We start from the raw sequence: 57,671 nt of genomic DNA, 5'->3' as shown, positions 1-57,671 counted from the left end.
ACACTGAACCCTGCCCTCCTTCCTGATGGAATGATGGACCCTGATAAAACGTATGACAACATCACAAACTACTTCAGCAGCTACGATGTGCTGACTCAGACTTTAATCGCATTGGATCTGCATGGCAGGATTCCAGGAAAACAGTATGAAATCTTCAATGGGATTCCAGAATTCTCAAAGCTTGCTACAAACCATACAGGCTATCTGAGGAATGAAGATGGCACTCAGTTTTATGTTATCGGAGAAGTCGGCAAGCCAGGCTATGGCAAAATCTATGTAGATGCAGATGCCCATATCGTATCCAGCATCTGGACGGGATTACCGCTGTATGGCGGGCACTCAGATCGCATCGAGATTAACAAGGAGAATCTGGATCTTCTTGCTTCCTCCCTGCAAAGCCATGTGATGGATAGACTGAACCTTGCTCACGAGTACTTGGGTAATTCGGTTGCCATAGTAGACGATGAAGCCAGCCGTTATTATGAACGGCTCAGCCGCCTGCAAAAGATTTTCGAAGAGATGTTTGAAAACCTGATCAGTGAGCCTCTGTTTATGGGAATTACCTCCATCAGCAATCGTTTAACGGCCGAAATTGATCATTTGGTATCTTTGTTAAATGTGGCGGAAAGTCATGCTAAATCCCTGAACTATATACTGAATTCCCCGCCTGCTGAGCTGCTTGAACATATTTTCCGGACGAACGTCAATGTGGAAGGCATCTTTAATGAAATCCGCGGCTTTTTATATGATTTGAAAGCAGATGTTCAGGACCTTTCCAAAAGCCTTATCCGAATCATCTCCAATAAAATTCCGGAGCTGTTTGAGGGAGGAAAGGAACTCTGGTATGATGCTGTAGTCAGTGAGTTAAAAGCCCATTATGGGATCGTGAACAATAACAGGGATAAGCTTCTTTCGCATATCGGGGAATATCAGAAACAAGTTCAGGATGTTGCCTCGAACTTTCATGACCGGGACCATTCCCTTGGACAGTCGATTAGAAGCAAATCCACCCATTCCAATTCTATATCCGTGCAGGGAACGAACACATATAAGCTGGAAGATTCCCCTTATATGGAGCTGAGGATGAAGATTAAGGAATTCCAGATGGATACGTCTTATTCTGCTTTCACTGCATCAACCCAGGCACTTCTCATGCCTATATTGCATAAGGGCTGGGTGATTACCCTGAACATTGAAAATGCACTTGAACTCCTGTCGAGCACTATCAAAGGCGCAACCAAATTCGCCTTGGACTACACCATCCCCGGCAAGCTATTCGGCCTGTTTTCGGACTTTGACGATAAAATCCGAAACAGCGTCAATAACGCGCTGGAGCCTTTGGATGAGTTTGCCGGCACGATTGAAGGCATCAGAAAAGGTTTAGACCGATTAATGGCGGAGTACCCTACTCTATTAGAGAATTTCAGGCCTTATGTCGAAACAGCCATATTCAATAACAGCGGCTACTATAATGTCCACCTCTATAACCTTGCATCCATTGCTATTTTAAGAGAAATGGAAATGCTGTTTGATGATGTGGTGTATCAGCTTGGGAATCACAAAGCTGAAGCGATTGAGGCATTGTGTGAGGTTTCGAAAAAAGTGAAGGGTAATATGGGGATATTGTATGAACAGGTGGATCGCGGGACGATAAATTAACAGGATTTAAAAAACCGGGCTGAGTGGCAGCTCGGTTTTCCTTTTATATAGGAATCAATTTGCGGTATTTGATAGTCTATTTGCAGAATTTAATTGTCTATTTGCAATTTGATTGATCTATTTGCAGGTTTCAGGCGGCTATTTGCAATTTGATTGATCTATTTGCAGGTTTAATAACTCTATTTGCAAGTTCACCATACAGCCCAAAGCTGCTCTTTATGCAGCCGCTGCTAAGTGTCCCCTACAAAAACTTTGGATTGGATTATTCTGCCCTCTCAAGATACTCCTCTAACAGCTCTCTAAAAAGCTCATTCAATTCCTTATTTTTCTGCTCCTTCAGCCATTCCACCTGGTTAATGGGCAGGTTTAACTTAAGTGTGATTTTTTCATTCGGCATCTCCACTTTTCGAATCTCTTCCAGGGTAATGCCCGCTTCAATATCGGGAAAATCCGGAGCATCCTCTCTTATTCTTAAGAGCCCTTCATATGACTCTTCCGAATCTATTTCGCAAAATAAGCTCAGCCGGGGCAGCTTCCCTGGCACAGCCTTTAGAAACATAAAGGAGCTTATCTGCCTGCCGTCCTCCAACTCAACTTCTGTGATCAGACTGTCCCTGCCCTGATATTTTCTTAGAGTAACTTCGCTAACAATCATGTCTACTTCCAGTGTACTTCCGGATGACGATTCAAAAATATAGATGGCACTGTTAAACACATATATTTCTTCTCCATCAAGATTTATAAACTTTATAGCAGACATCCTTGTTCCTCCCATATTCCATAAAAGCTGCATCACTATGGCATTGGCTTGGCATAATTTAATAAAGAGCACATCTGCTGAGTCTAATCTCCACATTTGCTTCAATAGGATCAGCATTCAATGTAAATCTATAAATATAATGTAACATACGAATGCACAGCCCACTATATATACGTTCCCCTTAAATGTTATAAAATTCGGAGCAAGGCTTTGCTAAAGAAAATTCAGGAGAAGTTCAGAGAAACCAGGAGAGGGCTCTCTTCCTGAAGTTAATTTCAAACAAAGAAAAACACTCTAGATGCTGGCATCTACAGTGCTTTACCTTATGTTTGAAATTGTTTGTGGGGTGTTTAGCAAAGAAGCTATAAAAGAGCTATAACCAAAGAAGAGAAAAAAAGGGGAAAATAAAGACTTTGGTGTGTAACTAATCTTTTTAAATTACACATTGAATTTTTATTTCAAAGAAGCTGTCTTTTAATATTGCCAATATCTCTTTCATTTCTAGCGGTTTTCTCCCATATAAAATCCTGGTCTCTTTCAAGGATTTTAAAGTGCTCTAAGATCTCTTGATGGCGCTGATCACTTTTGGTTTCCAGCTTCTGCAGATCTTTTTTCATCTCATGCTGTTCGATCTTCATCTCTTGCTGTTCTATTTTCATTTCTAGTTGTTCTATTTTCATCTCTTGCTGGTCTTTTTTCATTTCCTGCTGGTCTTTTTTCATTTCCTGCATATCAGATTGAAGACTGCCAACCATTTTTATTAATTGGGCAAGCATACTTTCCATTTTTGCTTCGTTCATTATTCACACCTCCTCTTTTATAGTATATAACAAATTTCCTAAGATAAATGTGACAATTTCAGGTGAACATGGGGACGGTTCAACCGTCCTCATGCTTTCCGGCTTACTAGGAAGAATAACTCATACTATGCAAGAGGTTCATTCATCATTTCACCGCTTGTTCAAAATTCTATAGATCCTTGCTTCATAAGGCCGCATAACCAGCAACTCTGCCGAATCTCCTTCTGGAATTTGAGCATAATTGCCAAGCAGAAGTTCTTTCCCGGTACCCTGTGCAATCTCTCATAATTTCCCACTTGGTTTAAAAGAGTATTGAACCCCAATACAACAGAAAAATGCCGGCCACGCAGGCCCGGCATTTTATATATCATTCAAGTTAGAACAAATGGCAAGCCACCCAATGGTTCGGCTTAGCTTCTTTCCATACTGGAACAGTGCTGGCGCACATTTCTGCGGCATGCGGGCAGCGAGTCCGAAAGCGGCATCCGCTTGGAGGATTACTTGGACTTGGCAGGTCTCCTTCCAGGACAATACGCTCTCTTGTTTTCTCCCTGTCAGGATCCGGAACGGGAACAGCTGACAGCAGTGCCTGGGTATAAGGATGAAGGGGTTCATCATATAAATCATCCGATGATGCCAGTTCAACCAGATTTCCAAGATACATCACACCTACCCGGTCACTGATATGCTTGACCATGGATAAGTCATGCGCGATAAACAAATACGTCAGCCCCCGTTCTCGCTGGAGTTTTTTCAGCAGGTTGACCACTTGGGCCTGAATCGAGACGTCCAATGCACTAATTGGTTCATCCGCAATAATAAATTCCGGTTCAACCGCAAGTGCCCTGGCAATCCCGATTCGCTGACGCTGTCCGCCGGAAAATTCATGCGGATAGCGATTGGCATGGTCCTTGTTCAGACCAACTGTTTCGAGCAGTTCATATACCTTCTGTCTTCTCTCTTCCTTACTTGATGCCAGCCCGTGGATATCAATTCCTTCAGCGATAATATCCGCAACTGTTTTTCGCGGATTAAGGGACGCATATGGATCCTGAAAGATCATCTGGACTTTGCGGTTAAACTCAAGTAATTCTTTCGGACTCTTCTTGCCATGCACCTTTTCGTTTTGAAAAAGCACTTCCCCGCCTGTAGCTTCATAGAGACGCATAAGTGTTCTTCCCGCTGTTGATTTTCCGCAGCCGGATTCACCAACCAATCCAAGCGTCTCACCCTTATAAACCGTAAAGGATAAATTATCTACTGCTTTTAAAACCTCACTTTTCCCTGTATGAAAGTACTTCTTAAGGTTTTTGATTTCAACTAACGGCTCCTGGACTGCTTCCTTAACATCCGGAGCCTTTTGCACAGGTTTTGCTGCAGCTATACGCTTTTTATTTATAACAGCTGGTTTTTCGACCTTGGGCGCTTTCCCATGAAGCAGCCATGTAGCCGCATAATGTGTATCAGACAGCTTAAACATTGGCGGTTCCCGCAAGTAGTCTACCTTAAGTGCAAACTCATTTCTTTCTGCAAAAGCATCTCCTTTTGGCGGGTTCAGAAGGTCAGGAGGAGTCCCGGGAATTGCCACAAGTTCATCTCTTGTTTCCATATTCGGCATAGAGCCAAGAAGCCCCCAAGTATAAGGGTGCTGAGGTTTGTAAAAGACTTCCTCTACAGTCCCGGTCTCCACAATTTTGCCCGCATACATGACCGCCACCCTGTCCGCAATATTTGCAACTACTCCCAGGTCATGCGTGATGATAATGATGGATGTACCCATCTTTCTCTGAATATCTTTCATCAGATCTAAAATTTGCGCCTGTATGGTCACATCCAGAGCTGTTGTGGGTTCATCTGCAATCAGCACTTTCGGATTGCAGGCTAAAGCGATCGCGATCACGACGCGCTGTCTCATACCGCCTGAGAATTGGTGAGGATACTGCTTGATCCGGACTTCCGCATTCGGAATCCCTACCAGCTTTAATAGATCAATAGCCTTCTGAGCAGATTGCTTTTTATCGATTTTCTGATGAGTCATGAGACTCTCAATGATCTGGTTCCCAATTGTCATCGTCGGGTTCAGGGCAGTCATTGGATCCTGAAAGATCATGGATATTTCGGAACCTCTGACTTTTTGCATTTCTTTTTCTGAGTAATGAACCAGGTTTTTTCCTTCAAAAAGGATTTCCCCATCATCAATTTTGGCTGAGCTGCTCGGCAGAAGCTTCATAATCGTTTTAGAGGTGACCGACTTTCCTGACCCGGATTCCCCTACAATCGCCAGGGTTTCTCCCTTTTTCAAAAATAAATTAACCCCTCTTACAGCCTGTACCTTGCCTGCATATGTACTAAAGGAAACATGGAGATTTTTTAATTCAAGCAATTTTTCCACATCGTCTCACTCCTTTACCTTAGCTTCCTGTCAGTATTCGTTCTCCTGCTGCCAATTGAAAGTTGGCTTCTATATGTCCAATCCGATCTTTTCTGGCATTTAATACCGGCGCATTCACATATTCGGACAGCTGCTGATAAATATGCTCATCCCCGATGCCGAGCTGCTTCAACACTTCCATTGTGGCTACACTCACCGCCCGGGCATTTCCATCCTCTACCTTGATGGCGATCCCAAGGCCTGTCTTCACATCGCCAAGACATTGAACACCTTCTGCTCCGGCTTTCGCAGCAATTCGCCCATTAAATGCTTTCATTAAATCTGTATCAAACCGATCTGTTCCGCCGACCATTTCAGGGTGCTTCGTCATGGCTTTCCGTATTCTTTCAAGCGTACGCGGGCGTTCCCCTTCACTCCAGGCAAATGGCTGAGCCAGCCTGGCAAAACCCATCGCCGCATGTTTCAGCGGAAGACTGTGAACCGGTACACCGCAGCCATCCACACTTATTTCGATCTGGTCTTTCGGATAGCCGCATACGTCTTCAATCACATCCAAAATCCGCTGCTGATGGGGGTGCGTTACTTCCCGGTAACTGGCCACATCCTCACCCATGTGGACAACGGCTGTCAGCATCCCTGAGTGCTTTCCTGAGCAATTGCTGAAAACAGGGGTGAGCTTCCCGCCGCTGCGGACAAGCTCGTTGTAGCTTTCCATGTCCCTTGGAATATGAGTGCCGCACTGCAGCGCTGTTTCCTCTAAATGGGTCCTGCTCAAAATATTCATGACACGGCTTCTGTGAAAATGCTCCCCGCTATGGGACGCACAAATAAGAGAAAGGTCTGCTTCATCATATTGAAACCGGTCTGCAGCACCCGTCTCAACAACGGCTATTGCCTGAAATGGCTTCATCGACGATCTCGGAAATGTCATCCTCCCCGGGTCACCGTACGAATAGAGTACCTCGCCCATTCCATTCACAACAGCCACATGGATATTGTGCGTGCTCTCAATAAACGGTCCACGATAAACCACAATTGGATTTTCCATATTATCCTCTCCAAATCTAGTATTCTTGAAGTCTATTTCCTCATTTTCGGATCGAGCGCATCACGCAGGCCGTCAGCTAAAATATTGAAGCTAACCATAATGCCCACAATCACTATCGCAGGATAAAGCAGCAGATAGAAGTGATTTCGCATCCCTTTAAATCCATCATTAATCAGTACTCCTAATGATGCCAGCGGCTCCTGCAGACCAAGTCCGATAAAGCTTAGGAACGCCTCTGTAAAAATAGCCGATGGAATAGTGAACATCATATTGATGACAATCAATCCCATCACATTCGGAATCAAGTGGTGAAGAATAAGCCGTTTATTCGTCGAGCCAAGCGATCTGGCTGCCAGTACAAATTCCTGTTCCTTTAGTTTGAAAATTTGCGCCCGGACAAGCCTTGCCATATTTACCCAGCCTGTAATAACCATCGCAACCGTAATGGTAAAAATCCCTGGTTTCATCAGCATGATTAATAGAATAATAATGATCAGATTCGGAATCCCTACGAGGATTTCGATCACACGCTGCATGGCGTTATCCACTTTTCCGCCAAGCATAGCGGAAATGGCACCATATGTGACCCCAATCAGGAGATCAAGAAATGCCGCAAGCACAGCAATATATAAAGAAATTCGCGTTCCTTCCCAAATCCTTGTCCACTGGTCACGGCCAAACTTATCCGTACCAAGCCAGTGCTCTCCGCTTGGGGGCTGATAAGCGACAGAATAGTCTGTTTCATAATATTTATAACCGTTCATATAAGGGCCAAAGATCGCAAGCAGAAGAATAATAGATAAAACGACCAGACTAATAACCGCACCTTTATTTTTTTTCAGCCTCATCCAGCTGTCTTTGAAGGCTGATAAGGGCGGACGGTTTATTTTTTCACTGTCCTCCGCTCGTCTGCCTGCTATTTCAAATAAATCATCAGATAATTCCTCTTCGTTCAAAAGCGGTTCAGCATTTTTCATATCACTCACTCCTTTGCCCCGCTAATGCGAATTCTCGGATCAATAACGCCATACATGAGATCGATGACAAGCATCGTCAGGACAAAAAATGCGCTATAAAAAAGCGTCAGCCCCATTATGGTTGTATAATCGTTTACTTTTATTGAATCTACAAAGAGACTGCCGATGCCCGGAACCCCAAAAATATTTTCGATAACTAATGACCCCGTCAATAAGCTGACAACAATAGGCCCTAGAATCGTAATAACCGGGATTAAAGCATTGCGAATTGCATGCTTATAGATGACTTTGAACTGGCTTAACCCTTTTGCCCTTGCTGTCAGCATATAGTCCTGCTGAAGGACCTCCAGCATTTCATTTCTCGTAAAACGGGCTATTAAGGCAATGACAATAAGAGACAATGACAATGTCGGCATGATAGAACTTGAGTAGGACTCCCAAAATGCCACCGGCAGAAGGCCCATTTTTAAGCCAACATAATATTGTAAAAGAGCGGCAAATACAAAGTTAGGAACCGATACACCCAATACAGCAACAAGCATCGTGGAAAAATCCCACATCGTATTGTGTTTAAAGGCTGCGATAATCCCCAGAACAATCCCAACAGTAAATCCAAGCAAAACAGCCTGGAAACCAAGCAGGACAGATGGGCCGACACGGCTGGCGATCAGATCACTGACATCTTGTCCTTTAAAATAAAAGGAATCACCCATTTCCCCTTGGACCAGATTTTTTAAATAAAGGATGTATTGCTCATGCAAGGGTTTATCCAATCCATATTTCGCGTAAAACTCCATTCTTTGCTCTTCCGATAAACTGGAAAGCCTTTCTTCATCAAAAGGTGAACCTGGAAGCTGCTTCATTAAGAAGAAAGTAGCCGTGGCAATTATGTATAAAGTTATAAGAATATTAATGACCCGAAAAAAAAGATACTTTTTCAATTTTCACACCTCCACTAGTTGCGGGGTTTATTCAATAAGAAAATGCACAAAGCTCCCGCCTGCCGGCTTATGATCCCGAACCGATGGCGCCTGGAGCTGGACAGTTACGGGGTTTAAAAAACAGGGAGAGAAACTCCTTCTCTCCCCGCTCACCCTTCTTATTGAACAGTTGCCCATTTTAAATCTGGTGAAGCTCCATATGGATGAGTGACCAAACCTTTTAGGTAAGGCTTTTGCAGGAATGATAAACCATCGTAGTATAACGGCCCAAGTGCTCCATCTTCAAGAATCAGCTTTTCAGCTTCAAGTAGTTTTTCAATACGGGACTGATCATCAGCATCTTCAGCTGCCGAATTAACTAATTCTTTATATTTCTCGTTTACATAATTTCCGCGGAAGAAAGGATTGGATGGATTTGCCCATAGATTCAAATAAGTCATGGAATCATTGTAATCTGCCCCCCAGCGGTTAACAGCCATTTGATAATCGTCCGCTCTCATCGAGTCAAGACGGGCGCTGTAAGGCTGTGTGTCAAGACTGATATCAATGCCTAAATTCTTTTTATATTCACTTTGAAGGAATGTTCCTGTATCCTTCGCAACGGTGTCATCAGAAATAAGTAATTCAATTTCAGGTGTTTTCCCCAGCTCTTCTACACCCTTTGCCCAAAGCTCTTTCGCCTTTTCAACGTCAGGTTTAATAACATCTCCCTGAAGCTCGCGGAAGGATTTCCCATCAACTCCGGCCATGTCTGTAGCAATCAGTCCATAAGCAGGCTCCGATCCGTTATTTAAGATCACGCTTGTCAGGACATCAGGGTCATAACCCAATTGCAGCGCTTTACGGATGTTTTCATTCTGAAACGGCTCTTTTCCAAGGTTAAATTGGATAAAATAAGTTCTGAATTCTGTTTCAGTATTAAATTCGGGGCTATCTTTATAGCTGTCTACATCTGCTGAAGACAGGTATACTTTATCAAGCTCGCCTGCTTCATACAGGTTAAGGGCAGTGCTTTGCTCCTTAATGACTTTCATATTGACTTGTTCAAGCGCTACACTTTCTTTATCCCAGTATTCTTGGTTCTTATCCATTGATACTCCCTTTGCCTGGTCATAGTCAGTCAGGACAAATGGACCGTTATACAGAATCGCATCATGTGTTAAGGCAAACTTGTCACCTTGCTCAGACACAAACTTTTCATTAAGCGGGAAATACGTCACGAAAGCTGTAAGACCAAGGAAGAACGGAGTCGGCTGAACAAGTTCTACTACAAGTGTCTTGTCATCCTTCACTTCAATCGCAACAGCATCAGCTTCAGCTTCACCTGCAGCAAACTCTGCTCCACCTTTAATATAGTCTGTCAAAATGCTTGCATACGCACCTGCAGTATCAGGGTGCATGGAACGCAGCCATGAATATTTGAAATCATTGGCTGTAACCGGATCTCCGTTGCTCCACTTAATGCCTTCTCTTAATGTAAATGTATAGGTCAGCCCATCCTCAGACTTTTCATAGCTCTCGGCCATAGCTGGCTGAGGTTCATTGTTTTCATCTAGGCGATACAGACCTTCCATTACATTATTTAAAACAGCAAATGAAATTGCATCTGTTGTTTTAACTTGGTTCAAATCGGGAATGTCATTATCCAAGCTTAGGTTAAGAACATTCTCACTTTTTCCTTCTGCCTGCTCTGCTTGCTTGTCTCCTTCTTCATTCTTTGCTGGTTCTGTTGAAGATTTGCCGCTGAAATTACAGCCGGCCAATAGTACCATAAGTCCAATCAGCAGGATAGAAATCTTTTTTCTCCATGCAGCATTCATTTTTTATACCCCCTAGAAATTTATAAAATTAATTATGCAAGTAGTGTGCCAACTTTATAAATCCTCATTTTTATTGTCATTATTTGAAATAATCTGTCAATTAAATGTTTAATTGGTTACCCAGTTTGAATGATTAATAGGGATTATAACCTAATTGGGTAACCACTTTTCTATATCAATGCTGATTTTCCATAACAATCGTTTTGGTATATTACTTGCATATTAGGAAGGTATGAATTTAGGGAGGAGAAATAAATGGATTGGAAACAGGAAGTTTTTAATAGAAAAGAAGAATTAATAGAGGAATTATCCCAGCTGCTTTCTATAAAGAGTGTAAAAGATCTATCTGACCAGTCAGAAGAGGCACCTATGGGGAGCGGCATTAAGGAAGCACTGGATTTTATGCTTCAAACGGCAGAGAGGGATGGGTTTAGAACAAAAAATATTGATGGTTATGTCGGGTTTGCTGAATGGGGACCTGAAGAAGCAACAGATTATATTGCGATTCTCTGTCATCTGGACGTGGTTCCTGCCACCGGAGAGTGGGAATCCGATCCCTTTTCTCCTGAAATCAGAAACGGAAAGCTATATGCCCGGGGAGCAATAGATGACAAAGGCCCCACTATGGCTGCCTATTATGCTCTTAAAATCATCAAAGAAAGCGGTTTACCCTTAAAGCATAAAATAAGAATTATCTTCGGCACGGATGAAGAAAGCGGCATGTCATGCATGAAAAGATATATGCAAATGGAGCCAGAAGCATTAACAGGCTTTGCTCCTGATGCAGAATTTCCAATTATCCATGCTGAGAAAGGGCAGATCAATGCGATCCTCAAGCTTAACGAAAAGCCAGGTGAGCAGCATGGCCCAATTACTTTAAGAAGCTTTTATGCCGGTGAAAAAGGGAATATGGTACCTGACAAAGCAATAGCACTTGTAAACGGGACTGGACTGGAAACTCTTAAAGAAACGTTCATCGCATTTGGCAAACAGGAGGACCTTGAAACAGAAGCTGAACTGGTAAAAGATACACTCTCACTTGCCTTAACTGGAAAACCTGCCCATGGGATGGAGCCTTTTGAAGGAATCAATGCAGCTGCCAAGCTGGCACACTTTTTAGCAGGGAAAGTCCCGCACCCATTCGTATCATTTGTTTCTGAATGCCTCGCTGATGATCACTATGGGAAAAGATTAGGAATCTCATTTTCCGATGAGATCACCGGACCGCTCACCGTAAATCCGGGGATTTTTCGCTTCACACAAAATCTGGAAGGCATGGTTGTTCTTAATGTCCGCTGCCCCGTTGATACACCGTACTTAAGAACCATCGAAAAACTAAGCGAAACGACTCTAAAATACGGCTTTGAAGTAGAAGAAATCAGAGAGAAAAAGCCACACCATGTACCAAATGAGAGTCCTGTTATCAAAATTCTGCAGAAAGCCTATGAACAAGAAACGGGTGAACAGGCCGAACTTCTGACAACCGGCGGCGCGACATATGCCCGTTTCATAAACAGCGGGGTAGCCTTCGGCGCCGTTTTTCCAGGAAAGGAAAACACCGCACATCAGAAAGATGAATACATTGAGCTTGATGATTTATGCAGTGCAGCCGCCATTTACGCCAGGGCGATCTATGATTTAGCTAATCATTAAAGGCAAAAAAGCAAGTGTAGCTAACACTTGCTTTTTTCATGCGCTAAGAACATTTTCCCTTTTTCAGTAATACTGCTGCCCGTTCTTCCTTTTTCTACCACAATCAGGTCATACTCATTCAAAAGCTTCTGCCGGTATCGGAGCTGCTGATCTGTCAGCATGACGCCATTTTCCAGCAAATGCGCGGCCATTGCCGAGCGGCCGGCCGACGTTACTTTCTCATCGTTCAGAAAATCGAGAAGCATCCGAACTTCATGAAGAAAGCCTCTCTCCTGAAATATTTTATAAAGAGAATGAAGGTCGTTCCAGCTCTCATCCTCAGATAAGGAAGCTGATTGCCAGAATGGCAGTTCCTCTTTGCAGACATAATCTTCACTGATGTGAGCTGCATATTCGACTACGTTTCGCAGCTCTCTTATATTCCCCGGCCAATGGTATTCTTCACAGCACTTCAGGGCCCCTTCTGAAAAGACAAATGATTCTCTTCCCAGCTTTTCCTGGAATTCTTTAATAAAAATATTGATTAGTAGAGAAATATCCCGTTTCCTTTCCCTTAGTGGAAGAAGTCTTAAGGGCAGGACGTTCAGCCGAAAATAAAGATCTTCCCTGAACATGCCTTCCTCTATTAGCTGCTGCAAATCTTTATTTGTAGCGGCAATCACCCGGACATCAAGCGGAATCATCCGGTCTCCACCCACCCTCATAATCTGTCTTTCCTGAAGGACTCTTAAAAGTCTGTTTTGAATGACAGGTGAGGCATCACCAATTTCATCCAGGAAAATACTTCCCTTATGCGCCTGTTCAAACATACCGATATGCCCGTTTTTCCTTGCCCCAGTAAATGCACCTGGCTCGTAGCCAAACAGCTCGCTTTCCATCAGACTCTCAGAAATTGCAGCAAAGTTTACGCCGATAAACGGCTGATAGGTCCTTGCTGATGCATTATGAAACGCTTGTGCCAGAACTTCTTTTCCTGTTCCTGTTTCTCCAAGGACCAGAATGGTCGAGTCACTTTTAGCAAGCCGCCGGGCAATTTTAATCATCTCAAGGACGGACGCACTTCGCGTTTTAATATCGTCAAAGGTATGCCGCGCAACCAGGTTTCTCTGCTTCGCTTTTGAACGATAGTCATACTCAATCTTTTGATAGTCCTCCACTTTTCTGAATACAATTAGGGTCGAGTACACCTGTTCATCAAGAATAATCCGTTTCTTTCGCATGTAAAAAGCGACATGCTCTATTTCCACAAATGTCTCCTGTCCAACAGCCATACTCATCATTGCTTCATAGTAAGAAGGAGCCAGGCTATGGATCGTATGTTTGTCGGCAGACAGACTGAGAAGCTCTGCCGCTTTCAAATTGAAATGTTCGATTTCATTAAAATTATTATAAACCAGCACAGCATCGTCCATATTCTGAACAATACTGTCCAGGCTTTTCTGCAAAATCCGGGATCGCAGAATTTCTCCGCTTAAATCTTTTGTCAGATCGACTAATGACTGCATATACCGGGCTGACAAGTGCGATGTAGACGAAAAGGGGGAAATTTGAAAATGATGATATATTTCTACTAATGTTGAAATATCGATTTGGCGGCTCCCAATATTAATAATCTTATCAATATGCTTTGGGACCAGCTGCGGCTCCCCTGCTGTAATGGCAATTGAAATCTCTGGACGAGGAGTTTCCTGCGAAAAATAAGGAAAAAAATCCAAATCAATCCCTGCTTCCTTCAATATACCTGTCGTATCTTCCGCCGATTGCTTCAAGTCACTCACCAAATATACTTGAGTGCCTTTTGGAATATCAAGAAGCTCTCTAATTCTCCCATAATTAATAGTTCTTCTTGTAATGATTGTCGGCATATCTTCACTCAAATAGGGTTTTACCATGGTATAAACAATCTTGCTGGATACGACCACAAGAGAATACTTCATCATAAAGGAGTAATCAAGCTCATCAACTGTCCTCCCTTCGATCTCAACATACTCTTGCAGGCCAATTTCATTTAACTGTTCCACGAGTGCCCTCAAAGTATTTTTAGTATAGGTAACGATCAGAATCTTCTTCATAGCTGTCCCTCCTCTGGCAAAAACCTAATTTACTAGTAAATTCCATTTCTCTTATTTTAGCGTACATGAAGGACGGCTGATTATCCAGAAGGGAATAAAATTTGTTCAAGGGTTGATTTGTCTTTATGGTCAATCAAAGAATGTATTAGGAAACAAAAAGAACAGGACTCTGCAAAGGTAGTTTGCTAAGTCCTGTTCTTCTCTTAACTAGCTATTTTATTTGAAACTAAGCTTATTAATATTCTCCGCTCCTCGAAGCTCCACTAAATCACTTTTCTCAATAATGACTTCTTTCACTTCTGCACCGCTAAAGTCTACGATGATCGGCTCCTTCTTAGGTGTTACACGGACACTCACATTTTTAAGGCCATCACCCTGCAGTACAGCAGAATTTTTGAGCCAGATGCCATTTTTGATTTCTGCGGATTTTTCTACATTAATAAAGGAAACTTTGTTCACTACCAATTTCTTCTTTTTATCATCAGTAAGATTATATTCCTTTTCAAAATCCAGCTCTGTTACTGGAGGAAGGCTGTCAACGTCTATGATACGCCCTTCCACCGCCGGTTTGATGGTGCCCAGGCTGGATAGGTGATCTGCGAAGTTTTCCCAATCAGAAAGTCCAAGATCTGTTACTCTGCCCTCCTGGTAAGCTTTTGCGAAGACTGTATATCCATCTCCGCCTTTAGCTGTAAAAGCATTCGTAGCGATTGTGTAGGTTTGATTGTCCTGGATTTCAGTGTAAGTGCCCTGTTCACTTTTATATTCAATCGAAACAATTCGCTCACCGGCAGGTTTAGTCGAATCGAATTTTACTTTTGCACCGGACACGTGCAGGAAGCCGCCATTTTCTGCAGGATATTGTCCTACGCTGATTTCAAAGGCCTCTTTCAATTCAGCTCCCTTTAACTCCATTGTTGCTAATGTGTTGCCAAATGGAAGAACTGTGATTACTTCGCCAACAGTGATTGGCCCTGCGTCAATGCCCGCACGAATGCCTCCTCCATTTTGGAGTGCCATGATGACATTGCTGTTATATTGATTTGCTTTTGCCAGCATGCCGTCTGTAATCAAGTTGCCCAGGGCGGTTTCATTTTTCCGTACACTTGGCTCTGTGCTGTCTCCGCTAGTACGCGGATTCTCAAGTGCAGCCAGCGTTTCTGCTCCGATTTCGGTGTTCTTTAATTCTTCTATCTGTGAAGAGTACTTTTCAAGCAGCACTGCTGCCTCAGGGTCCTCTGCTTTATCTGCTATTTTAATAAGCTGGCCAGCATGCCCGACTACTTTTCCTGCCTCGTCAAATTGTACATCAAGGGTTCCGAGGTAATTATTGTACTGGCCGGCTTGAACAATAACTGTAGGATCCTTTGCCGCTCCTGTTTCGTCAGCTGCCACAACTACTGGCTCATTTAATTGCGTATGGCTGTGTCCGCCCACAATCACATCAATTCCATCTACTTGAGCAGCCAGGTTTAAGTCATTATCCACATTTGGGTTATCATCATAGCCGATATGAGTTACTGCCACGATTTTATTAATACCCATGCCTTCGAAAGCTTTTACTGCTTTTTCTGCTTCTTCAAGATAATCCTCGAATGTTACCTTACCCGGACTGGAAATGCTGGCTGTTTCAGCTGTAGTCAAACCAAAAAATCCAACTTTTTCTCCATTAACTTCTTTAATGATGCCATTATATATTTTTCCATCAGCAGGTTCGCTCGATATAACATCACTGAACAATCCCTGCAGGCTGGCATCTTGAGAAAAGTTCACGTTTGAACTGACGAATGGGAATTGTGCTCCTTTTACAAAGTCAGCCAGTGCTTTATGTCCTTCCGCACTTGAACCCAAATCGAACTCATGATTACCGAAAGTCATAATGTCATAGCCCATGAGATTCATAAATTCAAGGTCAGCCTGTCCAAGGAATTTATTAAAATATAAAGTTCCGGAAAAAACATCTCCTGCATCAACTAGCAGGGCATCCGGCTTTGCTTCTCTTACTTCCTTTACCGCCGTCACTTTCTTTGCGGCGCTGTCCATATTTGCATGTGTGTCATTGGTATGCATTAACGATAGCGTAAAATCTGAAGCTGAAGTCTCATTTGCTGAAACCAGACCTACCGGAACGGCTGCAGAGATGGTTAATGCGGCTGATAAGGCTACTGCAGATAATACTTTAATAGGTAATTTCATAATAAATGCTCCTTTCAATTGTTGTTCAAAGGCGTTGAAAACCGGAGCTGCTGCACTCCGGCTTCAATTGTTATGCCGCTCCTTCTTCCTCATAAGGAGATTCCATTACTTCTCCATCCGAATCTTTGAAAATGATATGAGACGGATCTGCCTTTTTCCCAAGTGTCCACTTCTGCACATTTTCAGCACCGCGGATTTCCACGACTTTGTCACTTTCGATCATGACTTCTTGAATTTCTGATCCTGTTAGATCCACAACTGCCCCTTTGTTAGCGGAGCTGATGACCACTTTCGTGTTTTTAAGGCCTTTGCCTTTGACAGCTGCTGATTTTTTCAGCCATAGGCCATGCGTGAGACTAGAATTTTTTTTCATTACGACCAATGCATTATGCTGCCCAACAACAAATTTCTTCGCGTGATAGTTTACGAGCTTGAAGACAATGTCATACTGTGGTTCTTCTGGTTTAGCTTCCGGCTTTAAGCTTGTCTGGATCATAACCGGGTCATGGTCACTCGCACGGCCATGCTCTTCCATGAAGCCCGAGTTAATATGAAGAATATCGACTTCTGTTTTCTCCGCCAGATTGTTGGATACTAAAATGTGATCCAGCACCTGTGCATTTCCCTGGTACGTATAGGTGTATCGCTCTTCTGCCGGAACTTTTTCAATCATATTAGTCAGTTCTTCGCCCTTTAGAGCCTGTAAAGGATTGGAGAACTCAAAATCGTTAAAGTCGCCAAGCAGGACGACATTGGCATCAGGGTCTTCTGCTTTTACATTCTTTACAAAACCGTTCACAACGTTAGCGATTTTCATGCGCTGGATTTCACTATTTAAGACTGGCGGCTGCTCTTTTCCGAATAACGGAAGATCTCCGCCTTTCGAGTTAAAATGGTTAGCTACAACAATGACGCTTTCGCCCTGAAATTCGAACTGGGCTGCCAATGCTTTGCGGCTATCTTCAAAAGCTTCGTTTGTTGGGTCAATACGCCCTGGGTTTAGCGTCAGTTTGCCGTTTTCGAAATCAACTGCATCTGTCGCAGAGCCTTTTTCACCTTGGGTTAAAGTTACCCGTTCAGCGTTATAAAGGAAGCCGACACGGATGTTCCCTCCCGGCTGGCCGCCATCCTGTTTATCTTCCGGTGCGATATCTGTGTAAGTGTAGGCTGGTCCGCCAAGCTCTTTAATTTTTTCAATCAGCAAGGCCGCACTTTGATCTGCTGCTGTTGTGCCGCTATCTGCTGGTCCGTCATTGTCCTGTACTTCTGTCAGGCCAATGATATCCGGCTGCTTCATTTTATCTGTGATTGCTTCTGCTAATCTCGTAACCTTTTCCGCATCTGTTTTTGTTGAGAAGTTTTCAACATTATAGGAAGCAATGGTCAATTTGTCTTCTTCTGATGTAATGCTGGTTTCTTCTCTTACTGCAGAGCCTTCAACAAATTCAGGCAATGCGTCTGCATCACTTAATACTTTATAGTTACTGAAGCCGTAGCTGACAACACCCTGGATGCTGCCTTTGAAGCTGTCGCCCATTTTGGCAACAAAATCTTCATTATTAATATCTAGGGTGATTCTCTCTGGATTAAAATCATTTTCCGAAATCCGCAGGCCGCCTGCCGTTGTGTTCGTATCCACATTTCCAGGAACAACTACAAGCTCGCCGTATTTCTGCGGGGCAACTACTTTAGCGTTGTCCACTTGAACCAGCATGCCTTCCAGGCTTTCGTAAAAATCGATTCCATCCTGCTCTGGATCAAATTCTTTTAATTCATCATTATCAATAATTTCAGTCGGAAGGTTTTCTTTGTTAATAACCACCGGAGCAGGGAGTTCCTGACCGGAAGCAATGATCTCAATCGATGCTGCATTGATTTCTGTTACAGGAAGGTCTGTTTTCAGCTTGTCTGAATAGCCATCAAGCACCCATTCTTTAACCTGGCCTGAAACGGATACCACATCTCCTGAAGAAGCACCGTGGCCCTTTTTATAAACGAGGATCCCTTCAGATGTATTTTCATCATCATCCGGCTGCTGATCCTGCATGTAGAAATTGCTGCTGTCCACTACCTTGGTGACAATTCCTTCAACATCTGAAACCTGCTGGTTCGCATATTGAGAATAGTGGCCTGCACCTTGAATATCATGAATGCGCAAATCTTCCAGCCCAATCATGTACTGAAATACAGACACTTTGCTGTCTGTTAAGCCGTCTTTGATCGCTATCGCTTTAATCGTTGTCTCTTCATTAATAACGATGTGATCGGAATATACTGTGCTTTCAGCAGTCGGTTCTGTTCCATCAACTGTATAATGGATTACAGCACCTTCAGTGGAAGTCGATAGTTCTACTGCTGTTCCAGCTTTAACAGGGCCCGCCTCAGGGGAAGCTGTAACCGCTGAAACCTGTGGTGTGCCAGTATCTTCTGCAAATGTGTATGCTGTTGGGCTTTTTAAACCCGGTACGGTAAAGTATGCTTCAAGAGAGCCTGTAATCTGGACCTTTTTTCCGAGGTGATCCGGATTGTCCACTAAATTCAGCTCTGTCCTTATAGAATTATTCGGCAATTGAACCGGCAGTATTTTACTGGGGTCTGTTTCACTTGGGGAGTCGGCAATGGCCAAATTTGTATTCACTGAAAATGGGCCAGTATGGGTATATTTCGGCCCATTTGCGGTCGTTCCAACAATATATCCTTCAACCGTTGCTGTTCCGTTATTATCCGCAATCGCTTCTGCCACAGACTTCACTTCTTCTGCACTCGCCGCGGCAAAGGGACTGAATAGACTAAGAATTAAAGCAAAAGTACTGATAAAGCTGATGAACTTTATGCGCTGCTTTTCTATCATGCGATCCTCTCCTATTTCCTTATTTTAAAGCGTTTACACACACTACCACTCTAGTAAATCACTCTTCTTTTTAGCGTACAATCTGATATTTGTAAAAATTGAGTAAATAGGTAAAAATGAGAAAATAATCATACTGTATAATAAGGTATATAGACCTTAAAGCTATCGGAACACCATTCTATTAGACCTATTCACTATAAACTTTGCTCAGGAATCCTAATCTTTAAGAAACAGGAAAACAAAAATTGAAAATAATGGGTATTAATAGTATCCTTTTACTATAAATAACGGGAAATACGAATTAAGGAGATAATATATGGAAATCCGAAAGAGGAAAAGTTCGCGCTTCTTTCCTTTGGTTCCTTCAAAAGATCCGGGCCAAACTCAGCAAGATCACTTAGGATCGTTTAAAGCCATGTATCATGATTATCCAGACGCAGCTTTTTTTATAGATAAAGAGGGAAGTATACTTTATGGCAATGAAGCTTCCCAGGTCTTGTTCGGCCATACGGAAGATAAGGAAGAGCACTTTACCAGGTACTTTATTCATAATGACAGAGGCTCCGCTAAAATGCTTTTCCGGCAGGCCATTATTGAAGGAAAAGCACAGCGGAGCAGTTACTTTGGTATTCAAGCGGGTAAAATCGTGGAGATTCTATCCATTTTTTCACCTTTTTATTCTAAAGGGATTATTGCGGGAGCCAGTCTTATTCTTCATGTTCCTGAACAGCAGACTGCTTTAAAAAAATTCCAGTATGAAGAAATCCATCGCAAACTTTCAGAGGTGGAAGATCGGAAAAACATGATATTAGAAAGCATTGACGCGGGGATATGGGCTTATGATGTAAAAGCAAAGAGATTCATGATCTGTTCTGAAGGCAACAGGAAGATAACAGGCAGAGATCCTGTTGACTTTTTAACAAGTAAAGTGATTTGGAAGGACATCGTATACAAGGATGACTTGGAAAAGTTTGAACAGACCCAGTTACTGCTTTCAGAAGGAAAACAGATTCGCCATGAATACCGCATCTGCCGTCCAGATGGTTCTATAAGGTGGGTAAGTGATCAAACGATTCCAACGCTGGATGATGATCAGAACCTGATACGGCTCAATGGAATCATAACAGATATAACCGAACATAAGCTTCTGCTCCAAAAGGTTCAGCATATCAGCTATCATGATTCACTGACCAATCTTCCAAAAAGAAGACTGCTGGAAAATAGACTTGAGACATTGATACAGGCTCAGCATGAGAAATTTGCGGTTTTATATTTGGACCTTGATCGCTTTAAATATATTAATGATATTCTCGGACATACGCTTGCGGATGAGGTGCTCCTCCAAGTCGCGCTCCGGCTGAGGGCTTTTCAGGAAAAAGGCTGCTTTGTATCGCGAATGAGCGGGGATGAGTTTGTGATTATCCATCATCCGGTTCATTCAAGAGAGGAAGCGATTCAGAGTGCTGAGGAAATATGCAGTACACTGAGTGAACCAATTCATATTGATGCGTACGAGCTTCCGCTTCAGGCATCAATTGGAATCAGCATGTTCCCGGAAGACGGGGACTCCCATATTGACTTGATTAAAAATGCACATGCAGCTCTCCACCGCGGCAGAGAAAAGGGCGGCCGCAGCATTGAAGTTTACACCAAAAATATTAATGTTAAAACGGAAAAGGTTTTTTTAATTGAAAGCGGCCTGCAAAAAGCTTTAAAGAACGAAGAATTCATTCTGCATTACCAGCCTAAGGTGGATATCGAAAGCAGCAGGATTGTCGGCGCCGAAGCCCTCATCCGCTGGCAGCATCCGGAATTGGGGCTGCTGTCGCCAGGAGAATTTATTTCTGTAGCTGAAAAAACGGGATTAATCCTCGATATCGGCGACTGGGTCATTAAACAGGCATGCGTCCAGCTGAAATTATGGATGAATAAAGGCCTTCCCGTTGTACCGATATCCATAAATATATCTCCGCAGCGGTTCTTGAAATATGACTTAGTCAACTATATCACGCGCACTCTGGATATTTTTCAGATCCCGCCCGCCTTGCTTGAACTGGAAATCACCGAAACACATTTTCTTTATAATGAAGAAAAAGTGAGTTCCATCATTCAGGAGCTGAGAATTCTCGGGATCCGGATTGCACTCGATGACTTTGGAACAGGATTTTCGTCTTTAACACATATAAAAGACTTCCAGATTGATACTCTTAAAATAGATCGATCTTTTATAAAAGAGATTGAAACAAATAAAAACCATGCTATCCTTGTCGAATCCCTTATTTTCTTATCAGAACGGCTGGGGATCGACGTCATTGCAGAGGGAGTCGAAACACAAAACCAGCTCGAATTCCTTAAGCGAACGCAATGCCAGTATGTACAGGGTTATGTATTCAGCAAGCCGCTTCCTGTTGATGAATTTGTTTGTTTACTGGAGTAGTTCTGGCCCATTCCGGGATAGGGATGGGCTTTTTTTTTTGGATTGGCGCGGGGAGAGGGGTTCTATTTGCAGATTTGCTGGAGCTATTTGTGAATTGATGGGTTCTATTTGCAGGATTTCGTCGCCTATTTGCAGGATTTTGGTTCTATTTGCAAGTTTGCTGTTCTATTTGCAGATATCTCATTTCTATTTGCAGAGTTCACAATTAAGTAAACTAGCAACCTTCCCACGCAGGAAGATTCTCTCCCTCGCACGGGGAGAAGGATTCTATTTGCTAATTGCTGGAGCTATTTGCAAATTTTCTGTTCTATTTGCAAGTCTCCTCCTGCTATTGGCAGCGTTCACAAAATACAAAAAAAGAGAATCTTCACCAGGAAGATTCCCCCAAACACGGACAGGTTAATATCTCTTTAATAGGTCAATGGTTCGTTTCATATCAACAGTGCCGTCACTATTCAATTGAATATAGTCCAGACGCTGCGCAATTGTCATAACCTTCCCGATCCGCGTTCTTGCTGGCTTTTGCAGATTAAGGCCATATTTGTCTGATTCCAGAAGAATCGCATTCATGGCTTCTTTTCGAACGCTGCGCTTATCTTCGCCTTCGTCAGGGCTAATTTTTACGCAAAGGCGCTCCTGTTCAAGCTGCAGGAAATACGGTTTGTTGACTGCAGAAGCCCACCAGAATGCCCAAAACCCTCCAGCCGGATTTGAAACATATCCCCAATCTCCGTTAATTTCTTTTTGCAGTTCCTGATAGAATCCCTGCCAGGCATAATGGTCCCATTCGGCTAAAGCCTTTGTTTTAAAAGACGCCACACTTTCTTCTATCTTTTGCAGATGGGTCAGATAATCAAGAAATAGCGGATGCTGCACACCATTTTCCTTCCCCTCCTGCAAAATCTCAAGCATCATAGTTCGTTTGAAGGGCTTATAGCCTGCCTTATCAATGGATCTATAATGGCTTTGGTCAGCAATTTTATAATAGATCGGCAATTGGATGAGATCAGGATTTTCTCTCTCAACCGACTTTCGGTATCGATAGAGCTGATCTGAGTGGTTTTTCGTAAATGTTTTATCCTCTATTAAAATAGCGTATGTATCATTTACGATCGTCAAAATGTCGAGAGATTTAAACTGGCGTTTGATCTCTATCGAATCAATCACCGGAGCTGGCAGCCCGTGCAAATTAAAAATTGCTGCCAAAAACTGATTGGCAGCTTCATATAACGAACTGTCCAGTGATCGATATGCCGATTCACTCCAGGCCATAAGCCAGCATAAAAAAGCATCCTGTGAAAGCTCACTGGTGGCATAATCAAATATATTCGGCACATCCTTAAACACTGCCCGGCTGTCACGAGCATTTTCAAGCAGCATCTCTACATCGTGATTTCCCATATAATCCTCCCAATATCCTCTTCCAAGGATAGATTGATAGTGCATCGGCGGCCAAATGACAGACTCTCCGATATCTAAAATTCTGCCTTGTTCATTTGGGTAAAGCAATAAAAGCCGATCGTCCCCCTGCTGTGCAATAACTGCGGGTATGTCTTCAATCCGCTTCACATACCCGCACTTCCCGCGGCACACATATGCGGGAAATCCATCAAGAATCACTCCGCCATCTTCTGTATCCTCCAGGCTTTCCCATGCATCTTCTATAACCGCACTTCCGCAGCGCGGGCAATCCTTTGTCTTCACATTCATCTCCCCTTTTTCTTCTAAACGAATGAGCAGCGGAAAAAGAGCAAAAAATTTTCATCCTTATTAAAATGTATTATTTACCATTTACTATAGTATAATATCTTCAGGTAATTATGACTATATTTGTATTTTAATAGAGGAGCATCCAGACTATGGGAAAATTTGTTTTATTATTTTTATCATTTCTTGCTATTGTAGCCGGCTGTGAAAGCAAGCCGGCAGCCGACCCTGCAAAAGAGATATCGGCAAATAATGAAAAGAGCCCAGCAAGCGCTCAGCAATCAGCAGAGAATCCCCAGCAGGAAGAGGAAGAAACAGAGGAAGCTTTCGACTGGACTGGAGAGTGGGTATTCCTGAGCGATGATAACCTTGGAAGCCTTAAGATTGAAAAAGTGGACGAAGAAACCATCCGCTATCATCTTGGCGGCTCTGTCATTAATTCAGTAAATGGGAGTTCCTACGCAAACGTGATGGAGGGCACGGGCATGATCAGCGGAAATACCATTACGTATACGAATGAACTCTCAGAAGACTGCGGCGGTAAGATGGAGCGAAACGGAAACATCATTACTATTACAGCAGCAAACGGTGCCTGCCATACGCCGCAGGTCTACTTGGATGGGAATTATATTAAGGCCGATAGCCTGAAAGAGCAGCCTCTGTTAGAGATTAAGAATGGTCAATTTTTAGTGCGGGGCATTTCAATGTGGGACACGCCATCGACTGTAAAAGAGATGCATGGAAACCCTGCATATGAAGGTCCGGATGAAGAAGGTTTTTATGAATGGATTCAGAATTATGAAGATAAGAAGCTGTTTATCTCTTACAGCAACAATCAGCCAGACTCTGTCCACACAGAAGCACCTGCTGATGTTTTCCTCCCTGAAGCGGAGAAGCTATCAGGGGAGCGATATACAAGTGAAGACGCAAATTATATCTACCTTCCCGAAAAAGAACAGCTGCTAATTTACCAGACTAAAGCCGAAGACCCTTCTGTCATTACCTTATTCACAGCCTATGCAGACGGTAATTTCCATGCAGGCGTGGAAAATGGCTGGATAGTGAAAGAAGAGTAAAAAAAGGGGCTGACATTCCGTTCTCGATTATGACAAATGGCAGCCTCCATAAGCCTATTAATGATAAAACAAAAGCCCTTCCAGACGGAGGGGCTTTTAGCTGCTTTATATCAACATCATAATAAATTAATTCATATATCTTTTTGCTAAGTTAATGGCTGTTTGATTTTCAAAAAACTTTCCCGCAAACCTCCAAAGAAGCTGCTGAATGAATGGAATTATTAACATCGCAGCTAAAAAACGAATAAAATATAAAAGGACTAATAGAACTACTGCGAACACACTAACCAGGACGCTTTTATTCCCTGCAAACAAATCAGCCACAGACTCTGTCCATGCATACAAAACAGGAGACACCGCAGGATAACTTGCTGCAAAAGCAAACAATACATTTATGCCCCATATGTTTCGATATTTTTTCTTCTTCTTATCATAGTGCTCATGCTCTGGTTTACAACCAGCCATTTCTTTTTTTACATGAGGCATGATGAATGTAATGCCAAACAATATAATAAGTACCGGTACCAGCAAAGTTTGCATCAGCGGAATTAATGCATCAAAAAGGCGATGCAGAATAACAGGGATAAGTACAAATGCAATTATAATTTTTATTGATACAGGGGTAGGTGCGACATTGACAGGGTAACTTGCATCGTCGTCATCATCTATATCCCAATCGTTATCCAATGCGCTTCCAGGCTGGATTACCAAGCCTGCTTCATTAATGCTGGAGGATGGAATATTGGTGCCATAGGAATCCTTTACTGGTTTATGAGGATCCTTCACCTTTCCATTGGAATGTACATTTTCATACCCATTATAATTCATTGTTCATAGTCTCCTGACTTTGATCCAAATTTGCAAATATAATTTATATTAACAGATCGACTTGTTTAATGGTATATAAATATTACATTTTATCCAATATTAGTATATACATAGTTAAAAATACCCCAATACACTCTAGACAGATAGATGGCATTTTACCAAAATAAAAAAAAGAACCTCCACCAGGAAGATTCTCTCACTCTATTATTTATATACTTTTATCGTTATTGTCTTGCTGCCCCACTGGAGTGCACGCTGTTTATTTGGAATAAAGACGTCTATTTTATTTCCTCTTACCGCAGAGCCTTTGTCACCTGCAATGGCTTCTCCATAACCAGGAACAAATACTTTAGATCCCAGAGGAATGATTTTTGGATCGACTGAAATAACCTTGGCGTTCGGGTTCTTTTTCAGATTGATTCCTGTATAGGTTATGCCGCTGCAGCCCTTGCAGCTGGCAGTATAGGCAGTTGCATTCACTTTAATTTCTTTATAAGCTTTCGTTGATGATGCAGCCTTTACAGCTGTCTTTTTAGGTGCTGCAGCTTTTGCTGAAGCTCCGGTAACCTTTAAAACTTGCTTAGGTTTGATTTTATCTGAAGTTAATTTATTCCATGATTTAATTTGCTGTACTGTTACGCTATATTTTTTAGAGATGGCCCAAAGCGTATCTCCTTGTTTCACAGTATGTGTATTTCCGGCGGCTGAAGTGACATTGGAAAATCCAAACGATAGAAAAACAGCTGTTACTAAATAGATTACTAATTTCTTCATGATATCTCCTTTATGTCCCTTGATAGGAACATATTAACACCGTTAGATAACAGATAGATTTCAGTAAAACTCTTTTTTTGTTACAAATTAAATGGATTTTAATAGTTTTGTAATATAAATTACCAGACTTTCATTCGAATTTTCCATCAGAACCAAATATGGCACCTTTTCCTGCTTGTACAGGTAAGGTGCCCCATGTTTTAATAGGCAAAATTGTGATTGCCGATTTGTTTAATGACTGTTCTAGTAAATATCCATTGATCTGCAGCTGTATAAGGATTGTAATAATAGACGGCGCCACCGGTGGGATCCCATCCATCAAAGGCATCTCTTACCGCCTGATAAGCTGTGGTATCAGGCTGCAGCCAGTACTGGCCGTCATTCACAGCTGTAATGGCATTCTTTTGGAAAATGACATTGGAGAGAGTATTAGGAAACTCATTTGACTCCATGCGATTGAGAATGACAGCGGCAACTGCTACCTGGCCTTCATAGCTTTCTCCGCGCGCTTCCCCATAAACCACATGGGCCAGCATGTCTACATTCCTAAGCATTTCTGCTGTGTTAACTCCTACAATGCCATCAGCTGCTAAACCGAAATCATATTGAAAGTTTCTAACGGCGTTCTCTGTTACCATTCCATAATACCCTGTATGGTCTGTGTTAAAATAACCAAGCTTTTGTAATGCTGATTGAATATATGTAACCTCCGGGCCTGCTGAGCCATTCTTTAAAACTGCAGCATCTGCCTTCGGCTGGCTGAAACTCAGCACAAATACCATTGCGGCTGCTGCCGCAATCCACTTTATGTAATTCACTTGGACACTCCTCTTTATGTTTTTTTTAAACAATTGCCCTCCTTTTATTAAAGTCATATGTTCACCTTTGCTTGTTTCCCTATAGGATTAGTTAAAAAACTCGATCAAATGGTTTAATTTTCCGGATAGGACCAAGGGATAGGTGTAGAAAAGAAAAGCCGCTCTCTATAGAGAACGGCTCCCAATTTATAATTTAAACTTCTCCACCGACTGTTCCAGCTGTTTAGAAAGACTGCTAAGCTGAAGAGTCAGCTCTGAAATCTTTTCTACCGCATTCTCCTGCTGGTCTGTTGAGGCAGCGACCTGGCGGGAAACTTGTGCAGTGTCTTTAGATAGACCGGCAAATTCATCAATGGATGCAGAAATCTCTTCCGATCCGGCTGAGAGCTCTTCTGTTACAGCAGAAACCTCCTGGATTTCCCCGGTAACCCCTTCAACCGCATGCAGAATCTGGTTGAATTTCTCGCCGGCGCTATTAACCAGAACAGTGCCTTCTTCCACTTTTCCTGAGCTCGCATGCATATTTCCGACTGCCTGTTCAATAGACGATCTAAAGTGATTTAACTTTTCGGCAATTTGTCCAGCTGATGCTTTTGAACCTTCTGCCAGCTTTTTAACCTCCTGGGATACCACCGCGAAGCCTTTGCCATGTTCGCCTGCCCTTGCTGCTTCAATGGCTGCATTTAATGCAAGCAGATTGGTTTGCTCCGCTATACCGGATATCAGGTTCACGATATCTTCAATTTCAATAGCCTGCGTACCCAGCTCTTCTATAAATTGAGATGAGTCATTTACAGTCTTTTTAATCTCATTAATCTGCCGGATGATGGATTGAACCTCATCAAATCCTTCTTTTACCTGCTGTGTAACTGTATTGGATTGTTCGCTCACATCTGTCGAAGCTTCTGCAATACGCTGAATGCCTATAGCCATTTCTTCGATTGCTTTGGCAGATTCCTCGCTTCTGATCAGCTGTGTATCAGTAGCCCCTGCCACTTCCTGAATCCCTCTGACAATCAGGCTGCTGGCCTGACTGATTTCTTCCACCTTGTTTTCTATTTTCCCTGAAGAAACCAGGAGTGCTTCTGAAGATAATTTTATGTCTTTAACCATCTCCTTCGTAGACTGTGTCATTTTTTTGAAAGACTCTGTCACATGTCTAATTTCGTCATTTCCTTTTATTTTAATCGAACTTGCCTTCTCTTCTGCTCCGCGAAGATCGCCATCAGCCATTAATTGAGCGGCCGAACTGATGCTTTGCAGCGGGTGCAGTCTTCTTTTGACGAACCAGGCCAGAATGGTCACCACGGCAAGGATTAACAGTATATTTATCACCAGGTTCATCGGCAGCACTTCCAGGAGTACTTGATCTGAAATGCTGTTAACATTCTCTGCATTGATGTCTACACCCAGAATCCCGATTACTTTGCCATCGTTTTTAATTGGCACAAAAGCTGAAAGATAATCGCCATATTCCGGATCATGAACGATTGGTGAGCTTGAGGATTTTCCATCCAGGACAGGAGAAATATCTTTATATGTTGTAGCCGTTGTCGGTGTTTTAATGTCTGCAGCAATATCGGAGTCCTTCGGCAGGCCATCAACCATTATAAAGAGTTCTTTCTTCTCGGAATCAGCCATTAGAGTATAAACGTAAAACGCACCCGTTTTCTCCCGAAAATCATTCAGCTGTTCCCGAAGGTCCCAGTAAGCCTCAGACTGATCGGGATTCTTCAAAAAATCCTCATACTTCTCTGTTTCCATTTTTGAGGAAATATTGTCTGCAATTCTTAAACTAAAATTTTCAATAGAGGACTCTACTGAATTTTTCGTGCTTAAGTAGAGCATAGCAATATTGCCGAGTAAAACAATTGCCATGCCAAGAGCCATAACCAATGCTATTCTAGTGCTGAGCTTTTTCATATATTTCACTCCATTAGTAAATATTTCATATATGGATTATATCTTTTTACCCGGTTAAATATTACTAGAAAAATCAGGAAATACAAAAAAATACTGAAACCATCTGGCTCCAGCATCTCTCCTAATCTATCATTATCTCCAAAAAACTCTCGCCTTCCTCAGTGGCTGGCAGTCCAAAAAATTCGCTGAATGTCGCCCCAACGTCTGCCATCGAATTGCGTTTTCCGAGGTTAACCGGTTTTACCCGTTTCCCTGCAGCGAGTATTGGAACGTATTCTCTCGTATGGTTGGAATGGCCGATGGTCGGGTCGTTGCCATGGTCGGCCATGATCATGATCAGGTCGTCCTCTTCCATCTTGGGAAGGAATTCCGCGAGCCACTGATCGGTTGTATTGAGCAGACTCGCATACCATTCTGTATCTTCCGCATGGCCTGCCAAATCGGTCTCCTGTACATTTACCAGAAATGCCGCATCCTCTTTTTCTTCTAAATAAGCACTCTCCAAAGCTTGTAATACTTTTTCAGTATCGACAATTGGTTCTGCAGGTCCTTCACCATGCAGAACATCTGCCGTTTTGCCAATCCGGTGGACTTTGAGTCCATGCCGGGCAGCGATCATCGGAAATTGTCCGTCTATGTTTACACCGTAGCCCATGTGATAGACTTCATAGCCTTTTCCGTACACCTTGGCCTTCGGGGCATCCACTCCCCACTGGCCTGAATTTTTTTCATGAACAACTGACAGGATATGTTCAATGGTTGTATAGGGTCCTCCAAACGCAATGACCCGGCTGGTGTCGACATTCTGGCGGACAATTTTCCCGACTTCCTTTAATTCCTGGAAAGGCATTCTATTAAAATCAGCGGTTAAATTGATGATGTTTCCCAGTGAGGACTCAAGATTATCTCCGATGACACAGGCACCGTTTACTAATAGCACCGGCCGGTCTTTCCAGGGGTATTCAATCCCATAGCCCGCTTCTGTTAATGCCTTACCCAGGTCTCGATGAATATCTTTCATTAGCCTTTTATTTGAGCGCTTCGGGCAGCTTCCGGCAATTTCCTGATGTCCGAGGTACGTATCTGCCCCGTGATGGGCCAGTGCCGAGAAGCCGTAAGCATTGGCAGGGGCTGCCTTCCCATCCACAAGTGCCCCCAGCCCAAGGTTATATAGAGTTGGGATTTTTAAAAAATCAGCCGATTCCCGGATATGCTTATAGGTATTGGCTCTGCAGTCAGAAGGGCTGAACTCTCCGCAATCCTCCATTGCGCCTATGCCAAAGCTGTCAATTACCAGCAGAATTGCTTTTGCCATCCTTACCACTTCCTCTCAAAGTGTACCAGTTCCGGCTTTCCGCTTTGAATTCCTTTTACCAGGGCAATATGGGCCCTTGTGACGAACACCTGGGTGCGGAAAGAGAAAACAGCTGTATCTCCTTCAGAAACCTGAAAGCCGTCCGGTTTCTCAATCGCACCATAGTAATCAATCGCTTCAGGAGCCGGTTCAATTGCTTTTACATACTGCTTCAATATGTCTTTTTCATCGCTTCCGACCAGGCACCCGGTTAAATGGGAGCGGCCGTAGTAGCCCCCGCCGATGACATAATAATGCTCCTGATCCTGGTGGGACACTTCCGTTACATATACAATGGCAGGTTTCTCGGGGAGATCCCGGTACGCATGCAGCGGGGTCGTTCCGGTAAGGGCATGTCCCGGTTCTCCATGTGTTACACCCTGTTCTGCCAGGAACGGTATGGTTTCACAGCTGGTCGCACTTGGACCGTTTACCTGTTTGACAGTAATGCCCTTTTTCTCCAGAATGTCTTTTGCTTTTAAAAGGGTTGTAAAGTTAGGAGTCGGTTCCATGCTTTTCTTATCTTCAGAGAGCTGAAAGTTCGGGAAGGTTGTGACGCCTGCTACGTTAATCCCGGGAAGCCCGGCCAGTTCGGGAAGTTCTTCATCCAGCTTTTCCAATCGAAAGCCGCCCTGCTGTCCGGGATAAATCATATCCCCTTCTGCATACACCCTTAGAAGTACATCCTGCACCGTTCCTGAGTGAACAGCCGCTTCAGAAAGCTGTCTGGCACGTGCAAGGGAAAATAGGGTAATGACCTCAGGATTCCATGACAGCACTTCCTGCCACTGATTTTTTCCCGGCTGCACCAGGTGGCCGACATTTCCTATTTCAACGCCGCCTTCTGCCAGTGTTTTGGCTTCATCGAATTCAACAGCAACCGCCTTTTCAATGCCGTGCTCTGCAATAAACTGGCCTATAAACGGAAGCCTTCCAAGCTGCTTGCTCATGAAATAAAGCGTAAAGTCATGGTTTTTTGCCGTTTTTGCCAGAGCTGCTACATTTTCTCCGAGTATATCGAGGTCAATTACGTACGTATTCGGGGGTATTTGCCCGCTTTGATGCAAGGTGACACCCGATTGAATAAGCTTAGGATTTCTGCGCTTTGTTACATCTAAAAACATGGAAGTTTCCCCCTTTATTTACGGGTATCAACGATGCTGCACTTCTTTTGCAAGAGGTATCACTTTTTCGAGAATGCCGATGATTGTGCCAGCCCCTGATTTCATCGGATTGATGCGCAGTCCATATTCCTTCAGCTCTGGCTGTGCTTCCAAAAAGCTTCCGGAAACGCGGTAAATCATCGGAATGATTTCATATTTTGATTCTGCCCCAACCGGATGAGTGGCCGCCCCATACTCGTCACTGATGCTGATCACGCTTTGGGCGATCGGATCTTCAAGCTCTACAATGACGTTTTTGGATTGGGCATTCGTCATGTAGGCGGCGCGTATCCCGCTCACAGCGCCTTCATTCAGACGGCGGCAGAGCTCTTCCACCTGCTCGTTCTGAATAGCCAGCGATACAGGTGCGAAGGTCATCATTCTTAACAGCTCCATGGCTTCATAGCCCTGAACCTGGCCTCCGCCCGAATAGTTATAGTGATGCACCCGTTCGATGGCGTCTTTTTTGCCGGCAATGACTGCAATTCCTTCCGGCCCGAGAAGCTTAAATCCGGAAAAGGTTGAGTAATCCGCTCCTAATTCCACGCCAATTCCCTTTGTCTTCAATGCGCAATAATTGTCATCCACGACGATAGGAAGATCCGGGCGTTCTTCCTTCACTGCTTTGATGACTTCGGCCAATTGGTAATGATCTGCAGGCTGCTGGCGGGCATGCTGAATATAGAAAACTTTAGGACTTTGATTAGTTCTGATGGCCGTTCTGATTTCCTCAAGATGGTTGTAATCTGCCTGGACTGTTTTGATGCCTAAGATTCTTAACGTTTCCTTTGTCGTCGTATAAACAGGGGCCGTGTGAATGAACATCTCATCTCCAGGAGACAGAAGCATGCTTAGAATATTGCGGATCGCGCCTGTTCCTGCTCCCCTGACAAGGGCACAGTCTTCTGTTTCAAAGAAATCAGCCAGAACTCTTTCCACAAGATACGTCTGTTCCGGACGCTTATATATTGGGGAAACTCCAAGGTCTCCCATCGACAGAAATTGCCTGCCCTTGAAATGGCGGCTCATTCTGTCAACCAGTTTGAATTGTTTTTCCTGTGCTTCCTGTATGGATAAGCTTGGCAAAACTGAATTTGCGTACTTTAATTGGGCTCGGTTGTATGTGGACACTATGATCGCTCCCTTATTGAAAAAGCTCTGGATGGATTAACGGTCAAAAATTGATGAAGGATGCTTTCCGGCACTCCGGATTTCTTCAATTTTGGAATAAACATCTCAAGCACAAGACCGTAGCCCGGGCCTCCGTTCTTCTTCCAATGCGATTTGCGGGTCAAATCAGCTGACAGAAGAATTTGCTTTTCATATCCGCGGTTTATAAAATCAAGAAGAAAATCAGCTCTTTCTTCATCGGGACGGTAATTATTTTTTCCGATCGTATCAAACGCGATATAGGCTCCTGTTTCCAAAACAGCGAGAACTTCGTCTTTATTCGGGTTGAGGTCCTGATGGCCGATAATGATCTGATCAGCCGGCAGGCCATGCTTCGTCAGCAGCTGCACCTGCTCAAGCCCGAGTGTTCCGAGCGTTGTATGAGTGGTCACCGGAAGGCCGGTTTCGGTGCCGGCCATGGCGGCACCAATTAACAGCTCACGTTCGATCGGCTTCATTTCATTTTTGCTTGTGCCCACTTCCCCGATGACACCCGGAAGTATGCCCGTATCAGCAATCCCTTCCTTGGCTTCTTTTATAAAATGCTGTGCAAACTGCTCCGCTTTCCAGCCGTCTGCAAAATCCGGGATATAAGGATCTTTATAAAAGCCTGTGCATGTAATAAGGTGAACCCCTGTTGCCTCGCTCAGCCTTTTTAGCACAAGAGCATCCCGGCCCATACCGTCATTTGTCACTTCCACCATTGACCTTCCGCCGAGACGATAGAAATCCTCCAGTTCCTCACGCATGCCCTGTTCATCATCCAGAATCGTATCCGGATCTTTTTTCACTCTCGAAAGATCAATGGAGAGATGCTCGTGAGCCGAGCAAATCCCCAATTCTTCCGGAGCAATTTTTCCAAGTACGGTTTGTATCATGGCTGTCCGCTCCGTTCTCTTTGTTTTTTTACTGAGGTATGTTCATGATGCCTAGTGCTACCAGGATATTAGCTATGATTCCGACTGCAATGGCACCCACAGGGCCGACCGCAATGCGGACAATCGGGCGTCCTGCCGCTTCATTCAGCAAATAGAATCCGGCAATAAAGAAGAATCCAAACCCTGGTGCAATCGCATTGGCAGCGTTCGCTCCGCCGATTAATAGTGCTACTTCCAGAAGCTTGGTCATCGCACTGCGGATATTTTCTCCGGAATTACGGACACCGGGATATTTATCAAGGAATCTCGCAATTGAGCTTAATAGCATAACTTCTATGAAAATAATAATGACACCGCCGATTAAGGCTACCCAAACATTCGGGGAGAAAAATCCGACGACGAAGATGAGTGTAAATCCGACCGGGCTGTATACACCTGTTGCGATCGCTGTACTGGCGACAAGCGGTATAAAGCCGAGCGCACGGGCAGCCGCTGCAATTCCGGCATCTGTTGCTTTACCCTCTGCTAATAAATTCAGAGAAATTGGGTCTCCTGCCATGATCCATAGATTCGTAGCAGCTGCAATAAGACCGCCAATAATCATAAAGAACACAACATTTTTTCTGATTTTAGCCACTTTATCACTGAATACAGCAGCAAGATCGATGGAGGAGCCTTCTTCAGCTTTTTCCTTCATGGCAAAAACAAGCAGAAAGATCATCCCTGTAATAAGGGCCATTCCTTCCTGGTTCAGTGTTACTGTTGTGCCTGAAATCGTGAGAACTCCGCTTTCATTCAGCCAGACAGCGAGCTGACGGATCAATGCAGAAACGATAAATGTTATGACCCCTTTTTTAACGCTGAATTGCATGGCAACCGCAAGTGCCGGGAATGCCATAAAGGTAACGACGACCGGTGTTCCGACCGCTCCCATTGCTTCAAGGAAATTAAGCGGCAGATAATCGAATAGCTTCACAAAGCCTTCGAGCCCGATTAACAGCCCTGCTCCATAAGCACCGCCAATTACTGCCGCAAGCGGTGTTCCCCATTTATTCTTCGGCGTCAGCAAACCGATAATATCTGTTCCCAGCAGGATACTGTGAACGAGGATGATACTCGCCGAGAGTGTAAAAGGTATTCCAAATCCGATTACAAGTCCGAAACTCATCGCAAAGGCAGTAAAGGCCAGGTCCCTTCTCGTCATCCGCCCTTCCACATGTTCGGAGACAATTGGACGGAGCCCATCATTGAAAACCGCAATATTCATATTGGCCAAAACAGCAGCAACGGCACCGATCAGGATAATTAATGTCATTTCCATTTCTTTCTCCCCCTCAATTAAAATGGATTAGCTTTTATTCTTTAAAGCTTTGATAATCATAGGCACTGCGGCTTCTTTGTGGTCAGCTGTAAAACCGAATGCTTTCTTCCCTTCGCTGACAGCGGTTACAATTTTCTCCTCAACAGGCTTCTTTCCCGGCATGGAAACCGTCTCGCAATTTGGCTTGCCGAGAAGGGCAATCGCCATGGCTAAAGCACCGCCGCCTCCTGTGTGGCAGGCCCCTACATAATAATCTGCCTGTCCCGTCTTAACAGCCATCGCTGCTTCCAGATCTGATTTGACCATCGTCGTTATGCTGCTGTCAATCTCTTTTATTAAGCTCTCAATCTCTTTTTTATCCACCTGTCCGCCAACTACAATTTTCATCTTAATTTCCTCCTTTGTTGATTTGCAGTACATTTGTGTAATGTATAAGCAGAAAATCGATTTCCTCTTGGGGGAGCTGATTCTTCCATTGCTGCTGTACAAAATCGATTTCCTTTATTGCTGTGGAAGCTTCCGGTGACTGTTTGACTTCATCCAGCAGGGCAGGATGAGGAGCCTCAACCTGTTCGCCATTTTCAATTCTCGTCAGAGCTGTCGGCAAATGGGTGAAAAGCATTTCCGCCCCTTCAATGGCTTCTCTTTGCAAACGCGACTGTAAATGCATAAAAGCCAATGTCGTTATATCCGCGGCTTTGGTGCTGACAACAGACGAGCTTAATAGGATATCCATTCTTTCTTTGAGTTGGTTTATATCCATCGTTTTAACCCCTCCAAAATACAGTATTTAGTATATTAATGCTGCTAAGAAACTAGAACTTCAGTTTCTTAATAGTGCGGATATTTTTTTCCTTCCTCTACCAGCCTTTGGATCTCTTCCACTTTATTAAACTGGAGGAGCTGGATTTGCTCCCTGATATTGGTTCTTTCACTTTCAATGACAATGGCTGCTCTGGTTGCTTTTACAGCCAGTTCCTTTGCTCTCTTTGATTTAAAATCAGAGGAGGCAAACGTTTTTAGTGCTCTCGCTTCATCTGCATTCCAGACCGCCGCATCAATAGTGCCGTTTTTCAGCATATTGAAAAGCTGCATATAGTCCACCTTTATCAATTCAACCTTGTGCTCTTCACATTCAAGCAGGGTGATATTGGCCTGGTCAGCAGATGAATAGTCAATTCCAATTTTCATGCCATCTGTAATCTCGCTGTTTTTGCTATCTGAAAAAAAGACTTTATGGGACGTTACATAGGTCTCCGGTCCAAGAGTATGGAGTATTTCCAGCCCATCAAACTCCTGTACGGCCTCTTCTGCCGCCAGCTGGGACATGATCGCAAAATCGTAGCGCCGGGTTTTTAATGATTCGACCCGCCTTCGGGCTCCTCTCATATAAGCGAGGCCAGACTTCTTGTTAATCTCTTCAAACCCCTCGACAATGCCAGTCGCCAATCCCTCATACTTGCGGGAATAAGGCAGCGGCATTACGCCCATCACCGGCCCGATGCCGGCAATCTCATACAGCAGGTTGATGTCCCTCTTTTTCAGAAACGTCCCCAGATGCCCTCTCGATTCAAGCGAGATGGCATGCAGATCCTCCAGCACCCTTAATGCCCCCTGCACAGTCCCGCGGCCAAGAGAAAGCTTGTCTGTAAAATCACTTACCCGGGGGATTCTCTCTCCCTCCGAAAACTGAATAAGCTCCTTCGCAATAAACTTGGCAGCCAGCCCATTCTTTGAATATAAACTTTCCCAAATACGGCTCATATTGTATTACCTCTTTACTTTGATCAATATACGAAAAACTGTATATTATGAGTGTAGCGTTTTTATTTAAGTAATTCAAGCTAAAGTTTTCTCATTTGTTTGTTTATTTAGTCTATAAAATATTCTTTTTTTTATTTCTGCTTATGTGACTAAGGTGTCCAATAAGGAATACGGTTACCCGGAACAGCTGCAATTAACCATTCCTCCCCGCCTTGACGGCAGCCATCGCCAGCCTGCCAGCACTCATACATTTCATGAGATCCGTTCACAGATAATATTTTTCCTGATTGAAAAGCTAAATACAAATGCGGCATATTTTCACCTAACCAAATATCCACAACTTCCTCATTTAAAAGACTATCTAGAGACATAGTATTCTCTTTAATTGTTATTGTCTTTTCATGAAAGTTCACCGCCTGGTCAAAAACTGTCCATTTAGGATCCTCAATATGAAGCCAGGGTTGGGATTGATTGGGCGGAAGTTTCAAAGAGAAATAGAGATAGAAAGAATCTGGCCCATCAGATTTTATTCTGATGACCATTCCTTTTACAAAGATCTGCTTTAAAGCTGCTTCAGCAAATTCCTTATCTTTTTTATCCAAAGAAACCATTTTTCTTCCCCTAAACCAGTTCACATTCCATCCCCTTCCTATAATGTAATGACCCCAACCCACTGACTTGTTTTTGAAGCTAGTTGAAAGGTCCAGTTATCCACCCACTCCGGTTTCCCTAAAAATCTTCTATAAACGACATGGCTTGGCACCTCTTCAACAAGAACTTCTTCCTTAACCATCAGGCCGCTTTTATGATAAATTTTGGCCATCAGTTTAAATGAAGCAACCGTATGGACTCCGACTACATAGGCAGTGTGTTCTTTATCCGGGCTCTTTTTGGGAGTGCCTTTTAATAAAAACTCTACCGAATACTTGTGTTCTTTAATTTTTTCAAGAGCATCCTTAACCGGAGTATAATTCCAGCTCTTTTCTCGAAAAACAGGAGAAATAAACTCATTGAATACTCTGCAATACTCAATATATTTTTCTTCTGGATCACTTAAATCCAAAAATTCCTTTGGGTTATATGGGATCTTGATGGTTAAACCATTCTCGATTGTATAGGAGTCAACGATGGTTTCATTTATTCCTGCCAAACAGTAAACCATCAAAGATTCCACTTCATCGGTTAATACTCCATGCAAGTAACGGCTTACTATCAGTGAAAAAACATTCGTCTGGAGATTAAAGCCTACTTCATTCTTTTTTTGTCTATTGGTTGCATCGTGAAGAATAATCTCTTTTAATTCCACCTAAATCCCCCCTCAACCTAACTTGATTGAAAGAACTCAATATCTAACAGCAATCCCAATTATAAAGGACATTGGTGAAATTCCTGCTTTTTAAATCTTCTTCTTTTATAAAGAAGTTGGCAACACCGCTGTCCCCGAACATTAAGTCAATATCATCGTCCGTATCCGCTTGGAATAGTAAAATGGTATATTCTCCTGTTGGGTCATTTTTTTCTCTCGGATCCTGCTGGGTGAAGTAAGGATAACCGCCTATTTTATGGCCCTCTGCACCTAACTCCTCAAAGTAGAGCTCATGTAAATCCTCATAGTCCGGATGATCGATGGATTCGAATAAGTCAATATTGACCATGTCCTCAAAACGGAAGTCATCAGCAGGTACAGGAGCGATCTTAAGCTGGAAACTCATCTTAGCTTCCTGGACTATCGGATCATATTCATTACTTAAATCAGGTATATATGAAAAGTCAGTCACCAGGTCTGCTTCATCTTTTACGATATTTGGATGATAAATAACCCGGAAGTTTCTTTGAGCAGTCGGGTTATCAAAATCAAGCCCATACATATCATCAACCGGTGAGAGATAGAATTGAAGAATCCCGCCTTCAGGCATCAGCTCAATGCGGGGAACTTCTTCGAAATTTATCTGTGCAAATAGATTCATATAATTCCCCTGCTCATCCTTTGGGTAATCGCTCAACTTTGGAAGGTAGGGATGTCCTCCGAACTTGCTTTCAAAAAGGGTGGTCTCCCCTCTTTCTGCTTGGATGCTGACAAACGGTTTTGCTGTTTTTTCTAATTCGGTCCGATATTTTTCAAATTCCTTCGGCAGCTTTAAAGATAAGTTAGTCATATTGTTTATCCTCCTGATTCTATTCCATCCAATTAATTAGTCACTTCTGTTAAAATTTCATCCATATATTCCTTTAATTCTATTCTTATTTCTTCCGGCGATTCATCCAGGAGCTCTCCGGCCACTTTGGAACCAGGGAATTTACTTAAGACTGGCATGCCTAAAAGTATGCGTTCGCATTCCCAAATTTTAATAATCTTTAAGTCTATGAGGTCACCGTTCTTGTCAGTAAATCCTACTGAAATGGAGGAACTGTATCCAGGCTGAAAGACATCACTGCCCTCTTGGTCAAAGGCAGATTCGAGTTTGAGGCCTTTCTTTGTAAAAGCAGTTTTATGCTCTTTTTGGAGTCTTTCAGCCTGTTCTTTGAGTTTCTGTTCAATGTCTTCAATCTTCGTTTTTAACTGCGGGGTAAAGTCTTTATCTTGAATTCTCATACCATCAGCTACTCTCATTATTCTTTAGAAACGCGGGTCAACTCATCGATACTGCTCTTTAAAAATCAGCTTAAACTTGGGCCTTAACGTTATTTCTATAATGTTTTCATATAAATCTGATTCACCATGAAACAATCGAATGATCGCATATTCCTTTTCATCCGCGGCAATTTCTATTTTCCTTACAGAGAGCAGCTTCATATAGGAAAGAACTTCATTAGAGTTTTTTTCTTTTACATCTATTATAAATTCATCGTAAAAAGGAGATAGCCTGACCTCCATCACTTCATTTTCATTTTCTAAAATAAAGGATGAAGTGTCATAATAAAAATTCTCCGTCTCATCTTTTCTCCCCGGCAATGATTCAAACACCGATATTAGGTCAGCTTCTTCTGGGATCTCCATGATTAAACCCTCCTATTACAAATAGCTATTACCATTCCCTCCATTCCTCTGTGATGTCCCCGTCAAACTCCAAACCCGCTATTCCTGCAGCTTCCATAATGTAGTCACAGAGCTCTTCTCTTTCAAGTGTCTCGATAAAGTAATCATACTTTTCATTTAGCTTGTTCAGCTTTAGAGTCACTTGTTTTACGTATTTTTTGATGTCTTTTTCCGACAATCCGCTATCTTGTGTCAGATTTTTCAAAAACGAATCAAGAGCCTTATTGGCAGCTCTGATATTTTCTTTCGTGAACAGATCATCACCATCTGCCAGTCTCTTTTCCCACTCTATTGTAGGCTGAATCAAATCCCCAATTTTCTTATCCTTTTCCGGATCCCTATTCTTAATTTTCTGCTTGGTGTAATGCACTTCCTCAATATTTTCACACACAGAGAGATCGCCATCTTGTACATGCGTATCAGGAAAAATAAAAGCCTTCAGCTTAGGCAGATTTTCAGCAAAGCGAATCGAAGGTATATCTCCACAATTAATCAGCTTTAATTGTTCCAAATGCATCAATTCACCAATAGACGAAAAATCTTCAACCCCCTTGCAGCTCTCAAACTCCACATCAATCAGCGGAGCCTTCACTTTGCGAAGCGCACTAACATCTTTTAAACTCCTAAGATAATTCAACTGAAGCATTTGCAGGCTCATTATCTCTTGGATTCCTTCAAGTGTGACAATATTTGATTGTGTTAAAATAAGCTCTTTTAAGCTTTTTAACCCACTAAATTCAGTGAGATTCCTGGCTTTCGGCTTATAGCTCCACAGCTGGGCTCTGGTTAGCTTACTCAATTCATTCAGTCCCGCCGTTTTACGCGGCAGTTGCCCGTATACTTCTTGCAGATTCTTAAGCTCTCCTATTTTAAAAACATTTTTAGTGGTTGTTTCATTTATCGATAGGATTCTTAGGTTCTTTAAGCTATAGATGCCGCTCAGGTCTTTTATAAAAGAATTCAAAACATCCAAATGTTCAATACCCGGGCATTCATTCAAAAAACAAACATCGGGAAAATCAAAATCTGACACACCCACATGTTTAATGTTATGTTTATTGATATATTCCACACTCTCATTTATAGCGGCCGGATCTTCAAAGATTACCTTCTCTCCGGTTTCATCACTGCGGATATAGACATTCCCTTCAAAATAAAATGGCATATGGATACCTCTTTTTCATTTAACTTGCTGCATACTATAGAATTTCTCCGCCGCCATCCATTTTTCCTATCAACAAAAAAAGAGCTGCTATAAAAGCCGCCCCATCCTAACGTTTTATACGTTGTCCTATAAAATACTCTTAAATCCCCTCGCCTGCTCATCCAGCTTTCTTGCTGCTTCCCCGATATCTTTAAATGCGGATACCGCCTGTTCATTAAGAACCTGATTTTCAGAGATGCCGGACTGTGATTGCAGGGTGGCGTCACTGATTTTGTTGATTTCACTTGATATTCCTTCAATATGGGCGTTGACTTCCTGAATGGAGTCCTGCACCCGGTTTGCGAGCTTCCGCACTTCTCCGGCAACGACGTTGAAGCCTCTGCCATGCTCGCCTGCACGCGCGGCTTCTATGGCTGCATTTAAGGCGAGCAGGTTGGTTTGCGCCGCTATTTCCCGGATCGTTTTTACGATGCTGCCGATGGATTGTGCCTGTGATTTGAGAGAATGGAGGATTTCCAGGTTTCCTTTGGATTCATGAACAAGCTTGCCTATTGCCTGAGCAGCCTCTTCACTTCTCTCAATTCCAGCTTTTGCTTTTTCACTAAGGGCTTCTGACATTTCCTGAAGCTGGTATGCCACCTGTGCTGTATTCGTTTCCCGCTCCGTTATATCAGTAGCAATCTTCACGACACCGGCGACCTTGCCATCACTCCCGAAAACGGGTGTGTATGTTGCTTCGAGCCAAATGAGGTCTCCTTGTTTGGTCACACGCTGGATTTTTTCCTGAAAGCTTTTGCCATTGCGCAGATTTCTCCAAAGCTCCTGATATCCCCTACTGGCCGCAAACTCAGGGGTACAAAATTGCTTATGCAGCATATTTGGCATCTCTTCTGCCCGATATTTCACGGTTTTGGCAAAATTCTCATTTGCCCAGAGCACTTTCCCGTTCCCATCAAATTCAATCATCGCCAGAGAATTTTCAATTGCAGCCAAAACAGCTTCTTTTTCAAGAACCTGTGTGCTTTTAACATGATTAGGCTGATACGTTGTAAGCATGCTCTTCCTCTTTTCAAAAAAGTTTGTCAGAACATATCCTTACAAGCAAGTGATTCCTTGTAAGTGCTGGCCGGTTGCGCTACTAGCTCGAATTCATTCAAGCGCCCAAATTTCCCTTGAATTCTCATTGCTTCCAACTTGTTCTACTATATGTCTATAGTACTAGTATCGGTTTGGCATCACAATTTTGAATGCTCTGCTCTTCTTTATGCTGAAAATTCAAATAATTAATCATTAAGGCCCATGATTCCCATAATTAGTAAAAGTAGAATAGAACTGTAAGAGATGATGAGGAAGGGATGGATTTATCTGAAAAGTAAACTGATTGCGTTATCTTTGGCCTCTGCTTTAAGTTTTTTACTTTTTCCGGAAAGTAGTTTTGCGGAGAAAACAGCTGTGGAAAACCAGGCGATCATACCTGGTGCGCACACGGTAACAGAACAATACTTTGACGGCTCCGGCAACAACTGGCTCACTACTAAGAATCCCCTGCAATATCAGCAGGCAACCCTTTACGGCAATATTGGCCTGGCTCCTTATCTATGGGGAAATGCAGCGGAAGGAACCGGATGGCACCAAATGTACAAGCCTGCTTCTGTAACAGGAACTCAGGTAAATGGTATTTTTGAAGATGCCCAGTTTGTCATCAGGGTTCCGGACCACTGGAATGGCCGGCTGGTAGTTTCGGGAATACCCGCGACAAGAAATGAAACGTCGACCGATCTGCTTTTCAGCGATTATGTACTGGAAAAAGGATATGCTTTTGCAGCGATCGATAAAGGCACCCAGGGCGAGGCTGATCCAGCTGATCCATTGGCAAAAGTAAAGAATGCGCTAGCCGGTGAGGATGATAGTGTCGCGGAATGGCATCAGCGGTTCCGCCAGGTTACGAAAGCCGCACAGCAGTACTTAGCCAGCTCACATACGGATGGGCTGATCGATCCGGCAGACTCTTCTGATCCTGCGAGTGATTTAGTATCCGCACAGCATAAGATTCCTACATATGCAATGGGAATTTCCAATGGCGGCTACGTCGTGCGCTATGCTCTTGAAAATGACGATCCGGAGAAAACCGGCGAACCCCGTCTTTTTGATGGAGGAGTCGACTGGGAAGGCGTATTATGGACGGAGAAAAAAGAAAATTTAATCAGTTCCCTGACCACTGTTGTGAATCATGCGGAGGAAGCTTTGTATGGAAGCGGCAAAGAACAGCAAAAAGCGGTTAAAGAGCTATACAAAGCAGGCTTGCCAAAAGGGTCTGAAAAACTGTGGGCTTACCATGATCAGGTATACTGGTTTGTCTCGCTGAATATCTATCGGGACCATTTCGATCCGGAAGCACCCGGCCGGACGGAATGGAGCAATTACCTGAACTTCGTTAATGGCGTGAGAGACCGATCTTATGATCCTATTTTTGAAGATTATAAGTATGTGACCCGGCCGAAGGAAGTGAAGGAAAATATTAAGGCGGTGGCCAATACCGGAGATATTGATGTGCCGCTGATCTCCTTCACGGGGTCACTGGACTCGCTGATATTCCCGGAAATCCATGCCAAGGGATATGAGAAGCTGGTTAAGAAAGCCGGAAAGCAGGATTTGCACCGTATGTACACGATCGAGAACGGCAACCATGTTGACAGCCTGGTCTGGAACCCGGGCACCGATCCGGATCAGGAACTACAGCCACTGCTGCCTTATGCTCATCAATCATTTGACCTGCTAGTTGACTGGGTGGAAAACGGTGAAGCGGCCCCTGCGAGCAAAACGGTTGATGCACCGGCGAACCCTGTTAAGGTCGTTGATTTGAAAACAGGGCATGAACGGGATCCTCGTTAGGGTGGTTATTCGAAGCGGGGATGAGTTCTGAAATTGAGATAAATTTTTTCGCACAGAAAAAGTCTTATCCGCACAGAAATTGAGGCTATCCGCACATAACGTTATATATGAATGCATCTAGTTGCAGTTTTAGATAAAATATCATCTAAATATGCTGCCCCAGTCATTTTAGATTGGGGCTTTTAAGAGTTTTTTGGTTAATAAGCAGTTTTTTCTTGCTTCGGGTTAGTGCCGGAGGCCAAATTAGACCGCTCTCGGCGAAGGCTGCCCCCGGGTTCGGACTGTAACTGGCGCTTTCCTGCATTTTGTGTCCGAAGTTACACCGGCTTCTGACTCTAACTGACTCTCTCCTGCTTTTTGTGTCCGAAGTTACACCGGCTTCTGACTCTAACTGACCCTTTCCCGCTTTTTGTGTCCGAAGTTACACCAGCTTCTGACTCTAACTGACTCTCTCCTGCTTTCTGTGTCCGAAGTTACCCCAACTTCTGACTCTAACTGACCCTCTCCTGCTTTCTGTGTCCGAAGTTACACCGGCTTCTGACTCTAACTGACTCTCTCCTGCTTTTTGTGTCCGAAGTTACCCAAGATTAATCCCGGCTCGTCCCTTCATATACACCATCATATCAGCGATGAACCTTCCGGCTTCCCGCCATCAGCCACACCACCACCGGGAGCAGTCCAAAGGAAACCACGGTAATCCCCGTCCAGCCTCCGGTCTGCCATACCAGACCGGCAAGCGTCCCACCGGTTGCGACTCCAAGGTAATAGCTTACGAGATAGATGCTCGAGGCACCGGCTTTGTGATGGGCAGCGCGCTCATTTACAATAGCCGCCATTAGTGAATGCGCCACAAAAAACCCCAGGCAGGTCAGGCATAGACCTATTACAATTACCGACAAGGAGTGCATATTGGTAAGCAAGGTCCCTCCTATTAAAATGACGGTTCCAACCGAAACCAGTGTGGTTTGTCTGAAATAAGAGGATAGTCTTCCGCCCAGAATGGAGCCAGCTATACCAAAGCTGTACGCCAGGTAGGTAAAAGAAATATTTTTTACAGAGAGATTAAAAGGTTCCTGTTCGAGATAAAAAGGCAGGTATGTCCATACTCCTGTAAACGAGAACTGGAGGAGGATCCCCATTGCAAACGCAGGGAAAAGCTTCGTATTTTTCAGATGTGAGCCCATGCCTGACAAGTCTTTTTGTACAGATCTTTTACTGGGACTAAAATAATGAGATTTTGGCAGAGTTATAAAATAAATGATGAATAGCAAAATGGAACATCCAAATAGAAAGTAAACAGAAGTCTGCCAGCTGGCCATATCTGCAATGTATCCAACGAAGATGCGGCCGGCCATTCCGCCAATGGCATTGACTGCAATATACATGGTGATGCCGAGGCTGATGCTCCTGGGATCCAGCTCCTCTCCTAAATAGGCGATGGCTGCTGCAGGCAGTCCCGCTATACAAAAGCCCTGCAGGAAGCGCAGTACCAGAAAGGTTTCAAAATTAGGCGCAATCGGCAATAGCACCAGCGGAATCATGGTGCAGACAAGTGTGAAATTCATAATGGAAACCCGCCCGATTCGATCAGACAGAAATCCGAAGAATAACAATCCGAAAATCATGGAAACTACAGCAGCAGACAGTGATAAACCGGCTGCCGCAGATGTGATGTCAAATGAATCTGCCAGCAGCGGCATAATCGGCTGCACAAAGTATAAATTAGCGAATACTAAAATGGAGGCACTCGTCATCGCAATCATAATTTTTTTGAAGCCTGCATCCTGCAGCGAATATTTAGTTGATTCCTCTTGTCGAGCTTGTACGGCAGTCATTTTTTCACCCTGTTCCATTAAAGCGTTAAATTCATCATACCATTTCCTTTCACAGGAATCGAAAATTTTTCCCGCTCGATCCCCATTAAGAACTTCTCTCAACTTTTTTTTGAAACAGCACGCACCTTCATTCCAGCTGTCCTAAATGTTATAATAAAGGAATGGACTTTACAGGGCCGATTAATCCCTTTTACGGGAGCCTTGTTCTAAATAGATTCGACAAAATTCGGGTGGTGCCTGTCACCAATAAGGAGGTATGAACATGATTCCGGAGCGGTTTTTGGAGCCTTTGGAGTTTGCCGCGAATGAGCTGAAGGGGCTGCTGCGGGCTGAGAATGAGGAGGATGCGCGCCTGGTGCAGAAAGGGCTGATGCTTTTTCGGCAGGGGCTTGTGTATCAGCTGCGCTTTGAAGGTGATAAGGTGTTGGCGACCGTACAGGATGTGACTCCCGCAAAGGTAGAACTGGATCTTGAGTTCATTCATTTGAGTGAGTGTTCATGTCCGGCCGAAGGTTTTTGCCGCCATCAGACTGCGGTCTTTCTGCAGCTTCTTTCTAAAGCCAGAAGTGTGTCCATGTGGATTGAAGAATGGCGGAAGCCGATCAAGGAAAAGCAGACCGCCAAGAATTGGGGGCTTCAAAAAGCGAAGGATCTTTTGAAATCCTCCGGCCAGATGAAGGCGGATTATGATCGCTGGGTTGCTTCATTCGACGAAAGCTTTACCGAGCTAATGGAAAAACAGGGAGAACCCCGTCCTTATGTCCTGCCTGAGCTTTTCCATGTGTATCTGCGCCGCATGAAAGCCGGAGCACCGGTAGAGCAGGAATGGAAGCTTCTCTACCTTCTGATCGGCTATGTTTTTTCTTTTAAAAAGCTGATGGTGCTGAGCAGTAAGTACGGCCATGGCGAGGAATTGATTGACCGCTATTATCGCCACCTCTATCAGTCCCTGATGGAGGATTCCGTGGAGATCATGAATAAATTGTCGGTGCACTCCCTCCCCTTCGCGTTCGATCAATTTATCGAAAAGCTGAAGGATGATTCTGCCGGACTGATCACCGGTTCTTTTGGGATGGAGTATGAACGAACTCATTTATACCGGCTGCTATGGACGCATTTTTTCAAAAAGAAGGAATGGCGTGAAGCAGAGATCGAAAGGCTGGAATCCTTCGTCAAAGAAGAGGCAAACATGCCGTCAGTGGCAGGTTATGTGCATCTTCAGATTCTTGAACGCAATGATGAAAAGGCACTCAGTCTTTTAAATGTGCCGAATGAATTAATGACACCTTATATGCTTTACTGGCTCGATTACTTTTCAGCCAACAAGGACTGGAATCGGATGGGCCCGTATGCAGAAGCATTTATCCATAAATCACGTGATTATCTGAAAGAAATTGATGACTATTACGCCTGCATGGATTTTACCCGGATGTCCGTCAAGGCGATTTCTCCTTATTGCCTGGAGAACAGCAAAATGGATTTGTACGAGAAAGCCTTGATGGAGACGCTTCCTTACAGCTACAGTGACTATGAATATTTGCTTTTTGAAAAAGGAGAATTTATAAAGTGGGCGGACCTGCAGGCGTTTATCGGCTTTGATCTTGATTCTCTTGGCAAGGACCGGATCAGGGAAATCAGCAAAAAGGAGCCCTCCATCCTCCTCCCGCTTTATCATCAGTCCATCACTGGCCATATTAATATGAAAAACAGAGATCATTACCGCGAGGCCGTCCGGAAGATGAAAAAGCTTCGGACGCTGTACAACAAGCTGAAACGCCAGGAGGACTGGCAGCTTTTTCTTGAATTGCTGCTCGAAAAAACGAAACGTCTCCGCGCCTTTCAGGAAGAATGCAAAAGGGGTAAGCTAATCGATGCTTAAAACGAGATTTCTTCATGTGAAAGTGAAACCAATAAACAATGACCGCTACCTGATTTTTGCGGTTAATGAAGAGGGACGCCTGCTTTCTCCGAAGGAATGGCAGCCTCTCCTTTTTAACCATCACAGGGAAAGCTTTTTCGGAACCATGCTTGATGCTGCAGAGGCAGACGGCATTAAAGGGATCTCTGTAAGCGGATGGCAGATTGTCACCCTGTTTGCGGCAGAGCAATTCAACCGCTTGATTGATTGGAGCTGGGATGAAACGGCCGAGATTCTGCTGGCCTCCTCTCATGCTCTTTATGATTCGATCGTGGACCAGGAATGGATGCCGGATTTTGCAGCCTGGGAACAAGGTACATTCCGCTGGGCACTGCCGGAAAGTGTGATCGCCGAATTCGGCACAAACTTTTGGGAGCAGACAGTAGAAGACTCTCCAGTCAGGGAATTTATAGGGGATTTATTTCACCGCTCCCTTGATGGCTTTATGAATCAAAACCAGGAAGCGAAAGCTCAGTTCGGTGAAAAGCTAGAAGCATTGCGGAGTGAGCATCTCTCACCACGCGACCTTGCAGCTTATTTTGACGAAGAAAGCTGGCAGGAATGGATCGGAGTCAAAGCAAATGAAGCTCCTTTCTCGATCGGACTTAAGCTGGAAGAGCCCGGGGATATCGATACCAGCTGGGATTTGACGATCTTTCTGCGCGATAAAAAGAATCCTGATGTGTTTACCGATTACAAGGACTATTCGAATTATCCGCACGAATGGCATGCTTATGAAGATTCAATTGAAAAAGAGATCCAGCGCTGGCTGGAGCTTTTCCCATGGCTTGAAGGCAAGCCCGGCGAGATTTCGACTATGCTGACGGAAGATGAAGCCTGGACTTTTCTGACAGAGGCAAGCGAAACCATGCTGGCACTTGGCGTGGAAATTCTGCTTCCATCCTGGTGGCAGGCAATGAAGAACGCAAGCCTCAAGGTAAAAGCAAAAGTGAAAGGAACCGGCAGCCACCGCCCTTCGTTTGTCGGGCTTCAGTCCATGCTTGATTATGATTGGCGCTTCAGCATGAATGGCGTCGACTTAACAGAGGAAGAATTCCGGGGCATGGTAGAGGAAAAAAGACGGCTCGTATACGTTCGCGGCCGCTGGATTAAGCTGGACCCCCACTTCGTCCGCCATATCCAGGATTTAATGAAGAAAGCGGAAAAAGAAGGTTTGCATGTCCGCGATTTGATTGAGCAGGAGCTTATGGCTGACGGAAGCCCGCAGGAAGATGATCTGGATAATCCTAAAACATTTGCCCGGATTCAGATCGAGCTTAACCGCCAATGGAAACAGATGGTGAAGCAGCTCCGCGATATTAAAAACCTTCCGCTTGAAGAGGTCCCGGCAAGCTTCAAAGGTGATCTCCGCCCATACCAGAAGCTTGGGATGAGCTGGCTGCTGTTTTTGCGCCGATATGGATTCGGCGCCATTTTGGCAGATGATATGGGACTTGGAAAAACGATACAGCTGATCTCCTATCTTTTAAAAGTAAAAAAGGATGAAGACAGCGGCCCATCTCTCATCGTCTGCCCTACATCAGTCCTCGGCAACTGGCAAAAGGAAATCGAGCGCTTTGCTCCTGGCATGAGCGTATATCTCCACTACGGATCCAACCGCCTGAAGGGAGAAAGCTTTTCTGAAAAAGTAATGGAGTTTGATATTGTGCTGACCTCCTACGGACTAACCCATATGGATCTGGAGGATTTTGAAGCAATCGAGTGGAGCTCCATTTCGATTGATGAAGCCCAAAATATTAAAAATGCCCAGACAAAACAATCGAGGGCTGTCCGGAAGTTAAAGGGCAAGCACCATATTGCCCTCACCGGCACGCCGATGGAAAACCGCTTGACCGAACTCTGGTCCATTTTTGACTTTACGAACCACGGCTATCTCGGCAGTCTCGGACAGTTCCAGAAGCGCTATGTTCTGCCGATTGAAAAGGATGACGACAAAAACAAAGTTAAGCAGCTGCAGGCCTATATCCGCCCCTTCCTGCTCCGCCGCACGAAGAAGGATGAAGATGTGGCCCTGAACCTGCCTGATAAGCTTGAGCAGAAGGAGTATTGTCCGCTGACTGCTGAACAGGCTTCCCTATATGAGCAGCTTGTCCAGGATACATTCGCACAGATCGAAAAGCTTTCCGGGTTTGAGCGTAAAGGCCTGATTCTGCAGTTATTAAGCCGCTTAAAGCAACTGTGCAACCATCCGGCCCTTTATTTAAAAGAAGAGAAGCCTAAGCATGTCCTTGAGCGTTCTGTAAAGCTTGAAAAATTAAGCGAACTCGTCGGCGCTGTTCATGAACAGGGCGAAAGCTGCCTGATTTTTACCCAATATATCGAAATGGGGAATATGATCGCCCGCCTGCTGAAAAAACAATTCGGATTCGACGTGCCGTTTTTAAACGGAAGCGTGCCGAAGCAGGAACGGGATTCTATGATCAGCCGTTTTCAAAATCATGAATTCCCGGTATTCCTGCTGTCGCTTAAAGCCGGCGGAACCGGTTTGAATCTGACGGCAGCAAACCATGTTATCCATTATGACCGCTGGTGGAATCCTGCCGTGGAAAATCAGGCAACTGACCGCGCCTACCGGATTGGGCAAAATCGCTTTGTTCATGTGCATAAAATGATTGCCACCGGCACACTCGAGGAAAAAATAGATGCTATGCTTGAAAAAAAGCAGTCCCTTAATGACCAGATCATTACAAGCGAGAACTGGATTACCGAGCTTTCAACAGATGAGCTGCGGGACCTGGTTCACCTGACATAAAATTGATTCAGTCTTCAAGTCCTTGATATGCATAAAGGCTTGAAGGCTGTTCTTTAATTTTTGCATATTCCGGCTTATTAGGTTTTTGCGTCAGAAACGTGACTTTGCTGCCTTCTTTTATAATAAAACAGGATAGCTGCTGGTATGTAGGTTTCTTGTCCCCGGAGTTAATTGCCACTTGGCTTAATAAGAAGTTAAACTTGTAGTGAAGAGTTCGTTCCGTATCGTTGAACATAAGTGAAGTATGGCTTCTAAGAGGAATTCTTTGATAGGATTTATTATTCTGGAGCTTAATCAGCTGAAGCGCATCAAAGAAGCTTGGCTGATGATCGGTATTTAGACTTTTATTTTCTGTCTGAAAATACAGGTACCCGGTTTCATCTCCTTTTTCCACTAAATCAAACCTCCTTTTTATTATTTTCAAAAAATATATTCGACATATTCTGTGAATATCCTCCCTGGTTCTTAATGCCTATTCAGCAGTATTTATTATTTGTGAATATTAATCACATTCATTAGTGTGACCACCGTTCACAAACAGCCTTTTTACACATTATTCCCGCTAAGTTAAAAGAAAGAAAGCAAATGGCGGTGAAAAGGATGTCTTTACCTGAAATACTGAGAAAGTTAAGAACGGATCGAAAGTGGACTCAGGATTTTGCGGCAGAAATGCTGAAAGTGGATCGCTCAACCATCAGCAAATACGAGACAGGCAAGGTCACCCCCACTTACCAAACCCTCGTACAAATGGCAGAAGTATATAAAGTGGACAAGACCTTATTGACTGATGAATTGGCGAGCCAGTCCTCCTACACAGCAGACAAGTCCGTTTTAAAAGAAAACCCGGATGATAAGGACATGGAGATGATCCGGGAGATCATCAGCCATTATCCGGACCTGAAAAAAGCCCTCCTGGATATATACACCTTTAACGAAAAGAAAAAGGCTCTTGCTGTGAGAGTGATCAAGAACAACATTCAGGCATTGAAGGAATTTTAGGTCATTCGACAAAATTCGAGCGGTCCCTGTCACCATAAAAATAACCCGGCACAAGTGTACCGGGTTCCAATTTGGGGAAGTTTTGAGGATAAGATTGATTTTCTATAGTGAAGGAATATGTGTGGACAGCTGGTTGGGGGATGCCGTCAATTCATGATGGAGAAGCGTTTAGGTGTTTGCTGCTCTTGTGGATGGCTGTTTTGCATGACCGTTTCACGGATGAGCGATTCAAGCTGGAGTACCCGTTTGTTCAGATCATCGACTCTGTGGTTTGATTTTCCGAGCATTTTGATGAGGCTTTCGAGCATATATTCCATTGCCTTTTCTCTTTCGGACACTTCATTCAAAACGGAAGCTCCTCCTTGGTTACAGTCACTGGAATGTCCTCTGTCTTCTTCCGTTCAAGAAAGCGGACGGATTCAGCAACCACCTCTGTTACATAAATGCGCTTCTTTTCCTGATTATCATAATGCCTTGTCTGGATCCGCCCGGTTACTCCAATCAGGGTTCCTTTCCGGCAATACTGAGATGTATTTTCAGCCGTTTTCTTCCATAAGGTGCACTGCACAAAGTCTGCATCGATTTCCCCCTGCTGGTTCCGGTACTGGCGATTAACTGCCAGTGTCACATTTGTTACCGGAATTCCCTCCTGTGTCCTTTTCAGCTCAGGGTCCTTTGTCAGCCTTCCCACCAGGGTCACTTGATTGATCATGGTTTTCATCTCCTCTCTTTGATAGCCTTATCATAGCCGGAACCTCCCCAAAATGTAAAAAAGCGAAAATGTGTTTTTCACAGTGCTTTTTCGGTAAAAATACCCATAAAATTTAATTTTCCGTCCCTTTTCCGCAAAAAACTGCCTCGAAAATACGATTTTCAGCATTAATAAAAAGAAAATTCGACAAACTGTCAAATTCGCTTTCAGTTTGGGCTGTGTTATAATTTTTTATAGACAACTTATTTTAGAGATGGAGGTTAGCCATGAAAACATTTAAACTTGTTTCTCTGCAATTGGTGGAAGAAAATGGCCTGATTGATATTGAACTGGATGATGGATTGATTATTAATAAAGAAGATGAGAAGAGCAACTGGCTTCTGGAGGCATTTATTGATAAATCCTATCTTGAGTACTTCAAAAAGCGCGCTGATGATGAGGACGAGCTGACCATCCAAGTTGTTATAACCAAAAAAGAAAACGATCCAGCCGCATTCCAAACTAAAATTACCTCTATCAGCGAACTGGAAAACCATATCAGCATCCTTTTTGAGGGATCACTCAAAAGAACGAAAAATGATTACGCCGAATTGCTGCTCCAGGACCTCTTGGCCAAGGGCTACATCGGCGACAATCTTCTAGACGAATTCAAGGTTAAGATGCAAAGCAAGCCCCGCCTGGCCACTGCTAAAAAGGAAAATAAAGAAACTCCCGCTCAGTCATGACGGGAGTTTTTCTTACCTATTACTTATCTTTATTATCCTCATCCTGCATATCGAGATTATCTTCTACAGCGTCTTCGCCCGGCTCGTTGTTGTCTTCCATCATGTCGCCGTCGTCATCTGTGTTGATGTCGTTGTCATCTGTGTTTTCATTCAGATCATTCGTCATATCGCCGTTGTCACCGTTCATATCGCCATCATTTACATCACCATTATTATCCTCAGTGATTGTATCATCTTCCGGCGGCGGCTCCTGGTTGTCAGTAGCACAGCCTGCAAGTAGCATGGCGGAAAGAGCAGTTCCTCCGATAAGTGTTAAAAGCTTTTTATTCATCGTAAAAGCTCCTTTCAATAGATGTATTGTTGACCTGCTGCATTGGTCTTCCTTTATATTTCCCAAAAACCGAAACAACTTGCATCTTTTTTTACAGAAAAAATCCCGCACATTGTGTACGGGATTGTCTTAGCTTTATCTTTCAATCGCAAACATAATTTCTGCTTCCATCGCCACTTCGCCATCAACGGTCGCTCGGGCTTTGCCTTTTCCGATTCCTCTGCGGACGGAGAGCAATTCGACCTCCATGATGAGTGTATCGCCCGGCCGCACCTGGCGTTTCCAGCGGCATTTCTCCACACCCGCAAAAAAGGCAAGTTTACCTTTATATTCATCCAGTGACAGCAGCGCCACAGCACCTGTCTGCGCACAGGCTTCAAGCGTGAGGCATCCCGGGAATACATTGTAATTAGGGAAATGTCCATTAAATACTTCCTCGTTGGCACTTACATTCTTTTTGCCGACGGCTCTTTTTCCAGGCTCAAGCTCTTCAATGGAATCCACGAACAGGAATGGATATCGGTGAGGGATGATTTCTTTGATTTCTTCTACATTTAATTTCATATGTATCGCTCCCATGCATTATTTAGTACCAGATACTAATAGCTTATATTTATTTTACTAAAAAATTGATTATACGCAAAGTGCCAACAAAAAAAGAAGGGTTTTCCGCCCTCCTTTTCATTTCTATTCTTTTTCCACCAGTTCAATTATATGCATCCAGGTGGACTTTGAAAAAATATCCTTCATTTCGCCGCCGCCAATGACACCATACCCGACCGCGGCTCCTGCCGTAACGCTCAGGAAAATTAAAAGCACGACAATAATAATCCGAAGCCAGATCGGAATGAGACGAATGCGAACCCGCCCTTTACGCGGTGACTCATCTTTGCTGCGTTCATTTTTCAGTTGTTCACGCGTCTTGACTGCTTCTTGATTACTGTTGTTTACTGACATTTTATTTCCCCTTTTTATCTAACGTATTCCATTGACCAGCCCCATCATTTGATCAGCCATGGAGACGGATCTGGACTGAAACTGATAAGCCCGCTGGAGGTTGATCAATTCTGTCATTTCCTTGGACAAATCCACATTGGACTGTTCAAGGGAACCCTGGGCCATTCCAATCTGTCCGCGGAGTGCACCGTTCAGCTCTGTAAAAATCCCCTCGCCATCTATTCCATCTGGCAGGCCAAGAAGATTATCACCTTTTTGCTCCAGGAATTGAGGCTTGTTGATCAGGACCACTCCAAGATTGAATTCCTGGATGGCACCATTGGCTGCTTCCGCCAAAAAGCTCCCTGTATCGGTCACTTTAAAATTTTTAGCCTGTCCATTTATTATAATCGAATTATTATTTTCATCAAGAACCGGCAGTCCGTCAGCTGTCACAAGCATGGTCTCATTATCCGAAACCGGTGTTAAATAAAAAGCGCCCGCTCTGGTAAAACGCACTGCTGCTCCGTCTTCCGTCTGCTCCAGCACACGGAAATACTGGCCTTCCTTTGTGAAAGCAAAGTCGAGCGGCCGGTCTGTTCTCTTTAAAGAACCCTGCTGCATGACGATTTGGGACTGCGCCAGCTTTGCGCCCACGCCCTGCCTGATGCCTGCCGGAGTCAGTCTTCCTGCCTCAGCAGCCAGATTCCGCTGATTATTAAACTGCTGAAAAAGCAAATCAGTGAAATTGGCTTCCCGTCTTTTAAAGCCCGCTGTATCAATGTTGGCCACATTATGGCTGACAATATCCATCTGTTTCTGCAGCTGGGCCAGGGTATTTGTTGCCGTGATCATCGTACGATTCATTGTTTTTCCCCCTTAGCGGGTCTGCGGCAGGTCATTACCCGATCCGCCCGATTTCATTTGCGGCTTTCTCCATACTGCGGTCATATGCCTGGAGAACCTTTTGGTTGGCTTCAAAAGAGCGATAGGCTGCCATCATATCCGTCATTGTACGGGATGCATCCACATTGGAACGCTCCAGATAGCCCTGCTGAAGCTTGAATTGGACATTCTGTGCATTATAGGCATTTTCAAGGATGCTCTCTTCTGTCGCTGCAAAAAGTCCGTCGCCTTCTTTTCTCAGACTTTCGGGATTTTGGGAAAAAGTGATGCCTAGTCTGGCTGTTTCACCCGCTTCACCGGTAATCACACCATCTTCACTTACTGTAAAACGGTCACTGGAGAGCTGAATCCGCTCACCCGCATCATCTAAAATATATAATCCGCCTGCTGTCGTCAAATAGCCCCCGGCATCGATGGTGAAATTCCCATTCCTCGTATAGCGCGGTTCGCCGTCGTTTCCAGCTGCGTTATAAAAAACAGTCCCTCTTAAGCCTGTTTCCGGATTAACCGGCAAATTAAGATCCAGCAATGCCAGGTCAGTACCGAGGCCTGTTTCCTTCATATCTCCCTGCATGAAGGACGGTAGCGTCTCCTGCATATAAACCCCCGTAGTCAGTCTCCCGACTTCATTATTATAAGGAAGGTTTAGTCCATTTTCAGTCGGCACGGTCTGCTGGCCCATTCGCTTGAGCAGCATCTCCGGAAAAGCCCTCAGGCTCGTCTGATCTGCTTTAAAGCCGGGTGTATTGGCATTCGCCATATTATTTGTCAGTACTTCCGTTCTCCGCTGCTGTGCAAGCATTCCGGAAGCAGCTGTGTAGAAACCTCTAAACATCTGTTTCACCTCTATTTATTCCGAACAATCTATTCTAGCTCTATTATAAAAAACTTTCCGACAATAAACATTAAAAATTTGAAGAATGAAGTCAGATTTTGAAAAAGTGCTGTACCTTCTTTTCATCGGCTGAAATGGAAAAAAGTTTACTTTCAGCTGACCCAAAAAGAAAAACCCGCCAAATTGGCAGGTCCGTTGTTATACAAGCTTCTTCTTCGGAAGCTTATCAATATTATCAAGCATGATGCCAGTTCCAACAGCTACGCAATCCATCGGGTTTTCGGCAATTAAGACAGGAACTTTCAGCTCTTCCGCCAAAAGCTGGTCGATTCCGTGAAGAAGTGCGCCGCCTCCTGTTAAAATTACCCCGCGGTCAATGATGTCTGCAGACAATTCAGGAGGTGTGCGTTCCAGCACGCTTTTAGCAGCCTGGACGATGACATCAACGGATTCTGCCAAAGCACCCTGAACTTCCTCGGAACGAACTGTAATGGTTCTTGGAAGACCGGAAACCATATCGCGGCCGCGGATTTCCATTTCTTCGTTTTTGCCGCCAGGGAACACAGTCCCAATCGTTACTTTAATGTTTTCAGCTGTTCTTTCACCGATTAAAAGCTTGTACTCTTTTTTGATGTATTGAAGAATTTCGTTGTCAAATTTATCTCCGGCCATTTTTATGGATGAAGACGTCACAATGTCACCCATTGATAAAACCGCGACATCCGTTGTTCCGCCGCCGATATCGACAACCATGTTGCCGCTCGGCTGGAAGATGTCCATGCCTGCTCCGATGGCCGCAACTTTTGGCTCTTCTTCGAGGTAAATCTTTTTGCCGCCGCTTTTTTCAGCCGCTTCCCTGATCGCTTTCTGTTCAACACCTGTCACATTTGTCGGGCAGCAGATCAGAATGCGCGGCTTCGATAAGAAGCCTTTAACATTCAGTTTGTTGATAAAATGCTTCAGCATCGCTTCTGTTACATCAAAGTCGGCAATAACCCCATCTTTTAGCGGCCGGATTGCCACGATGTTCCCCGGCGTACGGCCGACCATGCGGCGTGCTTCTTCTCCTACGGCCAGCACCTTGTTTGTATTTCGGTCAATCGCCACTACCGATGGTTCATTCAGCACAATACCTCGGCCTTTAACGTGGATTAGCACGTTGGCTGTTCCTAAATCAATCCCAATATCCCTAGCAAACATTTCTTTTTTTCCTCCTTGCAACATGGCCAGCTTCTGTCCGCACCTTTGAAGGCTCTCTCTATTTAGGCATTCTTAAAGCGAACTTCGCTTATTAATTTTTCAGTTAGATGATCAAATCATTATTCGCAACAGCAGTTAAGGCCACGCAAAAAAATCAGTTCTTTAATAAAAGAAATGATTTTGCCTGGCGTCTCTTTAGGAGTCCTAGTCTTTACGAACCAAGTTCTATCCTAATTTTATATTTTATCACATTCCTTGTGAAAGCAGTAACATTTTGACAGAATTTGTGAGACTTTTTGCGGGTTTTTGTCGAAATGGGGAAAAGGATGCAGGCGACTTGAAAAGGGGCTTAAATCCATAGAGCAAAGCCAAGGTTTCAGGCTATGGAAACAGCTTATGAGCTTTTAGCCCCCGGAGCCGCAATTGAGGTTCATGTACAGCTTTGAAAATTAGCCGTGACACTTTTTAAATGGCAGTCTTTAGCCTTTGACGCCCTTATCGGCGCCATTCATTTCATTTCATTTCATTTCATTTCATTTCATTTAACTGGCTCTTCTTCCATTTCTTCTTTTTTATACTTCATTTTAGTGGCTTCACCGCCGCGCAAATGGCGGATCGATTTATGATAATCCAGGATTTCCTTTACTTCGTTTGCCAGTTCAGGATTGATTTCAGGCAGTCTTTCCGTCAAGTCTTTATGGACTGTACTTTTGGATACGCCAAACTCCTTCGCGATTACGCGAACCGTTTTTTTCGTCTCCACGATATACTTTCCAATCTTGATAGTTCTCTCTTTGATGTAATCGTGCACACCACTCGCCCTCCCCAATTTGGATGTGAGAAGTGTGAAATGAGACTCGCTTTCTGTCTGGATTTTAACTGTATTCCGCATGGATTGCTGATTAATTGAAGTTAATCATACATGCGCCTGAAATGCTTGCTTTCAGTTTGCGATAATTAAACATGTCCTCAACATATTCATTAGTTTAGTAAAACGATCCCTCACCTCATACATTCTCTTTGTA

The 57,671-nt window shown here is 43.8% G+C and carries 50 protein-coding genes and 1 riboswitch (1 of these 51 cut by a window edge); of the genes, 9 read left to right on the top strand and 41 right to left on the bottom strand.

The annotated features are described in order from the left end of the window. On the top strand, window positions 1-1,659 hold the 3' portion of the coding sequence (locus tag ACTHRG_RS04765; RefSeq protein WP_440230653.1) for an SA1320 family protein. 456 nt of this gene lie to the left of the window's left edge; 1,659 of the gene's 2,115 nt are visible here — the last part of the coding sequence; its start codon lies beyond the left edge, outside the window; it ends in the stop codon at window positions 1,657-1,659. Window positions 1,660-1,921: 262 nt separating this feature from the next. On the opposite strand, the gene ACTHRG_RS04760 is transcribed toward ACTHRG_RS04765, so the two are convergent. The 7 genes from ACTHRG_RS04760 to ACTHRG_RS04730 form a co-directional block, all read right to left on the bottom strand. Beyond that, window positions 1,922-2,419 carry a hypothetical protein gene (locus ACTHRG_RS04760; protein ID WP_076257243.1) on the bottom strand — a complete coding sequence of 166 codons (498 nt, stop codon included), beginning with the start codon at window positions 2,417-2,419 and terminating at the stop codon, window positions 1,922-1,924. A 458-nt stretch (window positions 2,420-2,877) separates the two neighbouring features. After that, on the bottom strand, window positions 2,878-3,219 hold the full coding sequence (locus tag ACTHRG_RS04755) for a hypothetical protein (RefSeq protein WP_076257241.1): 342 nt from the start codon (window positions 3,217-3,219) through the stop codon (window positions 2,878-2,880). Between the two features lie 376 nt (window positions 3,220-3,595). Further along, window positions 3,596-5,611, bottom strand: a complete 2,016-nt coding sequence (locus ACTHRG_RS04750; RefSeq protein ID WP_076257239.1) for an ABC transporter ATP-binding protein — start codon at window positions 5,609-5,611, stop codon at window positions 3,596-3,598. 19 nt (window positions 5,612-5,630) lie between these two features. Continuing rightward, a complete protein-coding gene (locus ACTHRG_RS04745; RefSeq protein ID WP_440230652.1) occupies window positions 5,631-6,659 on the bottom strand; it encodes an asparaginase in 1,029 nt (342 codons plus the stop codon). 32 nt (window positions 6,660-6,691) lie between these two features. Beyond that, window positions 6,692-7,636: an ABC transporter permease gene (locus ACTHRG_RS04740; RefSeq protein ID WP_076257236.1), complete on the bottom strand. Its 945-nt coding sequence runs from the start codon at window positions 7,634-7,636 to the stop codon at window positions 6,692-6,694. A 5-nt stretch (window positions 7,637-7,641) separates the two neighbouring features. Beyond that, on the bottom strand, window positions 7,642-8,577 hold the full coding sequence (locus ACTHRG_RS04735) for an ABC transporter permease (RefSeq protein WP_076257234.1): 936 nt from the start codon (window positions 8,575-8,577) through the stop codon (window positions 7,642-7,644). Between the two features lie 158 nt (window positions 8,578-8,735). Continuing rightward, a complete protein-coding gene (locus tag ACTHRG_RS04730) occupies window positions 8,736-10,397 on the bottom strand; it encodes a peptide ABC transporter substrate-binding protein (protein ID WP_440230650.1) in 1,662 nt (553 codons plus the stop codon). 255 nt (window positions 10,398-10,652) lie between these two features. Between ACTHRG_RS04730 and pepV the strand changes: the two genes are divergently transcribed. Then, the gene (gene pepV, locus ACTHRG_RS04725; RefSeq protein ID WP_440230649.1) at window positions 10,653-12,050 is read left to right on the top strand and encodes a dipeptidase PepV; all 1,398 of its coding nucleotides are present in this window, start codon (window positions 10,653-10,655) and stop codon (window positions 12,048-12,050) included. A gap of 20 nt (window positions 12,051-12,070) precedes the next feature. Here pepV and ACTHRG_RS04720 read toward each other — a convergent pair whose 3' ends face one another. From ACTHRG_RS04720 to ACTHRG_RS04710, 3 genes are all read right to left on the bottom strand, one after another. Then, window positions 12,071-14,122: a sigma-54 interaction domain-containing protein gene (locus ACTHRG_RS04720; RefSeq protein WP_440230648.1), complete on the bottom strand. Its 2,052-nt coding sequence runs from the start codon at window positions 14,120-14,122 to the stop codon at window positions 12,071-12,073. Window positions 14,123-14,338: 216 nt separating this feature from the next. Next, window positions 14,339-16,318: a bifunctional metallophosphatase/5'-nucleotidase gene (locus tag ACTHRG_RS04715; protein ID WP_440230647.1), complete on the bottom strand. Its 1,980-nt coding sequence runs from the start codon at window positions 16,316-16,318 to the stop codon at window positions 14,339-14,341. A 70-nt stretch (window positions 16,319-16,388) separates the two neighbouring features. Beyond that, window positions 16,389-19,169: a DUF6359 domain-containing protein gene (locus tag ACTHRG_RS04710; protein WP_440230646.1), complete on the bottom strand. Its 2,781-nt coding sequence runs from the start codon at window positions 19,167-19,169 to the stop codon at window positions 16,389-16,391. A 316-nt stretch (window positions 19,170-19,485) separates the two neighbouring features. Between ACTHRG_RS04710 and ACTHRG_RS04705 the strand changes: the two genes are divergently transcribed. Further along, window positions 19,486-21,606, top strand: a complete 2,121-nt coding sequence (locus ACTHRG_RS04705; protein ID WP_440230645.1) for a sensor domain-containing protein — start codon at window positions 19,486-19,488, stop codon at window positions 21,604-21,606. A gap of 399 nt (window positions 21,607-22,005) precedes the next feature. Here ACTHRG_RS04705 and ACTHRG_RS04700 read toward each other — a convergent pair whose 3' ends face one another. Continuing rightward, a complete protein-coding gene (locus ACTHRG_RS04700; RefSeq protein ID WP_440230644.1) occupies window positions 22,006-23,310 on the bottom strand; it encodes a PD-(D/E)XK nuclease family protein in 1,305 nt (434 codons plus the stop codon). 155 nt (window positions 23,311-23,465) lie between these two features. Here ACTHRG_RS04700 and ACTHRG_RS04695 point away from each other — a divergent pair, with 155 nt between their 5' ends. Next, a complete protein-coding gene (locus ACTHRG_RS04695) occupies window positions 23,466-24,389 on the top strand; it encodes a hypothetical protein (protein ID WP_076257221.1) in 924 nt (307 codons plus the stop codon). A 126-nt stretch (window positions 24,390-24,515) separates the two neighbouring features. Here the strand turns inward: ACTHRG_RS04695 and ACTHRG_RS04690 are convergent, their stop codons facing one another. The 19 genes from ACTHRG_RS04690 to ACTHRG_RS04600 form a co-directional block, all read right to left on the bottom strand. Beyond that, window positions 24,516-25,217 (bottom strand): hypothetical protein, encoded by a 702-nt coding sequence (locus ACTHRG_RS04690; RefSeq protein ID WP_076257219.1) that lies wholly within the window; start codon window positions 25,215-25,217, stop codon window positions 24,516-24,518. 204 nt (window positions 25,218-25,421) lie between these two features. Further along, window positions 25,422-25,991: a LysM peptidoglycan-binding domain-containing protein gene (locus ACTHRG_RS04685; protein ID WP_076257218.1), complete on the bottom strand. Its 570-nt coding sequence runs from the start codon at window positions 25,989-25,991 to the stop codon at window positions 25,422-25,424. A 200-nt stretch (window positions 25,992-26,191) separates the two neighbouring features. Beyond that, window positions 26,192-26,809: a cell wall hydrolase gene (locus tag ACTHRG_RS04680; protein WP_083675300.1), complete on the bottom strand. Its 618-nt coding sequence runs from the start codon at window positions 26,807-26,809 to the stop codon at window positions 26,192-26,194. A 186-nt stretch (window positions 26,810-26,995) separates the two neighbouring features. Next, on the bottom strand, window positions 26,996-28,732 hold the full coding sequence (locus ACTHRG_RS04675) for a methyl-accepting chemotaxis protein (protein ID WP_076257216.1): 1,737 nt from the start codon (window positions 28,730-28,732) through the stop codon (window positions 26,996-26,998). A 121-nt stretch (window positions 28,733-28,853) separates the two neighbouring features. Next, window positions 28,854-30,047 (bottom strand): phosphopentomutase, encoded by a 1,194-nt coding sequence (locus tag ACTHRG_RS04670; protein WP_076257214.1) that lies wholly within the window; start codon window positions 30,045-30,047, stop codon window positions 28,854-28,856. Window positions 30,048-30,049: 2 nt separating this feature from the next. Continuing rightward, window positions 30,050-31,210: a YhfX family PLP-dependent enzyme gene (locus tag ACTHRG_RS04665; protein WP_076257212.1), complete on the bottom strand. Its 1,161-nt coding sequence runs from the start codon at window positions 31,208-31,210 to the stop codon at window positions 30,050-30,052. 27 nt (window positions 31,211-31,237) lie between these two features. Next, the gene (locus ACTHRG_RS04660) at window positions 31,238-32,380 is read right to left on the bottom strand and encodes an aminotransferase class V-fold PLP-dependent enzyme (protein WP_076257211.1); all 1,143 of its coding nucleotides are present in this window, start codon (window positions 32,378-32,380) and stop codon (window positions 31,238-31,240) included. Then, a complete protein-coding gene (locus tag ACTHRG_RS04655) occupies window positions 32,380-33,297 on the bottom strand; it encodes a phosphotriesterase family protein (protein ID WP_076257209.1) in 918 nt (305 codons plus the stop codon). The genes ACTHRG_RS04660 and ACTHRG_RS04655 overlap by 1 nt, the downstream gene beginning before the upstream one ends. Before the next feature lie 28 nt (window positions 33,298-33,325). After that, on the bottom strand, window positions 33,326-34,618 hold the full coding sequence (locus ACTHRG_RS04650; RefSeq protein ID WP_071156322.1) for a YhfT family protein: 1,293 nt from the start codon (window positions 34,616-34,618) through the stop codon (window positions 33,326-33,328). A gap of 27 nt (window positions 34,619-34,645) precedes the next feature. After that, complete coding sequence (locus ACTHRG_RS04645; RefSeq protein ID WP_061792828.1) at window positions 34,646-35,005, bottom strand: DUF2620 domain-containing protein; 360 nt, start codon at window positions 35,003-35,005, stop codon at window positions 34,646-34,648. A 1-nt stretch (window position 35,006) separates the two neighbouring features. Next, on the bottom strand, window positions 35,007-35,381 hold the full coding sequence (locus ACTHRG_RS04640; RefSeq protein ID WP_076257207.1) for a PRD domain-containing protein: 375 nt from the start codon (window positions 35,379-35,381) through the stop codon (window positions 35,007-35,009). 68 nt (window positions 35,382-35,449) lie between these two features. Further along, window positions 35,450-36,382 carry a GntR family transcriptional regulator YhfZ gene (gene yhfZ, locus ACTHRG_RS04635; RefSeq protein ID WP_440230642.1) on the bottom strand — a complete coding sequence of 311 codons (933 nt, stop codon included), beginning with the start codon at window positions 36,380-36,382 and terminating at the stop codon, window positions 35,450-35,452. 149 nt (window positions 36,383-36,531) lie between these two features. After that, window positions 36,532-36,993: a hypothetical protein gene (locus tag ACTHRG_RS04630; protein WP_440230640.1), complete on the bottom strand. Its 462-nt coding sequence runs from the start codon at window positions 36,991-36,993 to the stop codon at window positions 36,532-36,534. A 38-nt stretch (window positions 36,994-37,031) separates the two neighbouring features. Then, window positions 37,032-37,688, bottom strand: coding sequence for a hypothetical protein (locus ACTHRG_RS04625; RefSeq protein WP_076257203.1), 657 nt, complete (start codon window positions 37,686-37,688; stop codon window positions 37,032-37,034). Between the two features lie 43 nt (window positions 37,689-37,731). After that, the gene (locus tag ACTHRG_RS04620) at window positions 37,732-38,538 is read right to left on the bottom strand and encodes a YwqG family protein (protein WP_076257202.1); all 807 of its coding nucleotides are present in this window, start codon (window positions 38,536-38,538) and stop codon (window positions 37,732-37,734) included. A gap of 32 nt (window positions 38,539-38,570) precedes the next feature. Continuing rightward, window positions 38,571-38,975, bottom strand: a complete 405-nt coding sequence (locus tag ACTHRG_RS04615) for a hypothetical protein (RefSeq protein ID WP_076257200.1) — start codon at window positions 38,973-38,975, stop codon at window positions 38,571-38,573. A 42-nt stretch (window positions 38,976-39,017) separates the two neighbouring features. Continuing rightward, window positions 39,018-39,380, bottom strand: a complete 363-nt coding sequence (locus ACTHRG_RS04610) for a hypothetical protein (RefSeq protein WP_083675293.1) — start codon at window positions 39,378-39,380, stop codon at window positions 39,018-39,020. 28 nt (window positions 39,381-39,408) lie between these two features. Further along, complete coding sequence (locus tag ACTHRG_RS04605; RefSeq protein ID WP_083675299.1) at window positions 39,409-39,735, bottom strand: hypothetical protein; 327 nt, start codon at window positions 39,733-39,735, stop codon at window positions 39,409-39,411. A gap of 975 nt (window positions 39,736-40,710) precedes the next feature. Beyond that, a complete protein-coding gene (locus ACTHRG_RS04600) occupies window positions 40,711-41,640 on the bottom strand; it encodes a methyl-accepting chemotaxis protein (RefSeq protein WP_076257194.1) in 930 nt (309 codons plus the stop codon). A gap of 59 nt (window positions 41,641-41,699) precedes the next feature. Next, window positions 41,700-41,784, bottom strand: a riboswitch (cyclic di-GMP riboswitch). 165 nt (window positions 41,785-41,949) lie between these two features. Between ACTHRG_RS04600 and ACTHRG_RS04595 the strand changes: the two genes are divergently transcribed. Beyond that, a complete protein-coding gene (locus ACTHRG_RS04595) occupies window positions 41,950-43,476 on the top strand; it encodes an alpha/beta hydrolase (RefSeq protein ID WP_440230781.1) in 1,527 nt (508 codons plus the stop codon). A 623-nt stretch (window positions 43,477-44,099) separates the two neighbouring features. Here ACTHRG_RS04595 and ACTHRG_RS04590 read toward each other — a convergent pair. Next, the gene (locus ACTHRG_RS04590) at window positions 44,100-45,311 is read right to left on the bottom strand and encodes an MFS transporter (protein WP_076257284.1); all 1,212 of its coding nucleotides are present in this window, start codon (window positions 45,309-45,311) and stop codon (window positions 44,100-44,102) included. Window positions 45,312-45,573: 262 nt separating this feature from the next. Between ACTHRG_RS04590 and ACTHRG_RS04585 the strand changes: the two genes are divergently transcribed. Both ACTHRG_RS04585 and ACTHRG_RS04580 read left to right on the top strand, forming a co-directional pair. Continuing rightward, window positions 45,574-47,190, top strand: a complete 1,617-nt coding sequence (locus ACTHRG_RS04585) for an SWIM zinc finger family protein (protein WP_076257192.1) — start codon at window positions 45,574-45,576, stop codon at window positions 47,188-47,190. Beyond that, window positions 47,183-50,002, top strand: a complete 2,820-nt coding sequence (locus ACTHRG_RS04580; protein WP_076257191.1) for a DEAD/DEAH box helicase — start codon at window positions 47,183-47,185, stop codon at window positions 50,000-50,002. The genes ACTHRG_RS04585 and ACTHRG_RS04580 overlap by 8 nt, the downstream gene beginning before the upstream one ends. A gap of 7 nt (window positions 50,003-50,009) precedes the next feature. Here ACTHRG_RS04580 and ACTHRG_RS04575 read toward each other — a convergent pair whose 3' ends face one another. Further along, window positions 50,010-50,396, bottom strand: a complete 387-nt coding sequence (locus ACTHRG_RS04575) for a hypothetical protein (RefSeq protein WP_076257189.1) — start codon at window positions 50,394-50,396, stop codon at window positions 50,010-50,012. Between the two features lie 206 nt (window positions 50,397-50,602). On the opposite strand from ACTHRG_RS04575, the gene ACTHRG_RS04570 reads away from it, so the two are divergent. Then, a complete protein-coding gene (locus tag ACTHRG_RS04570) occupies window positions 50,603-51,001 on the top strand; it encodes a helix-turn-helix domain-containing protein (RefSeq protein WP_440230636.1) in 399 nt (132 codons plus the stop codon). 146 nt (window positions 51,002-51,147) lie between these two features. Here the strand turns inward: ACTHRG_RS04570 and ACTHRG_RS04565 are convergent, their stop codons facing one another. Continuing rightward, window positions 51,148-51,339: a hypothetical protein gene (locus ACTHRG_RS04565; RefSeq protein ID WP_286147943.1), complete on the bottom strand. Its 192-nt coding sequence runs from the start codon at window positions 51,337-51,339 to the stop codon at window positions 51,148-51,150. A gap of 5 nt (window positions 51,340-51,344) precedes the next feature. Further along, window positions 51,345-51,713, bottom strand: a complete 369-nt coding sequence (gene ssb, locus ACTHRG_RS04560) for a single-stranded DNA-binding protein (RefSeq protein ID WP_076257182.1) — start codon at window positions 51,711-51,713, stop codon at window positions 51,345-51,347. Window positions 51,714-51,979: 266 nt separating this feature from the next. On the opposite strand from ssb, the gene ACTHRG_RS04555 reads away from it, so the two are divergent. Next, on the top strand, window positions 51,980-52,438 hold the full coding sequence (locus ACTHRG_RS04555; protein WP_076257180.1) for a YwpF-like family protein: 459 nt from the start codon (window positions 51,980-51,982) through the stop codon (window positions 52,436-52,438). 19 nt (window positions 52,439-52,457) lie between these two features. On the opposite strand, the gene ACTHRG_RS04550 is transcribed toward ACTHRG_RS04555, so the two are convergent. The 7 genes from ACTHRG_RS04550 to spoIIID all read right to left on the bottom strand — a co-directional run bounded on the left by ACTHRG_RS04550 (window position 52,458) and on the right by spoIIID (window position 57,457). Continuing rightward, entirely contained in the window at window positions 52,458-52,835 is a 378-nt protein-coding gene (locus tag ACTHRG_RS04550; protein WP_286147901.1) for a hypothetical protein, read from the bottom strand. Between the two features lie 69 nt (window positions 52,836-52,904). Further along, complete coding sequence (gene fabZ, locus ACTHRG_RS04545) at window positions 52,905-53,333, bottom strand: 3-hydroxyacyl-ACP dehydratase FabZ (protein WP_035327807.1); 429 nt, start codon at window positions 53,331-53,333, stop codon at window positions 52,905-52,907. A 123-nt stretch (window positions 53,334-53,456) separates the two neighbouring features. Then, a complete protein-coding gene (locus ACTHRG_RS04540; RefSeq protein WP_076257175.1) occupies window positions 53,457-53,726 on the bottom strand; it encodes a DNA-directed RNA polymerase subunit beta in 270 nt (89 codons plus the stop codon). An 18-nt stretch (window positions 53,727-53,744) separates the two neighbouring features. After that, window positions 53,745-54,572 carry a flagellar hook-basal body protein gene (locus ACTHRG_RS04535; RefSeq protein ID WP_076257173.1) on the bottom strand — a complete coding sequence of 276 codons (828 nt, stop codon included), beginning with the start codon at window positions 54,570-54,572 and terminating at the stop codon, window positions 53,745-53,747. A gap of 34 nt (window positions 54,573-54,606) precedes the next feature. Further along, window positions 54,607-55,446 (bottom strand): flagellar hook-basal body protein, encoded by an 840-nt coding sequence (locus ACTHRG_RS04530; RefSeq protein WP_076257170.1) that lies wholly within the window; start codon window positions 55,444-55,446, stop codon window positions 54,607-54,609. 198 nt (window positions 55,447-55,644) lie between these two features. Beyond that, window positions 55,645-56,646, bottom strand: a complete 1,002-nt coding sequence (locus ACTHRG_RS04525; RefSeq protein ID WP_061793486.1) for a rod shape-determining protein — start codon at window positions 56,644-56,646, stop codon at window positions 55,645-55,647. Between the two features lie 538 nt (window positions 56,647-57,184). Next, on the bottom strand, window positions 57,185-57,457 hold the full coding sequence (gene spoIIID / locus ACTHRG_RS04520) for a sporulation transcriptional regulator SpoIIID (protein ID WP_009332173.1): 273 nt from the start codon (window positions 57,455-57,457) through the stop codon (window positions 57,185-57,187). Window positions 57,458-57,671 lie beyond the last annotated feature (214 nt).

Origin of the sequence: Cytobacillus sp. SAFR-174 (assembly GCF_051964675.1) — a bacterium.
In the GTDB taxonomy this organism is placed as follows: domain Bacteria; phylum Bacillota; class Bacilli; order Bacillales; family Cytobacillaceae; genus Cytobacillus.
This window is presented reverse-complemented; position numbering and strand designations above follow the sequence as displayed.

Bases quoted from the DNA above. Each gene is read 5' to 3' on its own strand.
- ssb (WP_076257182.1), bottom strand. From the start codon at position 51,713: ATGATCAATCAAGTGACCCTGGTGGGAAGGCTGACAAAGGACCCTGAG.
- ACTHRG_RS04710 (WP_440230646.1), bottom strand. From the start codon at position 19,169: ATGATAGAAAAGCAGCGCATAAAGTTCATCAGCTTTATCAGTACTTTT.
- ACTHRG_RS04715 (WP_440230647.1), bottom strand. From the start codon at position 16,318: ATGAAATTACCTATTAAAGTATTATCTGCAGTAGCCTTATCAGCCGCA.
- ACTHRG_RS04650 (WP_071156322.1), bottom strand. From the start codon at position 34,618: ATGGAAATGACATTAATTATCCTGATCGGTGCCGTTGCTGCTGTTTTG.
- ACTHRG_RS04740 (WP_076257236.1), bottom strand. From the start codon at position 7,636: ATGAAAAATGCTGAACCGCTTTTGAACGAAGAGGAATTATCTGATGAT.
- ACTHRG_RS04570 (WP_440230636.1), top strand. From the start codon at position 50,603: ATGTCTTTACCTGAAATACTGAGAAAGTTAAGAACGGATCGAAAGTGG.
- ACTHRG_RS04720 (WP_440230648.1), bottom strand. From the start codon at position 14,122: ATGAAGAAGATTCTGATCGTTACCTATACTAAAAATACTTTGAGGGCA.
- ACTHRG_RS04615 (WP_076257200.1), bottom strand. From the start codon at position 38,975: ATGAGAATTCAAGATAAAGACTTTACCCCGCAGTTAAAAACGAAGATT.
- ACTHRG_RS04675 (WP_076257216.1), bottom strand. From the start codon at position 28,732: ATGAAAAAGCTCAGCACTAGAATAGCATTGGTTATGGCTCTTGGCATG.
- fabZ (WP_035327807.1), bottom strand. From the start codon at position 53,333: ATGAAATTAAATGTAGAAGAAATCAAAGAAATCATCCCTCACCGATAT.
- ACTHRG_RS04530 (WP_076257170.1), bottom strand. From the start codon at position 55,446: ATGTTTAGAGGTTTCTACACAGCTGCTTCCGGAATGCTTGCACAGCAG.
- ACTHRG_RS04670 (WP_076257214.1), bottom strand. From the start codon at position 30,047: ATGGCAAAAGCAATTCTGCTGGTAATTGACAGCTTTGGCATAGGCGCA.
- ACTHRG_RS04655 (WP_076257209.1), bottom strand. From the start codon at position 33,297: ATGATACAAACCGTACTTGGAAAAATTGCTCCGGAAGAATTGGGGATT.
- pepV (WP_440230649.1), top strand. From the start codon at position 10,653: ATGGATTGGAAACAGGAAGTTTTTAATAGAAAAGAAGAATTAATAGAG.
- ACTHRG_RS04760 (WP_076257243.1), bottom strand. From the start codon at position 2,419: ATGTCTGCTATAAAGTTTATAAATCTTGATGGAGAAGAAATATATGTG.
- ACTHRG_RS04690 (WP_076257219.1), bottom strand. From the start codon at position 25,217: ATGAATTATAATGGGTATGAAAATGTACATTCCAATGGAAAGGTGAAG.
- ACTHRG_RS04590 (WP_076257284.1), bottom strand. From the start codon at position 45,311: ATGACTGCCGTACAAGCTCGACAAGAGGAATCAACTAAATATTCGCTG.
- ACTHRG_RS04665 (WP_076257212.1), bottom strand. From the start codon at position 31,210: ATGTTTTTAGATGTAACAAAGCGCAGAAATCCTAAGCTTATTCAATCG.
- ACTHRG_RS04640 (WP_076257207.1), bottom strand. From the start codon at position 35,381: ATGGATATAAACCAACTCAAAGAAAGAATGGATATCCTATTAAGCTCG.
- ACTHRG_RS04645 (WP_061792828.1), bottom strand. From the start codon at position 35,005: ATGAAAATTGTAGTTGGCGGACAGGTGGATAAAAAAGAGATTGAGAGC.
- ACTHRG_RS04610 (WP_083675293.1), bottom strand. From the start codon at position 39,380: ATGGAGATCCCAGAAGAAGCTGACCTAATATCGGTGTTTGAATCATTG.
- yhfZ (WP_440230642.1), bottom strand. From the start codon at position 36,382: ATGAGCCGTATTTGGGAAAGTTTATATTCAAAGAATGGGCTGGCTGCC.
- ACTHRG_RS04540 (WP_076257175.1), bottom strand. From the start codon at position 53,726: ATGTCAGTAAACAACAGTAATCAAGAAGCAGTCAAGACGCGTGAACAA.
- ACTHRG_RS04730 (WP_440230650.1), bottom strand. From the start codon at position 10,397: ATGAATGCTGCATGGAGAAAAAAGATTTCTATCCTGCTGATTGGACTT.
- ACTHRG_RS04685 (WP_076257218.1), bottom strand. From the start codon at position 25,991: ATGAAGAAATTAGTAATCTATTTAGTAACAGCTGTTTTTCTATCGTTT.
- ACTHRG_RS04705 (WP_440230645.1), top strand. From the start codon at position 19,486: ATGGAAATCCGAAAGAGGAAAAGTTCGCGCTTCTTTCCTTTGGTTCCT.
- ACTHRG_RS04630 (WP_440230640.1), bottom strand. From the start codon at position 36,993: ATGGTTTCTTTGGATAAAAAAGATAAGGAATTTGCTGAAGCAGCTTTA.
- ACTHRG_RS04555 (WP_076257180.1), top strand. From the start codon at position 51,980: ATGAAAACATTTAAACTTGTTTCTCTGCAATTGGTGGAAGAAAATGGC.
- ACTHRG_RS04535 (WP_076257173.1), bottom strand. From the start codon at position 54,572: ATGAATCGTACGATGATCACGGCAACAAATACCCTGGCCCAGCTGCAG.
- ACTHRG_RS04755 (WP_076257241.1), bottom strand. From the start codon at position 3,219: ATGAACGAAGCAAAAATGGAAAGTATGCTTGCCCAATTAATAAAAATG.
- ACTHRG_RS04600 (WP_076257194.1), bottom strand. From the start codon at position 41,640: ATGCTTACAACGTATCAGCCTAATCATGTTAAAAGCACACAGGTTCTT.
- ACTHRG_RS04695 (WP_076257221.1), top strand. From the start codon at position 23,466: ATGGGAAAATTTGTTTTATTATTTTTATCATTTCTTGCTATTGTAGCC.
- ACTHRG_RS04525 (WP_061793486.1), bottom strand. From the start codon at position 56,646: ATGTTTGCTAGGGATATTGGGATTGATTTAGGAACAGCCAACGTGCTA.
- ACTHRG_RS04585 (WP_076257192.1), top strand. From the start codon at position 45,574: ATGATTCCGGAGCGGTTTTTGGAGCCTTTGGAGTTTGCCGCGAATGAG.
- ACTHRG_RS04745 (WP_440230652.1), bottom strand. From the start codon at position 6,659: ATGGAAAATCCAATTGTGGTTTATCGTGGACCGTTTATTGAGAGCACG.
- ACTHRG_RS04620 (WP_076257202.1), bottom strand. From the start codon at position 38,538: ATGACTAACTTATCTTTAAAGCTGCCGAAGGAATTTGAAAAATATCGG.
- ACTHRG_RS04580 (WP_076257191.1), top strand. From the start codon at position 47,183: ATGCTTAAAACGAGATTTCTTCATGTGAAAGTGAAACCAATAAACAAT.